The organism is Micromonospora sp. NPDC048839 (assembly GCF_040649915.1).
Classification (GTDB): Bacteria; Actinomycetota; Actinomycetes; order Mycobacteriales; family Micromonosporaceae; genus Micromonospora.
In genome coordinates, this window is record NZ_JBEZGL010000004.1 from 230,687 (window position 1) to 287,533 (window position 56,847).

Consider the following 56,847-nt stretch of genomic DNA (forward strand, 5'->3'; position numbering starts at 1 on the left):
GGCCGTCAGGAAGTGTCGCCGATCCGGCGTGATGCCCCGGCCGGGGATCGCCGGCACGGTCGCCGCCACCCGGCTGTTGACCTCGGACTCCACCGGATCGCCGAGCTTCAGCTCGAAGCGGGTGCCGAGCACGTCCCGCAGCCAGGGCCGGATCTCCGACCAACGACCGGCGGAGACGAGCAGGTGGACGCCGAAGCTCAGGCCCCGCGCGGCGATCTCCCCGAAGCGGTCGTCCAGCTCCTGGAAGTCCTGCCGTGCCGTATACCACCCGTCGACCACCAGGAACACGTCCCCGTACGGGTCCTCGTCCTGGAATCCGCCGGCCTGCCGGGCCCGCCGGTAGCTGGTCATCGAGTCGATGCCGTGCTGGGCGAAGATCTGTTCCCGGCGGGCCATCAGATTCGTCAGCTCCAGCACGGTACGGGTCACCCGGTCGCGGTCGAGCCGGCCCGCGACGCTGCCCACGTGCGGCAGCCGTGACAGTGCCCCCAGCGCGCCGCCGCCGAAGTCCAGGCAGTAGAACTGCACCTCGGCCGCGGTGTGGGTCAGCGCCAACGCGCTGATCAGCGTGCGCAGCAGGGTGCTCTTGCCGCTCTGCGGGCCGCCGACGACACCGACGTTGCCCTTGCTGCCGGCCAGGGAGGCCAACAGCAGCTCGCGCCGTTGCTGCGCGGGCAGGTCGACGAGGCCGACCGGTGCGACGAGCTGGCCGGTGCCGTACCCGCCCACCGGCGCCAGGCCGAGGGTGGGGTGATCGATGAGCGGAGGGAGCAGCTTCTCCAGCGTCGTGGTCTCGGTCAGCGGCGGCAGCCACACCTGGTGCGCGGCCGGGCCGTGCCCGTGCAGCACGGACAGGAGCATGTCGGCCAGGACCGGTGGCTTCTCCTCGTTGTCCTGCTCCGGGTCCGGCTCCGGCGTCACCGGCGTCTCGGGGCGCAGGTGCTCGGTGCCGAACGGGACGAGACCGCCCTGGACCGACTGGAGGCGGCGTTGGTGCGGCGGACGCCACGGCCCGGAGCAGTAGGCGCCCTTGAACCGGATCAGGTTCTGGGTGTCCGGCCGCAGATAGCCGTTGCCCGGCACGTTCGGCAACTCGTACGCGTCCGGCACACCGAGCACGCTGCGGCTCTCCATCGAGGAGAAGGTCCGCAGACCGATCCGGTACGACAGGTGGGTCTCGATCTGGTGGATGCGCCCCTCGTCGAGGCGTTGACTGGCCAGGAGCAGATGCACGCCGAGGCTGCGGCCCAGCCGGCCGATCATCGCGAAGACGTCGATGAACTCGGGTTTGCTGCTGAGCATCTCGCTGAACTCGTCGACGACGATGAACAGCGCCGGCATCGGCTCCAGCACGACACCCCCGGTCCGCGCCTTCTCGTAGTCGCGCCGGGACGGGTATCCGCTCGCCCGCAGGTGCTCCTGGCGACGGTTCAACTCACCGGTCAGCGCGTCCTGCATGCGGTCGACCAGTTCCAACTCCTCGGACAGGTTGGTGATCACGGCCGAGGTGTGCGGCAACCGCTCGAAGCCGAGGAACGCCGCCCCGCCCTTGAAGTCGACGAGCACGAGGTTCAACTCCTCGGAGGTGTGCCGGGCGGCCAGCGCCAGCACCAGCGTGCGGAGCAACTCACTCTTGCCCGAACCGGTGGCGCCGATCAGCATTCCGTGTGGGCCCATCCCGCCCTCGGCCGCCTCCTTGATGTCCAGCTCGATCGGGGTGCCGGTGGCCGACATGCCGATCGGGACCCGCAGCCGTTGCGCCGCCGTCCGCCCGGCGCGGTAGGCCGCCACGTCCAGGGCGGACAGGTCACCGAGCTGGAGCAGGCCGGCCAGGTCGTAGTCGGTGGCCAGCGGCTCCTCGGTGTCGGTGCCCGCGCCGACCCGGTAGCGGGCCATCGACCGAGCCAGCGCCGCTGCCGCCACCACGCCCATCCGGTCCGGGCGGCACAGGCGGCTGCTGCTCGACTTGCCGAGGTGGTCGAAGGAGACGATGTCCAACTGCTGCTCCGTGGTCTGCACCAGCAGGGTGTGCGGGTGCGCCTCCCAGCCCAGCGTCGCCCCCACGTCCAGCGTGAGCACGTTGCGGTAGCCCTCCACGCCGACGCGGTGGCCGGCCGGTAGGCGTGGCCCGTCGAGGATCAGCACCACGAACGGCTCGACGGCGGTGACCGGGGAGTCCGGCTCGAAGCCGGGGCGGTCCTGCACGTTAAGTGTGGCCAGGGCCTCCTCGATCTCGGTCACCTCGGTGGCGAATCTCCGCCGGGTTCCGGTGACGTCGGGGACGGTGTCGTCCTGCACGTGCGGCAGCCACTTGGCCCAGTCCCAAGCCGGTCCCCGGGCGGCGATTACCACCAGCAGATCCTGGGGGGAGTGGGCCACGGTGAGCTGGGCCAGAATCGCGCGCACCGTGGACCGGGCCACCGACACGTCACCGCCGAAGCCGATCCGGGCGAAGCCGCGCAGGTAGATGGCGATCGGCGCGTCCTGCAGGGTGGAGTAGGCCCGCAGGAAGCGACGCAGCGCGTGCGCGGCCAACGGCTCCAGATCCTCCAGCGGCTTACTGTTCGGCGCGGCCAACCGCACGGTGGAGCGTCGGGTGCCGAGCCCGACACGTACCTCGCCGAAGTCGTTGTGCGCCGTACGCCGCTCCCACAATCGCTGACTGAGCACCATCGACCACAGCGCGCCCGGGTCCGGGTGCAGCCAGCGGGCGGCACGCCGCTCCTCGGTCAGCGCGGCGCGTACCTTGCGCCGAACCTGGCCGAGGTAGCGCAGGTAGTCGCGGCGCTCACCGTTGAGCCGGTGCTTGTGCTGCCCGGCGTTGCGGATCAGCGGCACGATCAACATCGCGATCGCCGAGAGCACCATCAGGCAGACGCCCACGTAGGCCAGCGCGCCCGCGTTGGGTCGCAGGAACATGAGCACCATCGCCAGCGAGGCGATTGCCATCGGCGCCAGCATCAGCACGGCGCTGAGGCCCCGCTCGGCCGGCTCGGGGATGACCGGTGGCTCCTGGAGCGCGATCTCCTCGACCGGTGCGACCGGTCCGGCGCGGCGAGCCTTACGGACGTACGGCACCGTGCCCACGTTCGTCTCCTTCGGTGAGGGGTTTCCCTCCGATCGACCCGGTCGCCTCCCGAGCACCCGTCGGGCACGCGAGAGCGGGCTTATCGTCCTGGGGATTCGGCGCTCGACGCGGGAGCGGTGTCGGAGGCCGGGTTTCGCTTGTGGAGGCAGACCCGGCACCGGAGAAACGAACAGCAGTGACCATAGCAGGAGGGGGCGGTTGTGGCGGAGACACGCGTTACCCCGGATCAGTTGCGGGAGATCGGCAAGAAGATCGGCGCCCTTCTCGAGGACCATCAGTCGGTGTTCAACAACCTGGCGAAGGTGAAGCCGAATGCCGGCAAGTTCGACGCGGCGGTATGGCTGGAAGATCTCTTCGCCGACCGGCGCAACGCGATCATCGAACACGTGAAATACCTGCAACGGGCGTTCGACGAGATCAACACCGGTTTGTACGAGATCGCCGGCGATTATGAGCGGATCGACGGAAGTAACGCCGACGCGGTGGCCAAGTTCAACAAGGACGCCAAAAAGGTCGTCGGCGGTATGGGTGACGCCAAGTTCGAGCCGAAGAAGGTGCGGGAGAAGTCCAGCTACAAGACCGGCGACTACGGCCCCGGGGTGGACAAGTTGACGATCGACCCGGGGAAGGACGTGATCAAGCCCTTCAAGCCGGGGGAGATCTTGGGCATGGACGAATTCCTCGACGTCAAGGGCGTGGGGCCGAAGGACGACGTCAATCTCGATCTCCGCGAGAACCCGCTCCTCAAGGACATCGACGGCTACCCCGATTCGAGGCTCGAGAAGAGTGAGGGGCCGCCGGAGGAGAAGCCGCCGGACGAGAAGAAGCCGGACGAGAAGCCGCCGGAGACGCCGCCACTCTCCACTGGCGAGCACTTCGATCCGCATCACGAGCCGTCGGGGAAGGAGTACGTCCACGACCCGTCCAAGGACGACGATTTCCGGGGCAAGACCTACCGGTACTACGAGATCGACGGCAAGCATCAGACCGGTCCGGGCGGCGTCGAGATCTGGTGGACGGATCTGGAGCCCTACTACTACGACGGCCGCTACTACCGCCCGTACAAGCACTGACCCACCCTGATGGAACGGTTGAGCACGCAGCGCCTCTCGGCACCCGTACGTCTCCGGTTCGTGCTCGGCTCGCGTGCCGTGGACGTGGCCCTGCCCGGTGACGCGCCGCTCGTCGATCTGCTGCCGTCGGTGCTGCTCCACCTCAGCCCGGAGGCCGCCGACCACGGCGCCGAGCACGACGGGTGGGTGGTGCAGCGCGTCGGCGAGCCGCCGCTGGACGAGGAACAGTCGGCCGTCGAATTGAACCTGCTCGACGGCGAGGCGTTGCACCTGCGACCCCGGGCCGAGCAGTTGCCGCCGATCGACTTCGACGACCTGGTCGACGGCGTGGGGGAGCAGGCGCGTACCAGCCCGTGGCGATGGACGGCGGCCCGGACCCGCGCGATGCTGCTCACCGACGGAGCGGTGCTGCTGGCGGTGGGCCTGGTGGTGCTCTGGCTCGGCGGGCCGGCGGTGGTGCGTGCCACGGTCGCCGTGGCGCTCACCGTCGTGCTCCTCGCCGCCGCCGGCCTGGTCAGCCGCGCGGTCCCCGACCCGCGGACGGGGACGCTGCTGGCGATGGCGGCGGCCGGCTACTCGGCGACAGCCGGCTGGCTCGGGGCGGTCGCGATCGCCCCACACTCGTCCCTCGCGGTACGGATCTGCCTGGCGGCGCTGGCCGCGGTGGTGACGCTCTCCGCCGGGCTCTCCGCGGTGGCCGACGCCGGTCTGCTCTTCGCCGGTGCGCTCGCCCTCGCGGTGGGCGTCGCGGTTCCGGCGCTGCTCACGGCGGCGGGTCCGGTGACCCCACCGGAGGCCGCCGCGTGTGGGCTGGTCTTCTCGATGGTGGCGGCGTTGATGCTGCCGCCGGCCGCGTTCCGCCTCGGTGGGTTGACCCTGCCGCTGCTGCCGGGCAAGCCCGAGCAACTGTCCGAGGACATCGACCCCGAGCCGCACCGGGTGGTGGTCGAACGGGGGAGCGCCGGTCTCGCGTACCTGGCCGCGCTCTCGATCGGGGTGGGTGCCGCGCAGGTCCTGATGGCCGCGGCGCTGCTGGTGGCCGGCGGGCGCTGGGAGATGATCCTGGCGCTGCTGGCGGCCGCCCTGCTGAGCATGCGAGCCCGGCACCTGAGCGGCCTGGTGGCACGCTGGGCGACGATGACCCCCGCCATGGCGCTGGTCCTGTTCACCCTGCTCCGCTACGCCGCGGACCAGGAGGGCGTCGCTCGGGCCGCCGTCCTGGTCCCCGCCGTGGTGGCGGTCGCCGGCGCGCTGCTGACCGCGGCGTCCACGCTGCCCGGCCGTCGGCTGCGGCCGTACTGGGCCCGAACCGTGGACGTGCTGGAGATCCTCCTCGCGGTGGCCCTGATCCCGGCGCTCGGCGCGGTGCTCGGGATCTACCAGATGGTCCGGGCCTGGGCCAGCTGATGGAGTCCCGCAAGGATCAGGTCCACGCCTACTTCTACACGGTCAGCCGCCTCAACTCGGCGGTGATGCAGGGCCGTCCCGACCCGTACGAGCCGCCGAACCAACGTCCGATCCTCGGCCTGGTCATCGGGATCCTGCTGGCCATCGTCGTCGCCGGCGGCTTCGGCATCTACGGCATCTTCCGACCCGGCGGTGACTCCTCCTGGCGGCAGGCGGGTGTCGTCATCGCGGTGAAGGAGACCGGCGCGCGCTACCTGCTGATCGAGGGCCAGCTCCGACCGGTGCTGAACTACGCCACCGCCCGCCTGGTGCTGGGCAGCAACAGCCCGGCCCGCCTCGTCCAGGTGTCGCGCAACTCGCTCAGGGGGGTGCCGGTGGGCGCCCCGATCGGCATACCGGGCGCACCCGACACGGTGCCGGTGGCGAACCGCCTCTACTCGGGCGCGTGGACGGTGTGCGCCCAACCGCCCGAGCCCTCGGGTGCGGCCGCCACCACGTTGCTGTTGGGCGACCTCGTCCGGCCGGTCGCACTGAACGACCGCGAGGGGTTCCTGGTCCAGACGACGGACCGCCAGCGGTACCTGGTCTGGCAGGGACGCCGCCACCACCTGGCCGATCCGGCCGCGGTGGCGTTGGGCTACGCGGCCGTCGAACCGATGCCCGTGACCCCGGCGTGGCTCAACCCCATCCCGGCGGGGCGGGACCTCACCTTTCCCGCGGTAAGCGACCGCGGGAGGCCGGGATCGTCGATCGGCGGGCGGGTCAGCCTCATCGGCCAGGTATACGAGGTACGCAACCCGGTCGGCGGGGCGCCCGACCTGTTCCTGTCCCGTTCCGATGGTCTCGTGCGGCTGAGCCGCACCGCCGCAGCCCTGGTCCTGGCGGATCCGGCGATTCGGGAGGCGTACCCCGGAGGTGCTGTCGCGCCGATTCCGGTGCGGCCGGACGAACTGGCCGGCGCCACGGTCGCCGGCAGCACCGAGTTCGTGGACGGCTATCCGCCCGAGCCGCCGACGCCGGTACGCGGCCCGTCGGTGCTGCCCTGCGTGGGCTTCCGGCCGGCGCGGGACACGGTGACGGTCACGCTGACCAGGGTGTCGGCGTCGGCAGCGCGGAACGCTCTGCCGGTGCCACGGACCGCTGTCGCGGCGGGCGGCATCGTGGATCGGATCCTGATCGCCGCCGGCACGGGAGTGTTGGCCCGCAACCCGTACGCGCCGGGCGGTGGTGGGGCGCTCTACCTCGTCTCCGAGTACGGCGTGAAGTTCCCGCTGCCGCCCAAGGGCGCGGAGGCGCTCGGCTACGCCGGCGTGGCACCTGTCAACGTCCCTGCCGAGTTGCTGGAACTGCTGCCGACCGGCCCGGCGCTCGACCCGGCCGCGGCGCTGGTGAGCGAGACCTGGGGTGGTTGACGGGGGTTTTCCCCGCGAAGGGACCGGCGGGCCCGCCGGAGCGGCTCGGTCGCCAAGCCCGCTGGTTGCATGAGCCCCACCAGGCGAGAACTACCGGATCACCACAGTCCACAGCAGGGAGAGGAAGCCATGGCGAACGGTAATACCACCCTCGATCCGAGTACCGCCAACCGGGTCGCGGGGGACCACCGACAGACGGCCGGCGACGTCGACGCCGCGAAGAACAGGTTCAGTGCCGCCGTCGACCTGATGGACGACTACTGCGACGGCGCCATGATCAAGACGCTGCTGGAGGCGCGCGACGACTGGATGGGCGAGGTGACCCGCATCGTGGCGGACCTCAACGAGATGGCCGGCAACGTGGACGGCACGGTGCAGGACTTCGACGCGCAGGATCTGGCGAACGCCGGTCAGGTCGGTGCCATCGGTGTGGGCATTCTCAAGGACATCTGAGCCAGCACAAGCGATCGGAAAGGGGACCGGCCATGTCCGGCAACGGCCTCATCGGCTATCAGTACGACCAGATCTTCGAGGGCATCTCGCAGATGCAGCGGGTCAACCGCGATGTCGAGGGTTACATCGAGAAGTTGTCCCAGGAGACCGGCCACGCGCTCGACACCTGGACGGGGCCGGCGGCCGCGAACTACAACCAGCTTTCGAAGCAGATCGAGGACAACTTCGCCGACATGAACACCATCGTCGCGGACCTCGCCAAGGAACTGGGGATTCGTGCGGACGACATGAAGGAGCAGGACATCCGCTCCGGCAACCGGTTCGGCAACCGCTGAGTGTTTCGAGGTGACGCCGGGGGGCCTACGGGCTCCTCGGCGTATTCCGGCAGTTCGTGATGAGTCCGAGCGGTGGGGGAATCGTGCCAACGGGTGAAGTCGGGTCGTTCGACGAGAAGAGCCCGCCCACGGGAGAGACGTTCCGCAACTACGGGGGGTGGGGGCAGCTCGGCCCGTTCGTCGGGGACATCACCGAGCCCGGCCTCAACGCCGAGGGCGGCTGGGCCGAGGCGGAGCAGGCGTTCAACAAGGCGGAGATCGAACTCGACCTCGTCCTGGAGGAGTTCGAGAAGCTGGCCAAGAAACTGACGGGTGGCGCGAAACCAGCATTCGTCGGAGAAGCCGCCAACGCCTTCGACGCCCATGTCGTGGAGGTGGCCGACAAGAGCAGGGAGGGCGTCTACAACGTCCTCGATGGCAACGACTATGGCACCAAGATCGGTAATGTCGGCGATGCCATTGTGACCTTCCGCCGGGACTTCTGGGACATCATCGACACGGGTCATCGGCTGACCGACCGGCTCCGGGACTGGGTCTCCGCCGAGATCGAGAGAATCTACACCGGCGTCGACGACCCGGCTTCCAAGCTGGCGGACAAGGAGCGCGGGTGGGGGCAGGCCTACCAGGCCGGCGAGCGCTGGATCATGTCCAACCTCCGCGCCCTGCTGATGGGGTTGTCCGCGACGTACGAGGACATCGGTGGCCGGCTGCCCAAGCTCGACATCGCGCTGCTGAAGCCGATCGACACCAGCAGCGGCCACGACAAGAAGAACGAGAACAGCGGCAGCGGCAGCGGCAGCGGCAGTGGCAGCGGTAGCGGCAGTGGCAGCGGTAGCGGCAGTGGCAGCGGTAGCGGCAGTGGCAGCGGTAGCGGTAGCGGCAGTGGCAGCGGCAGCGGTAGCGGTAGCGGCAGCGGTGGGAACAGCGGGAACAACAAGGGTGGCGACGGCCGTGCGAAGGCCCTCGACGAGGCCGAGGGCGCGGTGTCCAAGGCCATCGACGGGCTGAAGAACGGTAACCCCACGCACGACGCCGCGCTGGATGAGGCGAAGAAGGCCGCGACCGACGCGATCGAGGGACTGTCCAACGGGTCCGGCAGTCAGACGCCGCCGACCAACGGCATCACGACCCCCATGGAATTAGCTCCACTGACCTCCAGCCCAGGAAAACCCTCGGGTTCCGGCGGGGGAGCGCCCGCGGGTTCGGGTGGGGGAGCGCCCGCGGGTTCGGGTGGGGGCGCGCCCATCGGCGGTGGCACCTCCGGTGGTGACGGCGCGCGGCAGAAGGCGCTGAATGACGCGAACGGCGCGGCGACCGACGCCATCGATGGCCTCAAGACCGGTGACCCGGGGCGCGACGGTGCGCTCGAGGATGCCAAGAAGGCAGCGTCCGACGCGATCCAGGGGCTCGGCTCGGCGGGTGCCGGCGCACCCCCCCTCAGCGGTGGCGCCGGCTCGGGCGTGAAGTCCAGCACGGGCGCGACGCCTGGCGGGGATGCGGCGCGTAAGGACGCGCTCAACGATGCGAAGAAGGCCGCCGACGGCGCGATCGATGGACTGTTGGGTGGGGCCGGCGGCGTTCCGGTGACATCCGGCGATCCCGGGAGCAAGAGTCCCAGCTCCGGATCCGAGAAGGCGGGGGGCGGATCGGGCACCCCGGGTGAGGCCGCTGAGCAGGCGCGCAAGGACGCCCTCGAGGATGCCCGAAAGGCGGCCGATGACGCCATCGACGACCTCAAGGGCGGCGGCGATTCCAAGCAGGGACTACCGCCGACGTCGTCGGCTGACCCGGTCACCGAGGAGGCCCGCAAGGACGCGCTGGAGGATGCGCGAAAGGCGGCGGACGAGGCGATCAAGGATCTGAAGGGCGGATCGACAGCTGACCCGGTCGCCGAGGAGGCCCGCGAGGACGCGCTGGAGGATGCCCGGGAGGCCGCGGACGAGGCGATCGAGGACCTGATCGGCGAGCCGACCGGTGACCCGGAGACCGATGCCGCCCGCAAGGACGCGCTGGAGGACGCCCGGGACGCCGCGGACGAGGCGATCGAGGAACTGCTGGACGAGGACGCGGGCGACGCCACCCCGGAGGAGGCGCGCGACCGGGCGTTTGACGAGGCGCAGAAGGCTGTCGACGGTGCCATCGACGATCTCGACGACAAGCGCACGACGGGCGGCGGCGGGGACCCCGAGGCCGAGCAGGCCCGCGAGGATGCCCTTGCGGACGCCCGGAACGCGGCCGACGACGCGATCGACGACCTGATGGGCCAGGACGACAACAAGGACGACAACAAGGACGACAACAAGGACGACAACAAGGACGACAACAAGGACGACAACAAGGACGACAACAAGGGCGACGGCAAGGGCGACGGCAAGGACGACAACAAGGGCGACGGCAGTCCAGGGAAGAGCGACGAGGCCGCCGAGAAGGCTCGCGACAGTGCCCTGGCCGAGGCCAGGGAGTCCGTCACCGACACTCTCGACGAGATGATCAAGGACGAGCGGGCCGGCAAGGGCGAGGGCGACACCGCGGCCGAACGCGAAGCACGGGTGGAGGCGCTCACGGATGCCAAGGAGGCCGCTGACGAGGCCATCGACGACCTGATCGACGAGGGCGCAGGCCACTCGTCCATCTCGGACTACCTCAACGGCAAGAGCACCGTCGGTACTGGCGGTGGTTCTGGCGGTGGTTCCGGCGGTGGTTCTGGTGGCGGCCCGGGTGGCGGATCCGGCGGTGGTTCGGGTGGCGGCCCCGGTGGTGACTCCGGTGGCGGCGGTGGCGGTGTGTCCGGCGGTGGCGGCGACCGGGGCGGTGCGAACCTGCCCGCCCCACTCGAGCTGGCCCCGGTGGCCTCGGGCGACCCCGGTAGCTCGTCGTCGTCGTCGGCGTTGTCAGCCGGCGCTCCGGGCGGTCAGGGCGCCGGATCCGGAATGCCAATGTCCCCGCCGATGGGCGGCGGCATGGGCAACCAGGGTGATCGGGACCGTGAACGCAACACGTGGCTCGTCGGCGAGGACGGCATGTGGGGCGACGACGGCGACGCGGTCTCCAGCCAGGCCGTGGGGAGGAGCTGACCCATGGACATCGCGGGAGGAAGCCCGATCGGGCAACCGCGGACACTCCAGGACATCGCTCTCGCCCTCGACGCGGCATCCCCGGTGGACATCGAGACGTCCGCCCGGCTGTTCGACGAGGCCCGGAGTGGCCTACGGGCGATCGCCGAGTCGCTCGACCGCGCGTTGAACGAGTTGGACGACGCCTGGCGGAGCACCCAGGCAACCGGTGTACGGCTGAGCGACCCGGCACGTCGTACCCGAGAGTTGGTGCACACCCTGGACGACGCCGAGTGCGGACGGCAGTTGCGGGTCACAGCGAATGCCCTCGGCGTCGGGCAGTCGCGGGTACGGGACCTACAGGCTCAGCGAGCCGCGGACAGCGGCTCGACCGACGACGAGTGGGACCGCCGGGCACAGGTCGTACTCCATGGCCTTGCCGAGGCGTACCGCGATGTCGGCCTCGGTCTCGGCGGCCAGAACCCACCGACGGTGGCGACCGTCGACGAGCCGGGGGACCGTCACGCCCGCGCCGAGTCGGCGGGAGACGACCCGCCGGGCCTGGTCCTCGCGGCGGACTCCGATGCCGCCGACCTCTTCCGCCCGGCGGCGCCGACGGTCAGGGCGAATCAGCCCGGCGAGACTGTCGCTCCGCCGTCCGGAGGTGGCGGCGGGGCGGGCAGCGGCCTCCCGATGATGCCGCTCATGCCGATGGGGGGCATGGGCGGAGGGATGGGTGGTGGCCTGGGTGGCATGCAGAACGAGGGCGGTGGGCAGCGCCGTGGCAGCACGCTCGCCCAGGGAGACCCGGCGGTGTGGAAGGACGCCGACGCCGGATGGCACGTGCTCGGGCGCACGGATCGGATCGACCAGCACATTCAGGAGGGGCTCCGCAAGGAGCTCGGGGACGTGAGGAAGGGTGACCGGGATGGTTGACCAGACCGACCGCGGACCAGGCGGCCGAGAGCTGAACGTGGTCTTCGCCATGCTCGCCGAGGAGCGGCGCAAACTGGACGAGTTCCAGGCCAAGATGCGGGCGGCGAGCACCACAGTCGATTCGCCGAACAAGATGCTCACCGCCACGTTCGACGGCCGTGGCGAGCTGGTGAAGCTGACGTTCAACAACACCAAGTACCGCGCGATGGCACCGAACGAGCTGAGCAGTCTGCTGGTCGAGACGCTGCGCCGTGGCCGGGCCGAGTCGTTCGGGAAGATCGACGAGATGGCGGGTCCGGACGTGCTGCCCGGCGTGTCCTTCGGCGACCTGGCCGGCGGGAAGGTGGACCTCAACGAGGTCGTTGGCTCCCTGCTGACCTCCGCGATCGACCTGCCGTCGATCGCCCGGGCCGCGCGGGACGAGGCGGGTCGGGCCGATGGCTGACGCGACGAGGATCGACCCGGAGGGAGCCCACCATCTCTTCAAGGTGGTCGGGAGCGTCGCCGACGAGGTCGACAGTGCTCTGTCGCGCGTCAGGAACGTCCGGACGAGTCTTCCCGATCCGTGGGGAAATGACGAACACGGTCAGAAATTCGCACAACAGCGGGAACCCAACGCCGAACAGACGCTGGGCTACCTCGCGACGGCGCGGGACTCGATCAGGGAGTTGGTCCGCGAGGGGCATGGCGCGGTCGACGCGCTCGTGGACCAGGACATCGACAATAGCGCCAACCTTTCGTAGGTCCGCGTAACCAGCCGCATCGGGAAGTCTCGGTGTCTGTGGAGGTAGGACGAGCGTGAACCAGCGGCGAATCACCGTCACCCAGTCGGCGGCCTCCGGGTACCGGACGCTCACCGAAGCGCTCGCGGCGGCGTCGGACGGGTCGGTGATCAGCGTGCAACCCGGCAGTTACACCGAGAACCTGGTGCTGACGAAGATCGTCACCATCACCGCCGAGGACGGGCCGGGCACCGTGAAGCTGACCGCGTCGTCCGGGATCCCGGTCGTTCTCGCGGCGGAGTCGGCCGCGCTGTCCGGACTGTCGATCATTGCCACCGACGCCGACAGCCCGGCCCTGGCGCTGGTGGTGGGCCAACTGAGCGTCACCGAGTGTGAACTGGTCGCGTCGTCGTGGGCTGCCGTCTTCGTCCGGGACAGCGGCTCACTCACCATGCGCGACAGCCTGGTGAGCAACGAGGTCGGTGCCGGGGTCGTGGTGACCTCCTCGGCCGGCAGTGTGCTCGACGACTGCCGGATCGAGCGTCTGGGCACGTCGGGCGTCGTCGTCGCCGAGCGCGGGGAGCTGCGGGTCCGTGCGTGCACCGTGCGCGACGCGGGCGGCAACGGCATCTGCCTCAACGGCCAGGGCCGGATATCCATCGAGGACACCGAGATCATCGGTACGAGCAAGCCCGCGCTCGCCGCCGAGCAGCAGGCCGAGATCACGGCTCGTCGGTTGAGCGTCCGCAACACCAACGGCGTCGGCATCTACCTGGCCACCGCCGGGTCATGCCTGCTGGAGGACTGCACCGTGGACGGCTGTGCCGCCGACGGAGTCTTCACCGACGAGCGGTGCACACCGGTCCTGCGCCGTTGTCGGGTGAGTGGGGCCCGGCGTACGGGGTTCCGCTTCACCGGCCGCGCGGGTGGGCGGCTGGAGGCGTGCACCGCCACGAAGATCGCCGGCGTCGGCGTGAGCATCGGCGACCGTGGCACACCCGAACTCACCGACACGGTGGTCAGCGACTGTACCGGGGTCGGGGTCCACCTCGAAGACGGCGCGGACCCGTTCGTCAAACGGTTGCAGGTCCACGGGTGCGACGGGGCGGCTGTCGAGATCCTCGGCGGTGCCCGTGGCCGCTTCGAGAACCTCACCATCGAGCGCTGCGGCGGCGTCGGCATCTCGGTCAGCGGCCGAGCTCAGCCGTCGCTGAGTGGTCTGAGTATGCGCGGCAGCGCCGCCGCGGGTGTGGTCGTCGCCGACGCGACGGCCTCGTTCAGCGACTGCGACATCGCCGACGCGGGCGCCGAGGGTGTGTCGGTGGGCGCCGGTGGGGACATCTCGCTGACCGGGTGCAGAGTCCACGCGGCGAAGGGCGACGGATGCGTCTTCGGCGACGAGTCGCGGGGGACGGTGACCGACTCCGAGTTCACCGCGAGCGGCGGCGATGGCATCGCGGTGCGCACCGGCGGTTCGGTGCGACTGGTCGGCTGCGTGGTGCGGGACAACCAGGGTTCCGGGGTGCGACAGACCGTCCCGGACGGCCACCTGACGGTCGAGGATCTCGCCAGCTCCCGCAACACACTCCCCGACGCGTACGGCACGGCCGCCGTCGCCACCGCGACGACCACCTCGGCGGCCGAGGCGCCGGCCGGGGAGGGTCGACGCCTCGTCGCCCGCGGCTCGGACCCACTGCGTGAGTTGCAGTCCCTCGTCGGATTGCACGGGGTGAAACAGGAGGTGACGTCACTGATCAATCTCAACAAGATGTCGAAGCGCCGTCTGGAGGCAGGGCTGTCCGCCCCGCCCATGGCCCGGCACCTGGTCTTCGCCGGGGCGCCCGGCACCGGCAAGACCACCATCGCACGGCTGTACGGGCGGATCCTCGCCGAGCTGGGGGTGCTGCGGGAGGGTCACCTGGTCGAGGTCGCCCGCGCCGATCTCGTCGCGCAGATCATCGGTGGGACCGCCATCAAGACGACCGAGGCGTTCAACTCCGCCCTCGGTGGCGTCTTCTTCATCGACGAGGCGTACACCCTGAGCAACAGCCGCGGCGGCAGTGGGCCGGACTTCGGTCGGGAGGCCATCGACACCCTGGTGAAGCTCATGGAGGACCACCGTGACGAGGTGGTGGTCGTCGCCGCCGGCTACTCCGCGGACATGGAACGCTTCCTCCAGGCCAACCCCGGTCTGGAGTCACGGTTCAGCCGGACCATCGAGTTCGCCAACTACACGCCGGCGGAGCTGGTGACCATCGTGGAGAACCAGTGTGTCCGGCACGACTACCAACTGGACCCCGCCGCCGCATCGGCGCTGCTGACCCACTTCGACCGGATCCCCAGGGACGGCACCTTCGGCAACGGTCGGGAGGCGCGTAAGGTCTTCGAGCGGATGGCGGACCGGCAGGCCTCCCGGTTGGCGGCTGCGGCCGATGTGACGACCGCCGAGTTGGCGCTGCTCACCATCGAGGATCTGCCGACCGCCGTGGTCGGGGTGGGCGCCGTCGGGGTGTGAGGCACGGCTCGGCCGACGCAGCACGCCGGAAACATCGCGGCCCTATCATTCCCCGAAACGCGTCCCCTCCCACTTCTGGGAGGCGTGCCGCGGGCGGCATCTCCACCGATTGACAAACCGTTGTCCCGAGTCAACTATGTGGTGGTTCTCGGGGTGGGGTGTGGGTGGAACGAGATGAGACAGGATTGGTGAGTCTCGCGTGGGAGCGGTCTCATCGGTTGCACTGGATGCGTACCGGGTGTCGCCCGTGATGTCCGCAGCCTCAGCGCCGATGAGCAGCGGCCCACGGCGTGGCTCCGCGAACGCGTTGCGGTGGGTCGCGGACAACCTCGCGGTTGTCGGGCCGGACCCGGACGGCACCATCGTCGCGATGGCACGCCTGTTGCCCTCGGAGCGCGGGGTCGTGACAGTTGTCGGCCAGATCGTCGATCCCGACGACTGGGCGCTGATCACCGAGGTCCTGCCGATCGCTGTCCCGCCCGGGGCGGCTGCCCGTCTCGCGGTCAGCGGCACCGGGACGACCCCCACAACCGGTCCGCCCCCGGCCGCGACCCTGGCCCGACAGCTCCAGGCCGACGTGTATGCGCCAAGTGGTCAACTCCTGCTCGTGCCCGGGGGCGGCCTGTTCGCCGTCGACGGGTGGCGCTGGTTCCGGGCCGACGGCAGCATCTCCGACGGTGGCCACCGGTATCCGCCGCCGCACTGGGAGGCCGAAGTCGACACCCTGGTGCGACACGTGGGCTCGGGCATCAGAGCCCACTGCGTGCCGGCCGGCCTGTGGCTCTACGCCGACTCTCCGGACCTGCCGGACCCGAGCCTGGACGACCTGGCGTTCGCGGTGCCGATGGACGCCGAGCGGGTGACGGTGGTGCTCGGCCGCCCCGGCGCGGCCACGCCCGGCGTCGAGGCGGCACTGTCGATCCTCGACGCGCTGGACCCCTCGATGGTCATCGCCCCGTACGGCGAGGCCGCGGACGAGGCACTGCGGTTGGCCGCCACGATCGCCGACCGCTGGGACCGCCCGGTCGAGGTCGCGACCGGCCTGCCGATCCTCGATGACGAGCACCGACCGGTGTCGGTCGCGATCGACCCCGACGGCGACTGGTGGACGCCCCCGGTGGCACGGCTGCGGTGCGCTCCGGGCGTTGCGCCGAGACCGATCGGGAGTGTCGACTTCCTCGCGGACCTGCGACCGGCCGGCCCCGACACGTTCCGGCTCGACGAGCGCTGGGTGGCCGAGCCCACCCAGTTCGGGCTCTGGGTCCGACCCCCCTTCGCCGGCCAGCACACCGGTGACGTCCGCCGTCGTCCGTGGCATCCGCAGTGGTTCACGATCGCCGTCGGCCTGCCCGGTCTGCCCCTGCCCGACGACGTGTTGCCGATCCTGCACCTGTTGCTGAACCGCCTGCCGGAGAGCGTGCGGTCCCGAACGCGGTTCGTTCCGGAGGAGCTGAGCCACCTCCTGGCACCCGACCCGGCCGACCGGCCCGACGTGGTGCTCGCGGCCCAACGCTCGACACCACCACGGTGGTGGCACCGCGACAGCCGGCTCTTCGCGGTCCTGCTCACCGCCGACGCCCGCACCGGCACCGTGCACACCGATGCGGGCGAGGTCGAACCCGGGCAACTGGGCGAGATCATCGCCGCGTACCGGGAGTCCGATGCCCGCCCGGTCCTGCTGGTCTCCTCCGTGCCCGTCGACCCGGAGATCGAGCAGCAGGTGGCTGACCAGATGCAGGTCGTGACGATCGGTCGACGGGCGGACGGCTGGTGGGCAAGCCTGCCGCGCCGGGTGAACCGTGCCCCCCGCCCGGCGGTGCGCCTCGACTCCTCTTTCCCCTTCCGGGAGGAGGACCTGGTGCAACTGAGGGCACCGGCCCGCGCCAGGCCGCCGCGGGTCGAGGCCGGCCCGGATGACGACGAGCCGCTGCTGGCGCTGTCCCGGATTCCCGAGGCCGCGGACATCCGGCAACGGGCCGACGGGTCCGGCTACCGTACCGTGGTGGCGGCGCGCGGGCCGGACTGGCGGCGGCCGTTCCTCCTGGCGGGCCAGCCGGTCACCGCCTGGGACTTCGCCACGGTCGTCGCCGACCGGCGGCCGGGATGGGTCGGCGGCGGCGAGGTGGTCTGGGTGGAGGGTGGTCAGCTGACCGAGCCCCTGCTGCGGCTGCTCGCCAACTACCTCGGTTGCCCGGTCGGCGCGCGGGCACTGCTGGTGGAGGACGCGCCGCCGGCCGCGCTCGCGTCCGGGTGGTGCGCGGTGCCGCCGCGAACGGACGGTGGAGAGAGTCATTCCGGCCAGGACGGGCGCGGATGCTGCGCAGAGCGGGAGAGTCACGAGCATGGACAGTCCTGAGCGAGGGTCGACTGTGGATTCCGTCCCCGCCGGTGATGACCCAGCGGCAGCGCGCCAACCGACGCCCGAGGCCGGTGACCGGGGCTCGGGCGGGGCAGCGCCAGCGGCCCCGGTCGCACGCCGCCCCCCGGTGCAGCGGGCAGTGGCGCTGAGCGGACTGCCACCCTACGCGGCGACGTCCGCGGATTCCGCGACTGCTCCTCCGGTGCGGCCCGCACCCTCGGTCCCGATCGCCGATCGGACCCGGATGCCGGCACCACGCCGGCCCGTCGAGGACCGATCGGACAGTCCACCAAAGATGCTCCGGCCACCTCGGCCGGTCACACCGGCGGCGACCGCCCCCCAGGCCCCGCCGCCGGTGGCTCCCGCCGCCCCGACCGGCCTGCCGTCGGCGCGGCCGGAGACCGCCGCCGCCCAGCCGGACGCCCGGACCCCCCTGCCGCCGGTACCGCTTCCGGTCCCGGCCGACCGGTCGTCGGACGACGGGGAACCCGGTGCTGCTGATCCGCCGCGCACCCGGTCGACTCCGCCCGCGTCCGCCGAGGCGGAGACCGCGCCCGCCGTGCCGGAGACCGCGCCCGGCCCGGAAACGGCCGCGACCGGGAGTCGTCCCCTCGGTGTTCTGCTCCGGCCCTGGTCGGTGTCGCTCCTGCTGGTCGGGCTGGTGGCGGTCACCGCGGTCACGCTCGGCAGCCGGCTGCCCGACGATCGCGCCCTGGACCCGAGCGCCCCGCCCGGGGACGGCGGGATCGTGATCACCGCGGGTCCGGGTTACGGGCCGCCGCTGCCGCCCGGGAGCGGCCCGCCCACCGCGGGGCCCACCTCGTCGGTGTCGGCCCGGCCGGCCCCGTCGGCGTCGGCGTCGCCACCGCCCGTACCGGGGCCGCCCGCACCGGCGTCGCCCGCGACGAGCAGCGCCGCCGCCAGCAGCGCCGCGAAACCCCCCGCCGGCTCGGCGCCGAAGCCCAACGGCGCCGTCTCCGGTCTGGAGAACCCCTCGGGCAGGAACCTCGCGTTGCGGCGACCGGCGACCGCCTCCAGCTCCGAGAAGGCCTGGTGGAACGCTTCGTACGCGGTCGATGGCGACGCGGCGACCCGTTGGGGCAGCCAGTTCTCGGATCCGCAGTGGATCTCCGTCGACCTCGGCGAGGTGTATTCGATCACTACGGTGACCGTGAACTGGGAGCACGCCCACGCCACCGCCTACCACGTCGACGTCTCCGTCGACGGCGGCTCCTGGAAGACGATCTTCACCACGACGGCGGGAGCGCCTGGCCCCGTGCTCATCCCGGCCAATAGGACGGCCGCGCGGTTCGTCCGCGTCACGGGCACTGAGCGCGTCAACCAGTACGGCTACTCAATCTGGGAGCTCGGGGTTTCCTGACCACACCTGTGCCTGCCTCGCGAAGCCTGGGTCGCGCACGACGCCGAAGCTGACGCTCGTCGATGTTGCCAGAGCGCAGCCGGACGTGTTGAATGGGCTCATATCGCCGCAGCGCGGGGGCAACCGTGCTGGGAACGGCCAGCGCGGGAGCAGCGCAGTGTCGGCAGCGCGCTGCCATGACAGCCGCTCGCCTGCCGCATCGCCGGGCCATCTCCCTGACGGCGGGCGTCCTGCCGGGCAGGCATCCGTGCCCGCCGTCCGTACCCCCTCCGGTCCGTGTCGTCGATGGCCGACGCGGTCGACGTTCGACACTCCGGGGCGTCCGATTCGGTCTGCCCGCGCACCAACCGGCGACGAGGTGAGAAGAGATCATGATTTCCCGACAGAGTTTCGCGGGATGGTATCGACACCGCCTGGTGTGGGTGGCGGTGATCCTGTTGACGGTGTCGGCCGGCGCGGTCGTCCTGGTCAACCGGTCCGACCCGGAGACGAAGCCGGCTGACCTGCAGACGCAGATCATGTCCCGGATGCGTACCGTGCTGGAACAGGCCGACCCGGGCCAGCACAACCACGCCGGGCACAATGCCCAGCAGGCCGCCGGCGGGGAGAAGCCGGCGGTGATCTGCGGGGTCCGCGTCTACGGCTACGAGCCGACCGAGGTCACCGCGCTCGCGGACGTACGCACGGTCTACGGCTTCCACCTGTGCGGGGTCGCGGAGCGGGGGCGCCCCTGGGACGTGGCAGTCAAGCTGGCCGGCCCCGTGATCATGGACATGTCCACCGAGCCGCCCGGCATCCAGGTCGTCGAGGCGACCGCCGAGGTTATGTTCACCGACCGGGTGAAGCAGATGTTCCCGGCCAAGTACGCGGAGTTGGCGCTCAAGGAGGCGCTTGCCGAGTCGGAGATGGCCGACCAACGCCGCAGGTACGACGCCGCGGCCGGGATGTGATTCCTCGTCCGGGCCGGGATCTCACTCGCGAGCGCCGATCGCGACGATGGGCCGCGACCGCATGGCGAGCCGAGCCGAGATCATGATGGCGGCCGAGCCGAGCAGCGCGGCGACCGCGACGATTCCCGGGTAGACCAGCGGTGGAACGGACGGCATCGGCATCCTGGTCAGCGCGATGCTCGTGCCGACCACCGACGGGGCGACGGCCAGGGTTCCGATGAGGACGGCCGCCACCACGATGATCCTCGTCTCGCCGCGCATCATCGCGAACACCTGGCCACGGGTGGCACCGACCAGTTGGAGCAGCGCGAATTCGCGAAGGCGCGCGGCGGTTGCCATCGCCAGGGTGTTCACCACGGTGGCGGCGTCGGCTACCTCCTCAAGGACCGCGTCAGCCGGGTGGACGAGTTCGTCGACGCGCTGCGCCGAGTAGCCGCTGGCGGCACCGCCATGGACACCGAAGTCATCGCCCAACTCCTCGTCAACCGCAGTGACCCGATCGCCGTCCTCACCCCCGCGAACGCGAGGTCCTCGCGCTGATGGCGCAAGGGCACGACAACAACACCATCGCCGGCCGGCTCGTCATCACCGACAACGCCGTGCACAAGCCGTCATCCGCCCATGGTCACCGTGAGTATCCACATGGGCTGGCTGGCGGCTGGTGCCGACTATGAGGTGAGCCTGGAACGCGGGAAGGTGGTCGCCCGTAACCGCCAGGGCAGGCTGCTCAAGAGCCTGCCCAAGGCGTTGCGGGGACACCGACGCGGTGGTCGGCTTGCGGCAGCTCTCGGAGTGGTTGAAGCGGCATGAGGTCTCCTGCCGGCGGGAGGTCGAGCAGTGGATGGTGACGCTGCAGTTGTTCCGGGAGGTGTGGGCACTGCCGGAGGCACACGACGGAACGGCGTCGCGACCTGTCCCGTTACGCCCGGGGGCGTTACAAGGAGTTGCGGCACGTGCAGGCGCCGACCTACCCGGCGCCACCACCACGACGGAGCCGTCCGGCGCCGACCGCCCGCAACCACCTCTGCATCTGCTCACCCACCACCTGCAACGAGTGGTCGCCGTCGGTCGCAGCGCCCTGGTGCCGGACGTCGAACGGGACGCGCGGGCGCTCCTGGACGCCCAACTCCCGACGGCCGCGTCCGTGCTGCGCGAACTGCGGCGCGCGGGTCACCGGCGGAGCCGAGACGCGTTCGGCCGGCTGAGCCAGCAGGACTCCATCGCTCTGGCGCTGGCCTGGCTGGTCGCTGGGGCCTACCAGGACGCCGTCGCGACAGCCGCAACCGCAGGATCATGGCAAGCCGACTGAGGTCAGCGCCGTGCGAACGCCTACCGATCGAGGTGGAGCGTGCTGGCGATACGGTCCACCGCCTGCTTCGCCTCGATGAGGCTCGCGCCAGTCTGGTTCCGGTAGGCGCGAACAGCGTGGATCGTCCGGCCGCCCTCCAGGTGCCGGACGACGTCCGGGTTCACGGGCTCGGCGATGCCGAGGTGATCCATTATCAGGTCGAGCTTCCGCTGGACGGCCGTGAGTTGGGTCGCCGAACGGCGCTTATCCTGGGACATGGCCCCGAGCGCAACTCCCACCGACCCGATCACGGCGATGACGACAAACACTGCTTCCCACGGATCCACCCGCCCATCCAATCACCGGTACGCAACCGAGGGCACCGCCGAGGTCGGCACCAACCGCACCCGGGAAGCCCCCGTGGGTGGCGTCACCACGTGCGCCCGAGCAACCTCCCGGTGATCAGCTGGTGCTGAGGACCATGGCCAGCAACGGGATTGTCGTGCTCTCCGGCCCTCCGTGCTCGGGCAAGACCACGGCTCGAAAGGTGCTGGCTCAGCAACGGGCCTCCGCAGGTCGGATCCACCTGGAGGTGGACAGCCTGTTCGAGCTGCTGTTCCCCGAATCCGATCGCAATCGTGACGATCGCATGCACGCGTACGCCGGTGCGCACCTCCTGGCCCGAATGCTCGTCGATCGTGCGGAGACCGTGGTCCTCGAGTGCACCTACGCTCGCCGTGACCAGCGAGTCAGTCTGCTGGAAGCGTTGGCCGGCTCCGCCGCGCCGCTGTGGGTCGTCGAGTTCTTCGTGACTCCCGACGAGGCCGTGAGCCGGTTCCGGCAGCGCCACCAGGCCACGGACCTCGACGAAGCGCTCGTTCGCGAGCGCGCCGAGGCGTTCCCCTACTTCGCGGGAGCCCTCCGCGTGGAGTCGTCCTCGGGGACCCCCGAGCATCACGCACAGCACATCAGCACGTGGCTGCGGCAGGGTCCCCGACCGGTGGACCGGGACGCGTGGGTCCGGGCCGGGAGAGCCTGGAACTGAGGACGCCGTCGCGGTCAGCTCAAGGTGAGCGTGACGTCGTCGACGTCGAAGGCCGTGGCGCCGTTGCCGGCGGTCTCGCTGGCGAGGAAACTGACCGTCGCCGTGCGCTCGGTCGTCACCGTCCCGGTCGACATGGCGTACTGCCGCCACGGCGCCCCGCCGTCGAAGGCCAGCGAGAATCTCGTCTTCGGCGGTATCCCGGTGACGGCCAGCCCGACGTTCAGGTAGTCGCCGCGGCTGGTCTCCGTGGTGGTGGTGCGGACCCAGAAGCGGACCGTCAGGGTGCAGCCGGCCGGCACCGTGGCGGTGGTGCGCAGCAGGTCGCCACGCGTCACGTCCAGGCCGGCGAAGGTGGCGTACGCCTGACCGGTGAGTGCGGGCCGGGTCGCGTCGCCGAGCACGACGATGCGGGGGCCGGCGGTCCAGCCCGTGGTGCCGCTCTCGAACCCGGGGTTCGGGTGGATCTGCCCGGCGCAGGGCGCGTCGGCCGTTGGTCGGACGGGGGATGCGCCGGCCGTGACCAGGAGTAGCAGGGCCGCGGCCGAGGCGGTGGTGACGAGGGTCTTCATCAGCTCTCCCAGAGCAAGAGATTTGAGATGGTCGATATCATCTGACCATGCGTCCTGCCCGTCGGCGCGTCAAGGCCCTGGCGGCGTGGGCTTGCTGCTGGCGGCGCGACGTCGTCCAGGCCGGCGCGACACCTGGCGGTCGGGCATGCTGTACGGATGCGGCAGGTCACCGTGCTCGGCAGTTGCGGTGCCTTTCCCGAACCGGGCCGTGCCTGTAGCGGTTTCGCGGTGGACTGGGGCGGCTACCGCCTGGTTCTCGACCTGGGCTACGCCACCCTGCCGCGGCTGCTCGGGCACTGGCCGGATGGCGTGGTTGACGCTGTCGTCATCACCCACGAGCATCCCGACCACTGCGTTGACCTGCACGGGCTGTTCCGGATGCGGCTCTACGGTGACGTCGGTGGACCACGGCTGCCGTTGTACTGCCCACCCGGTGTGCTCGACCGGATCGGCGGCCTGGAGCCGGATGTCGACCTGGAGGCGGTTTTCGACGTGCGTCCGCTGCCCGGCACCTACCGGGTGGGACCGTTCGACCTGACCGGGCTGTCGCTTCCGCACCACGTGCCGAACGTGGGCATCCGACTGGAGGCGGACGGGATAGCCGTGGCCTACTCCGGCGACACCGGCCCGACCCCGGTGTTGGCCGATCTCGGTCGCGACGCCGACCTGTTCATCGTCGAGGCCACCGACCGCGACGGCGAGACCGACCGGCCCACCCGCAGTCTGATGACCTCCACCGAGGCCGGTCACTGGGCACGCCGGGCGGGTGCCCGCCGGCTGATGCTCACCCACTTCTGGCCGGGCAATGACCGGGCCGCCGCCGTGGCAGCCGCACGACTCGAGTTCGACGGTGCGGTGCTGGCCGCCGAGGAGGACCTCACCGTCATGCTCGGGACCGCAGATCGCTGACCACCCTGACGGTCGTACTGCATGCCGTCAACCGCTGCGGGCCCGATCGGCTGCTGGCCCACTGAGGTACTGTCAGGCCAGCTCAGCGGCCCGTGGCAGGTCAGGGGAGAGGGCGGAACGCCGCTGCCCGCGTCGCCTCGGACCACGTGACCGGAGGAGTCGATGCCCAGATGACGGCAGGGCGATCAATGCCCACCCAGGACGACGTGCTCGGCTACTTCGACACACTGTCGAACTGGGGACGGTGGGGCGACGACGACGAGCGCGGGACGCTCAACCACATCACCGACGACGTCCGGCTGGCGGCGGCGCGGGCCGTGCGCCACGGCCGGAGCGTGTCGTGCGCCTGGGAGATCGCCGTACCGGAGGACATGGAGCGGGCGACGACGACGTGCCCGTGCGCCGCCGACATGCCGGGTGCCGAGAACATCCCGGTGCCCGCCTTCCACGCCGACCGGCGCTGGGGCTTCTCGTCTGAGCGGCTCGGCATCACGTTCCACGGCAACACCCTCACCCACATCGACTCGCCGTGCCACATCTTCTGGGACGGCACCATGTACAACGGGCGGTCACACTCGTTGGTTGACGCCGCGACGGGATCGGGGTGGGCGGCCGTCACGGCGGCGGCGAACGGGATCATCACCCGAGGTGTCCTGCTGGACATCGCGGGGGTCCGTGGTGTGCCGTGGTTGGAGCCGGGCGAGGGGGTGTTTCCCCAGGACCTGGAGGAGGCCGAGCGTCGCCAGGGTGTGCGGGTACGACCCGGCGACGCGGTGCTCCTGCGGACCGGCTTCGGCCGCTTCCGGCACGAGACCGGTGCGGCCATCGGTCTCACCCAGGCCGGCTGGCATGCGTCCTGCCTGCCGTGGCTGCGGGAACGGCAGGTCGCGCTGATCGGCGCGGACACCCCCCAGGACGTGCAACCGTCGGGGTACGACGACGTGCTGATGCCGGTTCACGCCGTGAGCCTTGTTGCGATGGGTCTGTGGCTGCTCGACAACTGCGACCTGGAGGCGTGCGCGGCAACGGCTACCGAGCTCGACCAGTGGGACTTCCAGCTCGCGGTCGCGCCGGTCCGCTTCGCCGGTACGTCCGGCAGCCCGGTCAACCCGATCGCCACCTTCTGACCGCGCGTCCGAGGGAGTGGGCGGTCGTGGTCGGTGTGGTCCCGGCGGAGGCAGGGCGCGCGTCGAGCTGGCCGGTGCGCAACGATGGCACCGTGTCGATGGAACGCGTGGAAGCTCCAACCACCCTGTTGGCCTGGCTCGCCGACCGTCCTGGGAAGGAGGCGTTCACCGGCTATGCCCCTACTGGATGGGAATCGTCGACGTGGATTCTCCACGCCATGTACGAGAACGCCCGCCTCGCCGGTCTGGGCACCCACGACGAGGTGCGTCACCGCGGGATCGACTCGGGTGACCTCGCGCCGCTGATCGTCGCAGGCGTGAACCTCGACGAAGAAACCACCGAAACCGGTACGCCCTTGGGCTTCGTCACCCCACCGGGAAGCCCTTGGCGACGCGTGCTCTGGTCGCGGCAACCGGGGCAGACGCCAGACCGGCGTTACCCGCCCTGCCACCGCTGGTTCACGCACAACAGTTGGCCCGTCGCCGTCCAGCCACCACCCGAGGGGTCCCTCGACGAGGAGAGCCTCGAGGCCCTGCTGGACACACTGTGCCGGCACTCGGTCGACGGCCCCAGGACCGAGTGCGTCGCCTTCTACGCACACCTGCCAGCCAACGACTACGACCACGTCCACGTGTGGCGCGGGCCGTTATCGGCAGTTCCCGAACTGCTCGAAGAACGCGGCGGCCGCTACCTGTTCTCACCGACGAACCTGTGGCCCACCGACCGGTCCTGGTTCCTCTGGACGGACTACGACCTGCAGGGCACCAGGGTCAGCGGATCCAGGCCCCTGGTCGAGGCGATCCGGAGTCATCCCACCCTCGAGACGGTGAACTGGCCAGGTGACACCTGAGCGCGAAGCGGCGCGGACGATCCCGGCCGTCGATTACGTAGCGATGCTAGTCGATATTGCTGGAACGACTGCGGGTGTGCTGGAATGGCTCACATCGCCGCAGCACGGGGGCAACCGTGCTGGAAACCGGCAGCACGGGAGCAGCGCGGTGTCGGCGTCGTGCCACAAGGGCTGACGCGGCGCATCGCCGGGCCATTGCACGACGACGGGCAGGTGTCCGTCGTCTGTGTCCCGGACCCCGAATTCCCCACGACACCGAGACGCCCGCCCTTTCGCCATGTCGATGCACCGAGATCGACGACGAGGTGAGCAGGGTCGCGATGTCCGGTGGAGGCATTCCGGCCCTGCCCAACACGGTAGAGGCCCAACGTCATGGAGGATGACCATGCGCCGTTTCCTCGCGGTGTGCACCGCCGCCCTGATCCTCGGCACCACGGCCGGCAGCATTCCGGCCGCCGCGTCCGGTGCCTCGTCGCGCTCGTGCACCCGTGGCCTGCTCTTCTGTGAAGACTTCGAGCGGTTGCCGAGCGGCGGTGCCAGCACCCTGGACTGGGGCGTCGACACGCGCAACGGCACGCTCACCGTCGAGCGTGCCCGCCACGGCAACCAGGTGCTGCACATCCACACGGTGGACAACGGGCGCGCCTTCCTGCGCGTCGACGATTTCGCCGCGCCGGGCAACCGTTTCTACGGCCGGATGCGGCTGCGCGTCGACGCCTTCCCCACCGCCCCCGACTGGGCGCACTTCACCCTGGTCGAGGCGACCGGCACCGGCAGTTCGGAGGTCGTCCGTCCGATCGGTGGTCAGTACGCTCCCACGGTCCCCGGAGTCTTCTGGGGTGTGGGTGCCGACGGCGGCCCGACCGGCGACTGGACCAACTGGCGGGAGTCCGCCCCGGTCACGGAGGACACCTGGCAGTGCTTCGAGTGGAAACTCGACCCGACGGACAACCGCGTCCAGGTGTGGATCGACGGCGTGGCGAACCCGGACCTGACCGCTTCCACGACCGAGCACGGCGGCAACGACGTGCCCTTCGTCCTGCCGACGGTGAACACGGTGAAGGTTGGCTGGCAGCTGTACCAGGGTGGCACCACACCCGGCGAGTTCGACCTCTGGATCGACGACATCGCTCTCTCCACCAGGAGGCTCGGCTGCTGAGGTCGTTCGCAGGTGTCCCGGCGGTCCGCTACCCGGGGCCGCCGGGACCGGCCCCGTCCGGCGGGCGACACCGGCCGGCGGGACGGACGCGAAGCCTCAGCCGGGCTTGATGCTGGCGAGTTGGACGAGCAGGTGCACCAGTCGATACGCCTCGGCGACGTCAGCGGCGCGGAAGGCAACCGTCCGGCCGCCGCCCAGGCGGGTCACACCTGGCACCAGGACCGCGAGGTCGACCATGTACGGCCCGTACAGGTCGACCTCGACGTCCAACGGCCCAGTCATCTTCGGCGCGGGGATCGACGCGCGCCGGGTGACCGCGGCGGCGGCAGCGCGGCGCAGCCGCTCCCGCGCCTCCTGCGGGTGCAGCGCCACCGCGGCGGCCTGACCCAGGGTCTGCTTGACGGCGACGGTGACCGCCGAGGGCACCAGCTCGCTGAATTCCGCGCAGGCGGTGTCGTCCCCGCTGAGCAGGACGACAGGCACGTCCAGGTGGCCGGCCATGGCGGCGTTGAGGCCGATCTCGCCCAGTGACCGTCCGGCCACCCGCACGTCGAGGACGGCGTCACTGATCGTGTGCGCCAGGACGGCGGGCCCGGCGCCGGCCCGAGCGTGATAGCCGATGAACAGGACGGCGTCGGTCTGCTCGTCCAGCCCGGCGAGCATGCCCAGCGGGCGGGGTTTGCCCCGGACGAGGTGAGCACGCCTGTCGAGATCCTCCGGCAGGAGGTTCCGGAACGTGCCGTGTGCGTCGGCGACCCACACCACGGCATCGGGTTCGGCGTCGAACACACCAGCGATCACCGCGTTCGCCTCGGCCGTCATCAGGGCCCGGCCGCGCTCGTAGTCGTACCGATCCGGGTTCGTCTCGCTGGGATGCACGATCCCCGAGATGCCCTCCAGGTCCACCGAGATCAGCGCCTTCATGGTGCTGGGACCCTACGCCCCTCCGGCGCCATGGTCGACCGCACCACCCCGCACCGTGTACGAGTAGGGCACCGCGGCCACCTCCGTGCCGAACCCGGTACGGGCGTCCAGGGTGGTCACCGTCAACGACCCGGTGACCAGGTCTCCCACCGGTTCGTCCGCATGGAAGGACACGGTGACCCGGCCGATCTGCCCCGGCGCCAGCGTCAGCGGCGTGGTGGGCTCGGTCGACCCTTCGACCACTCGCCGCCAGTGACTGCCGGTGGACGAGGTGATCCGCCGGTCGAAGAGTCGAGTCAGGGCGGTCGCCGCGCAGTCCACTCGGGCCGGCGGCTGGGGTGCAGCGCCGAACGGCCCCGCCCGGTTGGCGTTGCAGATCCAGGTCGTGGCCGACACCTCCGCCGACGAGACGAGCACCTCCGAGCGCCGGCCGGCGGTGCCGGCCAGGTCCGGGTCACCGACGTAGTAGCCGCCCTCGCCGTACGGCTGCGTGTCGAGCACGTGCGGCACCGCCGAATCGGCCGACATCCGCAGCCGCGTCGTGCCGGTCGGCACCGCGAAGCGCGGGTAGACGTCGACGGCGGACACCGGTGTCTGGTACGTGGCGGACGCCACCGGCCGCAACGGCACCTCGCCCAGGGCATCCAACCGGGCGTCCACGAGGTACGACGCCGGTGCCGCACCGGTGTTGGTGATGGTGAGGGTGGCCTCGGCCGGCCGACCCGCCGGCAGCGCGGCTCCCGCCGGCACGCCGCTGGCCACCACCGACGCCGGGGCGAATCCCACCCGGCCGCGGAACGGCTGGCTGGTCCGGACCGTGGCGGTCGGTGCGGTGAGCACCAGCACCACGGTCCATCGACCTGGCTGCGGGGCACGCCGGACCAGGTCCAACCGGGGCGGCGCCGTGGCCCCCGCGGAGCGCGAGCTGCTGGCCGCGAGCGGCATCCCGCTCGGGTCGACGAGCAGGCCCCACACCTCCAGCCCCGGGCCGTCGCCGGCGTCCACCGACACGGCCAGCGCCGGCTTCCCGGCCGGCACGTCGAACTGGAAGCTGCGCCGCTGCCCGAGCAGCGCCCACCCGGCGAGGGCGCCGTTGCCGCCGGAGAAGGCGCCGTCGAAGCTGCCGCCGGAGGGACCGGTCGGCACCAGCGCCCGCAGTCCCAACGGAAGCGTCGCGTAACCCGTCGCGCCGGCGACGACGGTCACGGCCGCCGACGAGTCACCGGCCGTGGTCGGCAGGCGGACCGGCAGCGAGACGGTCCGCGTACCGCCGGGCGGCACGACGACCGAGGGACCGCCGCGCGTGGTCAGCCGCAGCGCGGTGACGTCGTACCGGACCGCGCCCACCGGTGGTGTCCCGTCGTCACGGGTCCAGATGGCCACGGTCCAGCGGCCCGGCTGCGGCCGGGCCACCGTCACCCGCCCGTACCCCCCGTTGCCCAGTGGCAGTGAGTATCCGGCGAGCCGGCCGGCGGGATCGAAGACGCTCACCGCGACCGGCGCGGCATGCGACCGGGGATCCCAGGCCACCGCGGCCTGGATCTGGTCGGTCCCGCTGGGCACGGTGACCGGCACTCGGCGGGCGTTCGCCGGTACGCCGTCGGAGTCGACGAAGTCCGCTCCCGCCCCCGCGACCGGCGTCACCTGGCCGGCGGCGAGGCTGCGGGCCGGCACGGTGGAGCGCAGGCCGACGGTGACGCGACGGGCGTGCCCGCCCGGATTGGTGAGGTGCACCGCGACCGGCGTGGCCTGCCCTGGCGCGCCGGTGACGCTCGCCGTCGAGGTGGCGACGAACAGGCCCGCCACGGCCCCTGCGGCCGGCCGACCAGCGGCTCCGGCAGAGGCGTCGGCGGGTCGGGCGGCGGAGTCCCGATGGTCGGTCAGGGCGGCGGCCAGCCGCACCGCGGCGAGGGTGTCCACCCGCCCGGCACCCTGCTGGGCGGCCGGCTGCCGCAGGTCGGTCGCGGAGCTCATGAGGATGCGTTTGACCTGCTCGGGGGTCGGGGTGGCGCCGGTGTGCCGGCGGACCGTCTGGATCACCAGCGCCGCCGCCCCGGCCACGAACGGCGCCGCCGCGCTGGTGCCGCCAAACAGGAAGAACGGGCTGGGGGTGCCGCCGTCGAAGAAGGAGACACAGCTCTGGTAGCGCGCGGTGTCGGTCGAGCAGGCAGCCCACCCGGTGTCGCCGGGCGCGACGAGGTCGACGGTGCGGGGTTCGGTCTGCGCGGTGCCGCCGGAGCTCAACGCGGACACCGAGTCGGACCGGTGGCCGCCGTTGCCGAGCGGCGACCCGCCGTACCCGAGCTGGCCGTAGGCTCGCAGCTGGGTGCTCGCGCCGACGGCGATGACGTCCGGGTCGCTGGCCGGCGAACCCAGGGTGTCGTCCGGCCCGGCGTCCCCGGTGGCCACCACCACTGTCACTCCCGCCGCGACGGCGGCGTCGTTGGCCAGCCGCAGGGCGTTGGCGGCCGTGTCCGGGTAGCCGTAGCCCACCAACGACTCGTTCAGCACGTCGACACGTTCGTGCAGCACCGCCCACTCGATGCCCTGCAGGACGACCGATGTGGGCGCCGCGACGTTGCTGAACACCTTGGCGACGTGCACGGTGGCGGCCGGCGCGACGCCGAGGATCCGCATCGGGCACGGTCCGTCGGGGCGGTGCGCCGGATGCGCGTAGCGCCCGGCGTCGTAGATGCCGACGCCCTGGGCGGCCACGACGCTCGCGTCGCCGAAGGATTCCAGGATGTACGAGGGGGTGTCCAGGCCGTCGCCGGTGAAGTCGGCGTAGCCAGCCACGACCGACCGCCCGTCGAGGACGAACTCGGCCGCCGCCGGGTCGATCGCCCCGCCGAGCACGCCGACTCGCACCCCGGACCCGTCGGCCAGGTCGTGGGCGCCGGGCGATCCGACGGTACGCGTCAACGCCAGCCCTTCCGGTTCGGTCAGCGGCGGCTCGTCCGGCCCAGCGCAGCCGCGGGCACCTGTCGCGGCCCCGCCGGCCGGTGGCGCGGGCCGGCTCGGGGCGACCGGTTGGCGCAGTCGCATCGGGGTGTCGGGCAGGACGGTGCGCACCCCGGGTCGGGTCGCCAGCTCTGCGACGGCCCGCTCCGGCAGGGTCGTGGCGATGGCGTTCACCAGGCGGAAGGGCACCACCCGGGTGGCGCCGACGCGGCGCAGGTCGGTGAGCATCGGCTGCTGGTCGGCGGTGATCCGGGTGGCCCGGTCGGCGAGCAGTCGCCCGGGAGCGGTGTCGTGCTGGTCGGCGAGGACGACGATGACGGCTCGGACCGGTCCGGCGTCGACCGCCGCCGGTGGGGCGAGGGCGGCTACCGGTCCGGTGGCCAGGGCCGGCGTCAGGAGGGCGGCCAGCAGTCGGTGCGGGGCGGTCAGTGGCACGGTAGGAGTCCTCACCTGCTGGTAGTGGTGCGTTGCGGTGGACGAGCCGGTCAGGCGGCGGTCCGACGTTCGGTGACGAGGACCCAGCCGAAGGTGGCGAGTTGCAGGGCGACGAGCGCGAGGAAGCCGACACCGTTCCAGAAGGCGAGCCCGTCGGCCGGAGCGTCGATCCCGTCGACGGCCAGCCGGATCATCGTGACCATGGCGGGCACCGTGAGGGCCAGCAGCGCCGCGGTCACGGCGAGCGAGCCCAGCAGGTAGAACGGCGCGTACCAGCGGATGATCCGCAGTTCCCGGGCCGGCACCCCGCCGAGGTCGTGCCCGGGGTCGCGGCCGACCAGCCGCCGCAGTTGGTTGGCCAGCCACCGCCGGGTGTCACCCATCAGGTCGCCCAGCCGCAGCCAGTTGCCCAGCACGTAGTAGACGTCGGTGCGCATGAACACCAGGAACTGGTAGACCACCGACAGCGTGAGCGTGTAGACGACGCCGCGCACCAGCCGCTCGTGCACACCTGCGAGTTGCAGCACCAGGCAGACCGCCATGAGCAACAGGTCCCAGGTCAGCCCGGCCAGGTACGGGGCGTAACGGCGGCGCCGGGGCACGGACCGGACGGCTGACATCTCCGTCTGTGCCACCAGGAACCACAGCCTTCGGCTGATGGAGAGTCGTCCGGTGACGCCCAACGCCCGCACGGTGGCCGCGTGCGCCAACTCGTGCAACAGCACCAGCATCCAGGCCACCATCGCGACGACCAGGGCGTTGGCCAGCACCCCGTCCAGCAGGAACGCGTCGGTCGGGGTGGGCCGCAGGGAGGGTACGAGCACCAGCAGCAACGGCACGGTCAGCCAACTGCCGACGTAGAGAAGCCGCATCGGCGGCGCGAGCAGCCAGGACACCCGGTGCGGCGGCAGGTTCGCCAGCACCGCTATTCCCCGGCGGTCGGTGTCGACGGCCGGCGGGGTGCCGGCACCGTTCGCCGCTTCGCCTCCCTCGCCCGTCGTGGCGTCCACGCGCAGGAAGCCGCAGGACGCGATGCCGTCGAGGAAGTCGGCGAGGTCCGGCTCGGTGCCGTACCGGTCGGCGAACCGCCGACGGACCTCGCCGAGCGGCAGTCCCGCGCCGAGCCACCGGACGAGGTCGACGCCCTCGGCCGGCAGCTCGACGAAGTCACCGGTGTCCACCCGGCCGACCTCGCACACACCGTCTTCGCTTTCGCCGATGTGCAGCGGATGCAGCCGGACGACCGCGGTGTCGGTGAGCGCGCTGGTCACGCCGCGGACCCGGACGCGACAGTGGCCCGCAGGTCGCCGGGGCGGGGGACCCGACCGTCCGGGCCGCAGGCGGCGCAGTCGTCGAGCAGCGTGCCCTCGGCGAACTGCGTCTCCATCCGATGCACGTCGACGACGAGCTTCCGGCCGACGATGACCGGCTCCGCCATGCCGGTGAGGTACTTGACGGCCTCCAGGGCGGCCAGGTTGCCGATCATCCCGGCCATCGGCGCGTTGCACGGGTTGATGGTCCGGTCGCCGATCACCCCGACCACGTACTCGGCCATTGGCGTGTACTCCGGGTGGTTGGCCGCGGCGTCCTGCTCGACGCACTGGAAGCAGGCGGTCTGGTGGGGCACGTGCAGGAAGAGGCTGACCGTGAGCCCGTCGTTGGAACCGCGCATCCATGCGGTGCCCTCGTGCAGGGCAGCCTCGTTCAGCCACTGGTAGAGCGTGAGTCGGGGCCGGTCCGCGGCGCAGATCACCAGGTCACGGCCGGTCATACAGGCGCGGGCGGCCGCCACCCCGTCGACCCGCGCGTTGCGCGCGCTGATCCGCACGTGCGGGTTGATCTCGGTCAACCGGCGGACGGCGGCGGTCACCTTGGGTTGTCCGACGTCGGCGTCGGTGTAGAGCACCTGGCGGTTGAGATTCATCAGTTCCACGTCGTCGTCGTCGACGAGCAGGATGTCGCCGACCCCGATGGCGGCCAGGCTCATGGCCACGTACGACCCGAGGCCGCCGATCCCGAGCACCGTGACCCGGGCGTCGCGCAGCCGGAGCTGGAAGTCGGCGGCGGTCAGCGGCGGCTTGTGGAAGTAGGAGAAGAACTCCAGGTTGCGCCGGTACCGCTCGCGCTCCACAGCGGGCAGCCGGGCCGGCGGGGGCACGGCGGCGTCCTCCACGAAGCCCATGCCGATCAGCGCGTCGACGGAGTCGTCGACGTCGACGGCGGTGATGCCCGGGTCGTGTTCCGCCATCGCCTCCGCCAGCTCGGGCCGGGTCCGGGTGCCGTCCAGCAGGCTCAACAGGTGCCAGGTGTTGCCGTGCTCGTCGTCGACCATCTCCGAGGCGATGCCGTAGTCGCCGCCGCCGATGCGGATGCGGCCGTCGCCCAGCGGGATGGGTGGAAACACGCTCTTGATTCGGGGTCGCCTCATCCGTACTCGCTCCTTCGGGTGCTCAGGTCGTCGTGGCGGTCCTGGCCACCGCCCGGATGGGCGGTGGCCAGGACGCTCGGTCAGCAGTCCGTGCAGGGGCTGCAAGCGCAGATGACAGTGGTCTCGATCTTCTCGAGACGACGGATCTGGATCTTCATGGCGACACCTCCCTCCCGGGTTGTCCGACTGGCCCGACCGTGACCGGCGGAGGCCGCCGGTGCCCGGACCAGCACCTCGGTGAAGTCTGTGGCGGGTCGCCGGGCCGTGGGGAAATCCCGGACGATCCCGGACGGCCAGCACGGGTGCCTCCGGTCCCCTCGGCGGATCAAGGACAGATCAGGTGACGCTGCCGGACCGCAGGGGTCTAGTAGGAGCACAAGCCCGAGATCAGGACCGTCCAGGAGCCGCCGTGACCGAGTCGCTGTCGAGTGGAAGCGGTGTGGCTCCGCCGGATCCCGGACCCGCCGACTCACTGGACGAGGTGGCCCAACGACTACGGATGTTGAAAGTCTGGGCTGGTGACCCGTCCTACGACACGATCAAGAGTCGGATCAACGCGGCCGGGAAGGCCGCCGGCCCGACCGGTGGCGTGCTGGCCAGGAGGACGACCGTCGCCGACTGCTTCAAGGGCGGGCGACGGCGGCTCAACACCGATCTGGTGATCGCCGTCGTCGAAGCGCTGCACCCGGACGTCGGGTACGTGGCGCAGTGGCGGCAGGCGCTTCGAGTCGCCGGCGGGGAGGCCCGGGCGGCAGCGCAGGTACGGGTCCAGGACAACCTGCCGCAGGACCTCGCCGGCTTCGTCGGTCGTACCGCCGTGCTGAACCGGCTCCGGCGGGAGTTTCGCAGGGGCGACCTGGATGGCGGCCCGGTCGTGCTGGCGATCCAGGGCATGGCGGGCGTCGGCAAGACCCAACTCGCCATCCACGCCGCGCACGCCCTGCACCGGCGGAGACCGTTCGACCGGATCCTCTTCGTCAACCTGCGCGGATTCCACCCCGACCCCGCTCAACCGCCGGCCGATCCAGCCTCGGTCCTGGAGGGCTTCCTGCGCCTGCTCGGCGTCGCCGGCCAGCAGATCCCGTACGACCTGCCCGCCCGGGTTGCCGCCTACCGCCGCCTCCTGGCCGGCACCCGCACCCTGGTGGTGCTGGACAACGCCAGCGACGCCGAACAGGCCCGCCCGCTGCTGCCCGGCATCCCGGGCTGCCCGGTGCTGATCACCAGCCGACGCGACCTCAGCGAACTACCACACGCCACGCTGCTCACCGTGGGCCTGTTCACTCCGGACGAGTCAGCCGCGCTGCTCGCCGGGGGTGGCCCGCCCCTCCCCGGCGGCCCCGACCCGGATGCGGTGGCCCGGATCGCGCAGCGGTGCGGCCATCTCCCGCTTGCGCTCGGGCTGGTCAACGCGCACCTCAGAGGCACCTCCGGCTGGACGCTCACCGATCACGCCGACCGGCTCGACGAGCGTCACCAGCAGCGGCGCCTCGACGTCAGCGTGGAGCTCGCGTTCGACCTGTCCTACCGGGAGTTGCCCACCGAGCGGCGACGGCTGCTGCGTGTCGTGGCGGCACATCCTGGCGATGATTTCGACGCCCGGGCCGTCGCTGCCCTCGCCGGCGTCCGCCCGTCCGACGCGGAGGTTCACCTGGGTCGCCTCCACCGGGACCACCTCCTGCAACAGGCCGCCCCCGGCCGGTACGCCCTGCACGACCTCATTCGCGCGTACGCCGCCAGCCGGTGCGGCGACGAGGACCCACCACCCGAACGGCGGGCCGCCCTGACCCGTCTGTTCGACTACTACGTGGCCACCGCCGCCGCGGCCATGGACGTCCTGTACCCGGCCGGGTCGCACCGCGAGGCGCCATCCGGTGGCGCGCCGTTCGCGGCTCCGCTCGACTCGGACACCGCCCGCGGCTGGCTGGACACCGAACGTCCGACTCTGGTCGCCGTCGCCGCGCACACCGCCGCCCACGGCTGGCCCTCCCACACCACCCGGCTGTCGGCCAGTCTGTTCCAGTACCTGCACGGTGGGTATCCCACTGACGCCCTGGCCATCCACGAGCACGCGCGTACCGCCGCCCGCCGTGCCGGCGACTCAGCCGGACAGGCCCACGCCTCGACCAGCCTCGGCGCCACCTACGCGCAGCTCGGCCGGTACGGGCCGGCCACCGAGTACCTCCAGCAGGGCCGGAGCCTGTTTCGACGGGTCGGCAACCAGGTCGGCGAAGCCCGTGCGCTTGTCAACCTCGGTGTCATCGAGTCGCAGCTCGGCCGCAACCGGTCCGCCGCCGCCAGCTACGGCCAGGCCCTGGCCCTGTTCCGGCAGGCCGGCCACCACGCCGGGGAGGCTCACGCGCTGAACAACCTCGGTGAGGTCGAAGCGCAACTGGGTCAGTACGGTCTGGCCGCCGAGCACGTGCAGCGGTCCCTGATTCTGTTCCAGCAACTCGGCGGCCGTACCGGCGAAGCCTGGACGCTGAACACTCTCGGCGACATCGAGATACGGCTGGGTCGGCACCGGGCCGCCGGGATCCACCTGGAGCGGGCTCTGGCCATGTACCGCCAACTCGGCAATCACACAGGTGTGGCGTGGACGCTGAACAGCCTCGGCACGCTGCACACCCGTCTCGGTCAGACCAGCAGCCACCACCAGCAGTCGCTGGACATCTTCCGCGAGACCGGCGAACGGTACGGGGAAGCCAGCGCGCTCAACGGGATCGCCGAGGCGGCCCGCGTCACGGGCGACGCCGCCGACGCCCTTGCCCACCACAATGCGGCACACGTGATCGTCGTCGAGATCGGCGCGTATCACGAGCACGCCCGCAGCCACGCCGGCCTCGGTCACGCCCACCGCGCTCTGGGGGCGCCCACCTCCGCCCGTGACCACTTCCAACGGGCGCTCACCCTCTACACCGACCTCGACATGCCCGAGGCCGAACAGATTCGTGCTCACCTCGCCGCGCTCGACAGCCTCGCCGTCGAGCACGCGAGCCCGGACCTGCCGGCGCACCTGCTGGTGCGCACCGTGAGCTGCGGTTGATCACCGCGGCGGGCGTTACTCCTGTACGCGGCCGGGCCGCGGACCGAGCTGGTTGATCTCGTACCCGTCGGGGTAGCTCTTGGTGTTGATCCCGTCGGCGAACAACGCCGTCGTCCGGGGCGCTCCGAACCACCGCTGCGCCCTCGCGCGCGCCTTCAGCGCGACGTGCAGGCCAGCCCGGACCGGCCACGGCGGCGCGTCAACCCGCATCGCGCGGCGGAGCGGCGCGTCGTACATCGCACTGACCAGCGCGTTTCCCAGCGGTGCGAGCGTCCGGGGGATCCGGGTGAGCATCAGCATCCGGGTGGCCCGCTCGATGGCGGCCGCGTCGTCGTTGGGCTGCAGGTGAGCCGCGTCGTGGGCGTCGAACCAGGTCTCGAACTCGTCGTACGACCCAGGGATGTCCGTGATGCCCATCCGCCGGCCCAGCTCCCGGTAGAACAGGTACGTGGCCTGCCGCTCGTGGCAGCAGGGCGGGCGCCAGCCATACGCCTGCAACCACCGGGTCGGGACCACCACGAGGCAACCCAGGACGTAGCGGAAGTCGTCGTTGCTGATGTCGTACGGGCGGTGGATCTGGTTGACGCGCCGCAACGCGTCCCGGCCCCGAGGCTGCTCGAACCCGTTGAGCACCATCTCGTACATCAGCAGGCCGGTGTCGTCGATGCGCTTCTGGGTGCGTTCGGTCAGCTCGCCGGTGGTCGTGTGCACGGCGGCGATGGCGGGGATGGAGAAGGACCTGTTGAAGGCCAGGTTGAGCCCGAGCTTCAGGTCCCACGGAAACTCGTGACGCAGCATGGTCTGGTAGATGTCCAGGTAGTCGCGCTCCGGGTCCAGGGCGCGGGTACGGGTCAGGTTCGCGTAGCGGCCTCTCATCGGTGAGCCTCTCCAGCGGTGAGCCTGCCGGTCGCGGCGAGCGTCTGCGCCACCACCGGCGAGCGGGCGTAGGCGTCGGTGACGAGCGTCAGCCAGGCCACCTCGCCGGCGTAACCATCGTCGGGGCGGTGCAACTCGTCGGCAGGGTGCGGGATGGCGGCCACGAGACCTGAGCCGTGCCGACGCAGCGCGCAGGCCAGGTGTGCCGCCTCGACGGCCGCCCGACGCTCCCGCGTGGCCAGTCCGGCCTGCTCGGCGAACTGCTCCGCCAGCGCCGTCACACTGACGTCGCTGTACGGGCGCAGCGCCAGGCGGCCGTCGCGGATCTCGGCGACCCGGCGGGTCAGTGCGTAGTCGATGTCGCGCACCGCCGTGAGGGGCCGGCGTAGGGCGGGGTCGAGTTCCAGCTCGGGCAGGGCCGCGATGAGGTCCCGCCAGAGCGGTTCCAGCCGCCGGTAGGAGCGGAAGTCCTCCCACCGTCGCGTGATCCGCAGGGTGGGTCCCCATGCCGGCATGGTGAGGCCGATCGTGATGAGCAGCGCGCCGATGGTCACCAGGACCGCGGCGATCTGCCGCTCGCCGGTGGGTTGGTAGCCGGCCCAGTAGGCGATGAGGTACACGATCTTGTTGGTGCTGTAGAGCAGCGCGAAGGCCGCCCCCACCGCGGTGATGCGCAGGCCGCGCCGCAGCCAGGGTCGACCGCAGATCTTCGCGAAGCTCCAGCACAGCCGGGTGATGTCGAAGCAGTAGGCGAAGAAGCCGAGCATCAGGAAGATCAGCAGGTACGCGGTCACGACGGGGTCGGTCGCGTATTCGACGGTCAGGAGCACCGGGTCGTCGTAGCCGAGGGTGTAGGCGAAGAGGCCGGCCATGACGAGGAACGCGAGCCCGGTGACCCACACCCACACGCGGGCACGGGCGGCGGCCTTCGCCGGGGGGAGCGCGAGGTGCAGGAGCATGATCTCGGCATTGGCGGAAATGGTCAGCGCGCAGCCATGGGAGATGACCTTGGCCAGATTGGACAGGCCGGACGCCTGATCGATCGCGGTCGCGATCGGCGGGATGGCGGCGGTGATCCCGGCGGCGAACGCCCCGAGGCCCACACAGATCGCACGGCGGGCAGGGCTCGGGTGCCGGCGCTGGAGTCGCACCATGTAGCCGACGGCGATCCAGCCGGCCACGGCGCACACGGTGTAGAGGGCGGTATCCATCGTCGCGCCTACCAGTGCGGGTGCTCGAGTGAGTGCCGCAGCCGGCCGTACAGCTCGGCGTCCTGGCCATCCAGCGGTTCGTCGTCCACGTCGCCGCGCCCGCCACGGAGCCGCCGAAGGAGCAGCGAGCCGATCATCTCCGCCTCGCGTTCCTCTGCCGCTGCGTAGTTGCTGCGGCCGAGGCTGCGCTGCACCAGTTGCGGGTCGAGATCCGGCAGCAACAGTCGGGACGCGTCCGCGTCCAGTACCTCGGTCGCCCGGTGCCCGGCGAGCAGGTGACCCAGCTCGTGGCCGATGATCAGCTGTTGGTGCAGCGGCGAGGTGTCCTGCTCGAAGAAGATGGCGTCGAAGTCGCCGGTCGGCACACACATTCCGCACACCGTCTGCGCCGGCAGCTTGATCGGCACCAGGTGGATGGGCCGGCCGCGACGTTCGCCGAGCGCGTCGCACAGTGTCTGGATGTCGGATGGCTCCGGCACCTCGAGTTCGGCGACGATCCGCTCGCAGCGCTTGCGCAATCGGTTCAACCTCACGTCAGCGTTCCCCTGCTCGTCGACGTACTCCCACCGAAGGATGTGCACGGCTATCTGCGCTCCCCGGGCGCGGATCCGCTTGCGGCAGCATTCTCGGCCACGACCCGCAGGCGGACCACCATCTGCTCGATGAGCTGGGTGTCGGTCGCGGAGAGCCCGTTGTCGGCGAGCACCTGGCGCAGCGCCACCTGCTTGACGTCCATCCGACGTAGCTCGCGCAGAAGCGTGATCTGGTCCTGTATCCGCCGAGCCGCCGCGTCGTCGACGAAGTAGCCCGAGTTCACGCCGAAGGCGGCAGCCAGGGCGCGCACGTGTGAGGTGCGGGGATCGCGTGCCACACCGCGCCGCAACTCTCCGATGTAGGCGGCGCTGATGGTGACACCCGTCTCGGCCGCGGCTTCGTTGATCCTGTCGGCGATCTCTCTGTTCGTGTACTTGCGACCGGGCTCGTCGGAATCGCCGAGCTCATCCCGGCTGGGGCGGATCTCGTCGAACAGGTATTCGAGCCTCGCGGCCAGTGTGTCGAGGGGCGGCAAATCCTGCTCTGCGTGCCGATCATCGGCCATGATTCTTCACCCTCCAGGCACCGAAACGACAGTGTCGCAGATGCATGCCTCGACGAAACAGATGTTGACACGTGCACGGAACGTGAGCGTATGCTCGCTCCTGTTTGGAGCAACGTGTGTTGAGCGGTCGGCCAATCTGCTCAACACCCGTTGCGTGGCGGGCGAACCCGAGGTCCGCCAGAACGGGGAGGGGCCGTGGGAGGGGTCAGCTTCGTGAGGAGCAGGACGGGGGGACTCCTCCTGCAGCACTGCTGACGCGGCTCGCCGGTGGCGGAGGGGCGGACGTCACCGGCACCCGCACCCCGGACGGCACGTCACGCTGCCACCTCATCCTGCTGCCGTGGCGTCAGATCCACCGCCAGGGGCGGATCGCGGTACGGGCCCGTCGGCGCCACCGGGTCCGCCGCGGGTGGAGGAACGTCCGGATGTCCTCCAGGGCGTCCTCGGCGGTGCCGCCGACCTGGGGCAGTGCGAGCGCTCGGCGCAGGGCGGCGACCACCCGGCGTTCGTCCAGTTGACCGTAGACCCTCGCGAGATGCCCGAGACAGGTCGCGGCGAGGGCGCTGACCTGGTGATCCTCGTGTTCGAGCAGCCGAAGATGCAGCTCCTGCGCCTCCCGCCAGTCTCCGTCGCCGTACAGCGCGGTGCCGACCATGGCGTCCAGCGCGGCAGGCAGATCACCACGGTCGAATGCGGCGTGCACCTCGGCCGGCGTCGACGGCGGTGGATTGAAGAAGACGCGATGCTCATGGGCCACCGCGACATCCTCCTACGTCCGCGCCGGTCCGGGTGAGCCCAGTCGCCGTACGTCATCGGCACGCTGATCAGCGACCCGGGACGCCGGCCGGCCCTCGCCGTGGCGTCCCCTGGCCGCGGTGAACGGGTCGAGATCGTGCAGCGCGTCCTCCAGGTGCGCGACCGCGGCGATCGCGACGGTGTCGACACCGGCCCCGGTCGTAGCGACGATGCGTCGGGCGAGCCGGATCGCGTCATCCGGGCTGGCGGCCTGGAACAGCAGCGGCACCAGGACGCGGACGGCCGCGCACCGGCCGTCGACGTCCTCCAGCAGACGGGGATGGCGCTCGACGAGTCGGGTGAGGCGGTGGTCGAGCACCGCGTCCAGCATGGGCCGGGCCCGCCGCCGCAGGGCGGCCCGCAGCTGGGCCCTGCCGTTCGGCCGGCGGAGCAGGTCGGCCGGGTCGGCGCCGGCGGCGAACTCGGCCACCAGCAGCGGGCCGGGCGGAAATTGCTTCCGCAGCAGGTGCCAGGCCCGGTCCACGGCGCGGGAGCCCGCCGGGTCCGCGTCGAATGCCGCCACGACGCCCCGGGCGGCGCCGGGCAGGTTGCGCAGTGTCGCGGCCTGCTCGTCGGTCAGTGTGGTGCCGCAGGGCGCGAGAGCCACCGCCCCCGAGGCCCCCGACCGGGAGTAGGACAGCCAGACCGCGAGGACGTCGGCCGGCCCTTCGACCAGGACCGGTGTCCATTGCGCGCTGAGACGCTCCTGCTGCTCGGCGATGCCGAACAGTAGGTGCCTCTTGTCGTAGATCGCGGTCCGTGGGCTGTTGATGTACTTCGGTACGCGCACCGCCGACGCAGGGCGGCATCGGCCGAGGAACGCCACGGCCTGCCCGGCGGGATTCCGCACCGGGAACATGATCCGGTCGCGGAAGACGTCGATGAGCCGGTTCGGGTCGGACCGGGTGCGCCGTGCCAGGCCAGCTCCGACCAACTCCTCCGCCGTGAAGCCGGCGGCGAGCAGGTGGTCGGTCAGCGCGCTCCAGTCCGGTGGGGCGTATCCGACCCGCCACGGCCACTCCCGTCGCACGAGGACACCGAGGCCGCGTTGGGCGAGATAGGCGCGCGGGCCGTCGGTCTGGCTCAGCTGGGCGCGGTAGTACGTCACCGCGGCTTCGACGGCCGCCAGCAGCCGCGCGAACTCGGGACCGCTGCCGCGTACCGGGGGATGACGGGATTGAGGAGCGCCCATGGCCCACCTCCGGTCTCCACGCTAGCGTCAACCGGTCCCATCTCGCCACGAACGCTGCGCCCGGGCTCCCGCGCGATGAGCGCGTACTACTGCGGCCCGCCGGCCCAGAGGGCCGCGATGAAGTCGTCGGCGCTGATGCTCGTGGGTCGGTCGCTGACCTGGCCGTCACCAAGTTCGATCACCCGCCAGACGCCGTCGTCGCGACGGGCGAGGTCGACGGTGACGAACGGCAGGTCGAGGGCGGCGACCAGGGGAGTGAGCGTGGTGAGGTCCAGGCCGGTGGGTGGGAGGTCGTCGGGGGTGTCGGGGTGCGCGCCGACGAGTACGCAGGCGCCCCCGATCCACCAGGTGCGTACCTCGGTGGTGGTGAAGCGCTCGAAGGCGCGCAGGACGAAGCCGCCGGTGAAGTCGTCCGCGCGGAGTTCCCGGAATCGGGTGGCGACCTGCCAGGCCGGGTCGGCGTCGGCGAGGTCGGGGATGAAGGCTGCCTCGTGCCAGTGGTGTTTCATCGACTTCGTGTAGTCGCGCAGCACCGCGGCGCCGCTACCGAGCCTGGTCCGGGCCTCGTCGAACGCGGTCCGCTCCGCGCCTGTCGTCCAGGTGGAGATGGGGGTGACCGGGGCGAGGTCGTCGTACCAGCCGGGGAGTTCGTGGGCGCGGTGGTACTGCTCGGCGCTGGTGCGCAGGGTCACGCCCCGGGCGGCGAGGGCGTCGGCGAAGCCCGCGTACCTGTCGCTGCGGAGCATCCACCCGCGATAGACGGCGACGGCGCCGGCGGGCACGGCTGTGACCGCTGCCTGCGCTTCGTCGCGGGCCAACGCGTCGTGGTCGACCACCGCGACGTCGATCCCGGCGGCGCGAGCCGCGTGCGCCTCGGGCGCGAAGTGGTCGTCGGGCCGGCGCGGCCGGAGGGGGTTCGCGGGGACCAGCAACATCATCCGGGCATCCTGCCGCAGCCAGCACAACGGATTCCACCCGGTATTCGTTAGGCCGCACTGTGTGGCACCCCCGACCTCCCCACAAACCACACGCGCTCTGGGTCACAATTGCCGGATGATGCCCCCGAACTGCCTGGTCTGTGGATCGAGAGGCAGCGCGACCGAATTCACTCTGGTGTACTTCGCCGTGAACGCTGAGGAGGAAGCGGCATTCGCGAGACGCGCGGCCGCAAGCTGGGTCGGCCACCCGGAAAACGCCTACTGGTTCTGCGCCGAGCACCTCCATCTCGGCGCGGACCGCGAGGCGATGCACTGGCGCGAGGCCGTTGCCGAAATCATGGCCATCTCCACCAGGCATGCACGTCTCCCACCCCAACCGTAGATCGCCAGTCGTCCGCGCGTCGCCGGATGATGGTGACCTCGTACGTGTGGTTGTCGCGGTCGACGACGGCGGACGGTCCGCTTTCACGCCCCTGGTCCGCGACATCATCGTCGGCCCCTGACAGCGCGTCCTTGCCACGACACCTGCGCCGATCCCCTCCGTGTGGCGCGTCGGAGAGCGGGATGGCACGATCGGTTTCGACGGTGTCCCCTCGGCTTCGGTTTTCTGGAAGGCGTTCTGGGGGCAATCCATCCACAAAGGAGCATCATGGTTCGCAGACGTGCAGCAATGGCTCTGGCCTCACTTGCCCTGGCGACCGGCACCCTCCTGACCGTCGGTGCCACACCGGCCTCGGCGGCCGGTAGCTGCGATGAGTGGTGGGACTCCAACACCTACGGGGTCAGCTGCACCGGATACTCCAGCGGCACGCAGGTGCGCGCCACCGCCCGGTGTGCCAACGAGACTGTCGCCACCGGCAATTGGAAGAACGCCGTGACTGGAGGTTGGTCGTACGCCTACTGTGCGGGTCGAGGCGGCCGGCACTCCAGCGACAGCATGGCGCCCAGCTTCCGCTAGCGGACACCAACGGGGCCACGCAGTCACGCCTCACCCGGACCGCGCGGTGCCGAGAGCCGATCGGCTGCGCAGGTCAGGAGCGGCGGCTGGCCCGCACGACCACGTCGTGGATCGAGACTGCGTGGCCGCCGTGCCCCGGCACGGCCCGGTGTGACTCCCGAGCGGTCACGACCTCCCAGACGAGCGGGTCGAGGCGCGCGGTGATGTCGGCGGCTGTCACCGAGGCCGACGCGGGTGGCTCGGATTCATCGTGCCCATGCCCAGCGCCGGAGGCGTGGTCCTGGTGGTGGAGGTGGCCGACGATGAGCAGGGTGCCGGCGGGGGCCACCCAGGATGCGATGCGGTCGTAGAAGTCCAACTGCGGCATCGCGGGATGCGCATAGTGGGTGGTCACCAGGTCGTACCGTGCGTCCGGCTGCCACCGGGACAGGTCCGCCTCGACCCAGCGCACCCGGGTGGCGACGCCGCTGGCGGCGGCGCGCTCGGCGGCGCGGGCGAGTGCCGCGGTGGCGATGTCGGCCGCGGTGACCTGCCAGCCCTCGGTGGCGAGCCAGATGGCCTCGGACCCGGCGCCGCAGCCCACGTCGAGCGCCGTTCCGGGCGGAAGGTCGCGGACCTCCCGCACCAGGTGTGGATTGGGTGGGCTGGTGGCCATGGCGGTGGCACGATCGCCGTCCCAGATCTGGTCCCAGTACCCCTTGTCGAACGAGTGGGTCATCGCGCGTCTCCCTTGGTGGTACGGCCGGCGTGGCCGCAGCCGCTCAACAGTGACCAGGAGCGGACGGATCCGCAAAACTTTTTGCCAAATGGCAAACTGGGCTCATGGACGAGTCAACGGACCGCACCCTCGACGCCGTCGGGCCGCGGCTCAAGCAGCTGCGGCAGCGCCGCGACATCACCCTGACCGACCTCGCCGCGGAGACCGGCATCTCGACAAGCACCCTCTCCCGGCTCGAGGCCGGCCTCCGGCGTCCCACCCTCGAACAGTTGCTGCCGCTGGCCCGCGCGTACGGCGTCACCCTGGACGAACTCGTGGACGCGCCGCCGACCGGCGACCCACGCATCAACATGCGTCCGCTACCCACCAGCGACGGCTCCATGGTCGTGCCACTGACCCGCCGGCCCGGAGGCATCCAGGCCTACAAGTTCGTCCTCCCGACCGGGCGCGACGACGCCGAACCCGACCTGCGCACCCACGAGGGCTACGACTGGGCGTTCGTCCTCAACGGCCGACTCCGACTCGTGCTCGGCGAGCACGACCTCATCCTCGAACCGGGCGAGGCCGCCGAGTTCGACACCCGTACCCCGCACTGGTTCGGCGCCACCAGCTCAGGACCCGTGGAGTTCCTCAGCCTCGTCGGCAAACAGGGTGAGCGGGCACACGTTCGCGCCGCCCCCCAACGGCACGAATCCAGTTGGTGACGCGTCCGTGGGCGGGGCGACGGCAACGAGCGCGGCGAGGCTGGCGGGGCTGCGGGCGATGGCGGACGTCGCGGTGCCGGGTCCGGTTAAGGCCAGGTGACGCGGCGGACGACCGGGGTGTCACGCGTCGCGGCGACGGAACGTCAGCGCGGCCAGCGTGAGGGCGGAGAACGTCCACGCGATCGTGGCGGCGGCGCCGTGCGACGGGTCGAGGGCAGCGGTGTCCGGCAGGTAGGGGGCGCTCGCGGGGGATCCGGCCCGCAGCAGCGGGCCGGCGATGAAGTACAGACCGAGCAGCGCAATCGTGGCGGGCACGGCACGGCGCACGACGGTGGCGACTGCCGCCGCCAGCAGTGTGGTGAGCGTCAGGTACGCGGCCGCGGCGGGTATCCGGGCCGCCTCACCGGCCGGCAGGGTGCTGGTGGCCGCCGTCGCGGTGGCCACCGGGAGCGTCAGAGCAGCCAGCGCGAGGGCTTTCGCCGCCTGTAGTGGCAGACGGCGGGGCATCGCGAGCAGCGTGGCCCGGATCTGGTCGCCCTCCTGGTACTCGGACGTGGCGGCCAGCAGGCCGAGCACCAGGAAACCGGCCTGGGTGTAGCCGAGCGGGGCCAGGGCGGCGTCGCCGAGCTTCTCGCCGGAGGCCTCGGCGGACGCGTACGCGTACGTCAGCAGGACGGTGGCGGCCCAGGTCAGCAGCGCGGTCCGGCGCAACGACGGCAGGGTCAGCAGTTTGCGCAGTTCGGCGCGGACGGTGTTCACGCGTCGCGCCGCTGGAACAGGACGGCGCCGACCGCGAGCAACGCGGCGATCCAGGCCGTCATCACCAGGCCGGCGGTCACCGGAGGAACCTCGACGGGGAAGTCCGACTCGCGGATGAACATCTGTGCTCCGACGATGTCCGGCAGGTAGGAGGCGAGGTCGGTGACCTTTGTCAGCAGGTACGACACGGATACCACGGAGCTGTTGATGATCAGCAGGGTCAGCGGCACGATGCCGTTGCGGGTGATCAGCGTGATCGCGTACGCGAGGAGCGCGGTGAGCGTCCAGTAGAGGATCGCGGCGGCGACTCGCGCCGGAGCGGGTACCGGCACATGTTCGCCGTGCAGCGCCTGGGTGAGGGTGAGGGTGGCGGCGGTCGTGACCGCTGCCTGTGCCGCGACGACAAGCACCAGCGCGATGGTCTTCGCCGCGAGCAGCCGCAGCCGGTGGGGCACCGCGGCGAGCGTGGCGGTGAGTTGGCGGGCGCCCGGGGCGTCCCGACCGGTGGACGTGTATTCGCTGCTCACCACGATGACGCCGAGGACCATCGGACCGATGAGGCCGATACCCAGGTCGCGCAGGCCCAGGTCGGACGTGTCGGTGAGCGTGCCGGCGGCGATCGCCCGGCGGGTGTACGGCGCGTTCAGCAGGACGACCACCGGTGCGACGAGTGTGCCCAGCACCAGACCGACCCAGGCGGTGGGCAGGCCGAGCAGTTTGCGGAGTTCGGCGCGGACCAGGTTCACCACGGGCCACCCGCCTCGGTGGCGGTCAGCGCGAAGAAGGCGTCCTCCAGGGTGCGGTGACCGCCGGTGATGTCCGCGAGCCTGCCGTGCGTCACCACCCGACCCTTGTCGATCACGACGACGTCGTCGACGGTCTCCGCCAACTCGCCCATCAGGTGGCTGGACAGCAGGACGGTCCGGCCCTGCACGGCGCTGTCGCGCAGGAATCCGCGCATCCAGCGGATCCCGGCCGGGTCGAGCCCGTTGACCGGCTCGTCCAGGACCAGCACCTCCGGGTCGCCGAGCAGCGCGGTGGCGAGCCCGAGCCGGCGGCTCATCCCCAGGGAGAAACGGCCGGCCCGCTTGCGCGCGTCGCCGGTCAGGCCCACGGTCTCGAGGACCTCGTCGGCGCGGGAGTCCGGGAGGCCGTTGCTGGCGGCCACCCAGCGCAGGTGGGCGCGGGCCGTGCGAGCCCGGTGCGCGCCACTGCCGTCGAGGAGGGCGCCGACAGTCGTCAGCGGGCGGTCCAGTGTCCGGTACGGGCGTCCGCAGATCAGCGCGGTCCCGCCCTGCGGTCTGTCCAGCCCGAGCAGGATCCGCAGCGTCGACGTCTTGCCGGCTCCGTTGGGCCCGAGGAAGCCGGTGACCCGGCCGGGTCGGGCCTCGAAGGTGACGTCGTGCAGGATCCGCGTCCCGCTCTTGGTCTTACTGACGCGATCGATCGTGATCATGGCTCGAGTCAACAGGCGATCAGGCCCGCACACATCGGACCGTCCTCGGATCCCGCCGGCCCGGTCGGTCCACGGACCGTCAGACCCTGGTCTGAGAACTACAGTCGGGGAGGTGAACGTCCACCCGCGCCCCTCCGGGCGGTCCAGGACCGTGCCGGTGGTCGCCGCGGTGGTCAGCGTGCTGGTGATGGCCATGTGTACGGTCGGCACGCAGGGCCCGCTCGCTGTCGTACTGCCGTCGCTGATCGTCGGCGGCGCTGTCGCGGCCGCGATGTGGGCGGTGCGGCGGTCCCGCGCCGACCGCACCGCCTACGAGTCGCGGTTGACCGCCTGGGCCGCCTCCGAGGCGGTGCTCGCCGAGCGGTTGCGGATCGCCCGCGACCTGCACGACATCGTCTCGCACGGCCTGGGTCTGATCACGGTCCGCGCGGCGGCCACCCGGCACCTACCCAAGCCGACCGAGGTGCAGGTGGCGCTCACCGACATCGAGGACGCGAGCCGGCACGCCACCGCCGAGCTACGCCGCATGCTCACCGTCCTGCGGGAGCCGTCCGCCGCCAGCCGCCGTGCGCCGGTGGACAACCTCGACGACCTGCCCGGCATCGTGCACGGGGCGTCGCTGGCCGGGGTTCGGGCGCGGCTGACGGTCGAGCCGCTCGGCCCGGTGTCGCAGGGTGTCCAGGTCGCCGTCTGCAAGACCGTGCGGGAGGCGCTCAGCAACGCCGCGCGGCACGCGGGACCGACGGACGCGCGGGTACGGGTGTACCGGGACGGGACCCACGTGGTGGTCACGGTGGCGGACACCGGCCCGTCACTCGACGGTTGGCGGGCGGCGCCGGGCGCCGGACACGGGCTGGCCGGGTTACGGGAGCGGGTCGGCAGTCTCGGCGGCACCCTGTCGGCGGAGCGCGTCGACGGGGGTTTCCGCCTCACCGCGCGGATCCGGGACGAGGCGGCGTGAGCGACATCCGGGTGCTGCTGGTGGACGACCAGGCGCTGCTGCGCCACAGCCTCGCCATGATCATCAACAACGAGCCGGACCTGGCCGTCGTCGGCGAGGCCGGTGACGGCGCGCGGGCCGTGGCGTGCGCCCGTACCACCCGCCCCGACGTCGTCCTGATGGACGTTCGGATGCCGCACCTGGACGGCCTCACGGCCACCCGGCGCATCTGTGCCGACCCCGCCCTGTCCACCGCCCGCGTCCTGGTCCTGAGCATGTTCGAGCTCGACGAGTACGTCTACGAGGCGTTGCACGCGGGAGCATCCGGTTTCCTGCTCAAGGACGCCCGCCCCGACGAACTGATCGAGGCGATCCGTCGTACCCACCGTGGCGAGTCGCTGTTCGCGCCGTCGATCCTCACGCGGCTCGTCGCGCACTACGTCACGGCGCCCCGACCGGATCGACCGACGTCGGCGCTGCGGCGGCTGACCGGCCGTGAGGTGGAGGTGCTGACGCTGATCGGTGGCGGCCTGTCGAACGACGAGATCGCCACCGCGCTGGTCATCTCGGTGAAGACGGTGAAGACGCACATCACGCACCTGATGGCGAAGCTGGCCGTACGGGATCGGGCGCAGCTGGTGATCGCGGCGTTCGACGCGGGCCTGGTGCGGCCACGCCGCTGAACCGAGCTACGTCGCCGGCGCGAGGATCACCTGTCCGAGTTCCTGGGTGCACCGGGTGAGCGCGACGTAGAGGCCGTTCCAGCCGCGCGGTTCGGCGGCGATGCCCTGGGGGTCGACGAGAAGCGTCGCGTCCCACTCCAAACCCTTGGCCTGGGTCGCGGTGAGCACCGGCACGTCGCTCAGCACGGCCAGGAGTTCGCTGATGCGGTCGGCGGGGGCGATGACGCCGACCGTGCCGCCATGCCACCGCTGCCGAAGCTGTCGCACCGCCCGGACGGCGGTGTCGGCAAGCTCGGCGGGTGTGGTGGTGAGCTCCCAGGGGGCGATGCCGGAGGAGCGTACCGCCCGCGGCGGCGTGTTGTGGCTGCCAGCTTTCGTCAGGACCGGCCCGGTCAGATCCATGACCTCGCGTGGGGTCCGGTAGCAGATGGTCAGCTCCGCGGCGGTCCACCGATCGCCGAAGACAGCCTGCACCGCTTCCGCCCAGCTGCGGTGCCGGTGCGCCGCCTCCGCCTGGTCGATGTCACCGACCGCCGTGATGGAGCGACTGGGACAGCGCCGGACGACCATCTGCCACTGCATCTCGGACAGCTCCTGCGCCTCGTCGATGACCACATGGCCGTACACCCAGCCGCGCTGCCGGCGGGCGCGGTCGGCGACGAACTCGCCAGGTGGTTGCGGGGCTGCGACCTCGCCCAGCAGGTCGGCGAGGGCGTCGAGCAGGGCGATGTCGCTCGGTGCCCACGGGGTCGGCTCGGCCGAGACAGCGTTGACCTCCGCCGGGGACAGCCGCGGGGCGAACCGGGCCAGCAGGGTGCGGTCGGTCAGGAGGGCGCCCAGCAGGGTTTCGGGGTCGAGGGTGGGCCACCAGGCCTCGACGAACCGGGCGATGCTGGCGCTGCCGGCGATCCGAGAACGGAGATCCTCGACCTCCTCCTCGGAGAGCACGCCGTCGACGTCACTGCCGGTGGAGGTCCGGCCGGAGTGGTGCTCGCGTGTCATGCCCCGGTCGACGCGGGCGAGGATGTCCTCGAAGCCCTCCTCCATCTCGTTCATCAGCGTCTCGCGCTGCTCGACGACGGCGTCGGCGAGGAGGTGGTGCAGCTGCTCGGCGAAGACCGCGCGGGCCCGATGGTACGGCCGGCCCTGCACCGCCGAGGCGAGCGCCTGCGCCACCGTCTCGGCGGGAATGGCGTGGAACTCGCCCTGCCAGCGCAGCTTCAGCTCACGAGGACGGGGGAGCAGCGACGTGACGTAGCTTTCCAACGTGGACTGCCAGAGGGCGCGGCCCTTGATCTCGGCGAGCTGCCGGCTCTCGTCGCGGCCCACCCGGATCCCCGGCAGCAGCGTGTCGCTGGTCGCCGAGACGACCGCGGTCTCACCGAGCGCGGGCAGCACCTGGGCGATGTACTCGAGGAACCGTGGCGAGGGGCCGAGGACCAGGACCGCCTGGTCGGCAATTGTCCGGCGGGCGAACAGCAGGTAGGCGACGCGGTGCAGGGCGACCACGGTCTTGCCGGTGCCAGGCCCGCCCTGAACGATCAGCGGACCGGTCGCCTCGGCCCGGATGATGTCGTCCTGTTCGCGTTGCAACGTGGCGATCGCCGTCGACATGCGGCCGGTGCGTCGCTGGTCGAGGGCCGCCAGGAGAGCGCCCTCACCGACGAGTTCCGCCGACAGGGTCCCGTCCAGTGGCTCGTCGTCGACGCCGACGACCGTCGATCCGCTCGTCCGGATGTGTCGGCGCCGGGCCTGGCCCTGCGGGTCGACAGGCGTCGCGGTGTAGAAGGGCCGCGCCGCGGCCGCACGCCAGTCCACCAGCAGGGGCTCATCGTCCTCGCCGTCGTCGCGAAGACCGATGCGGCCGACGTGTCGCACGGTGCCGTCGAGGCCGTCGAGGCGGCCGAAGACCAGCCCCTCCCGTGCTTGCCGCAGCTCTTCGTACCGCTGACCGAGCATGCGCTGCCGGGCCTGTTCCACCGGGTCCAGAGCCTCGGCCGCAAGCTCCACCCGGAGGTGGTCGGCCAACCCGTCGCGCCGGGCCGTGGCGAGGTCGAGAAATGCCTGTTCCTCAGCGACCGCTGATCGCCGGGCGACGTCGTCCGTGGCAGTTGGTGATTCGCCCTCGGGTGTGCCTTCGCCTTCGGGTGTGCCTTCGCCTTCGCCAGCAGTGCTGTGGTGCAGAGCAGAATCCTGGCGCATTCGCAATCCCTGTGCTTGTGGTCCCCCGGGCCGCGGATGAGCCGCAGCCTATTCCCGAGCGAGCATAGAACTCATTCTCCTCATCGGCCAGGAATTCTGTCGCCAGAGACGCGAATCTCAATGCCTTGCGAATGTGGTCCCGGTGGCATCCTCCAATCCGTATTCGCTTATTGACAGTTCGGTCCTTATCTGATCTGAGCGCGGACGCTCCTATGGCTCGATTGGTCACGCGGTAACCGGAGCACCTGCCGGCTGATCGATGTGACTACCATCCCCTCGTGATCGAGGAGCTGATCGAGAAAGCGGCCGTCGAGGACGACGAGGCCATCGAGGAACTGTCCGCGATCGCGGACACGGACCCGGGGAGGCTGACTCCGCACCTCGGAGACCTGCTCGATCGTGACGTGCTGTGGCCGGCGACGTTGTACCGGGCGGCGGAGGTCGACGTGGTCCGCCGGGTCATCGAGCGGATCGACGGCGGCACGACGCCGGACGACCTCAACGAGCTTCTCGTCATCCTGGCGCACACCGCTCACCCGCTGGCCGTGAGCGCCCTGCGTCGCTGGACGACGCAACCACCGGCCGGCGCGGAGGAGCTGCACGTCAGTGCACTGAGGTACGCCGAGGAGGGCGGCTGGACGGTCGGGTCGGAAGGCAGCCGCCGGGACCTGTGCGGCGGCATCGCGTACCAGTGGGTCATGCGGGAGACGCCGCGGCGCGTGGACGGCCCCACCTGTCCGTGGTGCGCGTCGCCGTTGTGGACGGCCGCGGACCTCGACACCGCGGAACCTGCCGTCGGCGCCGCGCTGACCCACACGGGTTGGTCCGGCCGGCTGGTCATCGAGACCTGCTATTGGTGCGCCTGCTACACGACGCTGTACAGCCAGGTCACACCGGCCGGCACCACCACGTGGTGGCCCGGCAACACCCGCCCGAGCTACCTCGGTTCCGCCGAACCGGAGGACCCACCGACGCTGGCGCCGATCCTGGGGCCGGCCCGGATGAATCCCTACCAGGCCAGCGCGTGGGGCCGGGGAGGTTCGACGCTGGGCGGCCTGCCCGACTGGATCCAGGACGCCGAGCACGCCGACTGCCCCGGTTGCGGCCAACCGATGGACTACGTGGGTCTGCTTGGCGGCGCGGACCTGGACGACTTCGGTGAAGGTGCCTACTACCTGCATCTGCACCAACCGTGCGGCTTCGCCGCCGTGAACTACCAGCAGAGCTGAACGCCGTCAGCGGCGGCGGACGGTGGGACGCATCGCGTCAGGTGGTCGGAATGACCGCCTGCGGACTCCTTGTCGGGTCGGTGGCCGTCGGACGTGCGGGGACCATGCTGGACAGGCCTACGGCCAGTCGGGTCAGGGCGAGTGCGATCGCCAGGGCGACCACGGCGATGATGGCGTGGCCGATGTCGGGTGCCCACAGCCGGAGTTTGGCAAGGTCGGCGCCCTGCCAGAAGGACGGCAGCGTCCAGGCGGCGCCGGCTGCCACAGCGGCGGAACCGCCGGTCCATGCGGTGGTGGCGATGAGGGAACGGACGCGTGAGCGGGCCGGCGGGAGGATGCCGTGCCGGAGTCGGCGGACGAGGCGGATCCAGGACCAGACCAGGATGGTGATCAGCACGACGGCGACGCCGAGCAGGCCCGTCAGCACCCAGACGTGAACCGGGTCGGCGGCGGCGGTGGTGGGCGTGGCGCCGTGCAGGATCCGGGCGAGATTGAACGCTCCGGCGCTGAGCGGAGCGTCCATCGGCAGACCGTAGATGTTGGTCATGATGATGACGGCCAGGTTCGACTCGGGTGCGAGCAGGAGATGGGTGAAGTAGTCCGGGGTCGCTCCGGCGTGCCAGACGATGCGGGTGCCGACGCCGTCGAGGGTGCTGTTCCTCCAGCCGAACCCGTAACTGCCGTGACCTGTGGACACGGCGCCGGTGTGCATCTGTGTCGTGCTGTCGGCGCCGAGGATCCGGGTGTTGCCGTAGCGGCCGCCGTTGAGCTGCGCGATCGCGTAGTGGGTCAGGTCGTCGAGGCTGGCGGCGAGGAAGCCGTACGGCACTCCGGCGGTGTCGAACGGCGCGGCGAAGCGCTGCGGCCGGCCGAGGTGGTAGCGGTGTCCGGCCGGGACTCCGACCGCGCGGGCCTCGTCGACGGTGGCCGCGGAGTGCGTCATCTGGAGCGGGTCGAGCACGTGGTGGCGCAGGTAGGCGCCGAAGGTGTCGCCGGTGACGTTCTCGACGAGTGCGCCGAGAATCATGTAGTTGGCGTCGCTGTACTCGTGGCGTTGCCCGACGGCGGCGGTGGGTCGCAGGGTGGCCAGGTCACGTACGGATCGGGTCAGGCCGCCAGGTGAGTTGTCGTACCGGTCGGTCAGGCCGGTGCTCCAGACTTCCGGTAGACCGCTGGTGTGGGTCAGCAGTTGGCGGACGGTGACCGTTCGCGCGGTGTGCGCGTCACCCAGTGTCAGCCATGGCAGGTACGTGGACGCCGGGGTGTCGAGGTCGACGCGGCCGGCCTCGGCCAGTTGCGCCACCGCGAGTGCGGTGAACGACTTGCTCGTCGAACCGAGCAGGAACGGTGTCTGTGCGGTCATCGGGCGGCCGTCGCCGTCGACGCCCCAGGCGCCGCTTCGGAGGACCGTGTCGCCGCGTACCACCGCGTACGCCAGCCCGGGTGCCCTGGTTTGTTCCTGGTAGGCGTGCAGGTAGTCCTCGCCGGCGGCCAACTCGTCGCCGGGTGCGACGTGGTTGAGCACCGGGTCGGCGGCGACCGGCGCGGCCGTTGTGGCCAGCAGTGTCAGGCAGCCGGCCACCGCGGCCAGACGCGCGGCCTGCCGTCGTGATCGGATCCATTCGCTCATGTCGCACGCCCTTCCGCGTCAGCCGATCTGGCTCAGGAGCTTTTCCAGCGCGGCCAGCCGATGCCTGACCTCGCCGAGTTCTGCCCGCACGCGCGTCAGTTCGTCTGCCATGGCCTGGCCCCCGTCGGCGCTCCGTTCGGCCAGCAGCCGGTAACCTTCCTCCCGCGTCGCGGCGTATCGGGCGCGATAGAGGCCGAGCCCGACGAGACCGGCGACGACGATCACCGTCGTCACGATCACCGCCGAGGCGATGGTGGAGGTCTGCGCCATGTCCAATGCCATCTGCTGGGTCATTGCTCACTTCTCCTGTTCTCTGGCCGGCTCCGCGCCGGTCAGGGTCTGCGCGGCCAGCGCGACCGCCGCCAGGTCCAGGGACACCGTGAACGGCGTGGCCTGGAAGTACTTCACCGAGCTGCCGTCCGGTGCGGTGACCAGTTCACCGGTCACCAGATTGGCTGCCTCCAATTTCTGCAGGTGCATGTAGAGCAGCGGTCGGTTCATCTGCAGCCGCCGTGCGAGTTCGCTGACGTAGGTGCGGCCCTGGCTGAGCGCGGCAAGGATCCGCAGTCGGTGCGGGCTGGCCAGCGCGGCCATCAGCGACACCAACTCGTCACCGGTCCGCAGGGTGCCGCTCATCCAGGGATCCCTCCTCGGCACAGTGTCATATTTCTCTGACACGGGGGTGTAAAGAGATTCTGACACCGGGCCTGGGTGGTGTCAACGCCGTCCCGGGCGCCGCGGGCACTCGCCGGCCTGGATCCGGACTGGTCGGAGCGTGACGGAGCTGTGTGGGCCGGGGCCGGGCGGTAGGTTGCCCACATGTCACCGATCCCGACGCCGCTGCTGCCCGAAACCCGACGCGCGCTGGTTCACCGGCTGGCCACCGGTCAGGCGGCGGGTCGGGCGCCTTCAGTCGTCGCTGCCGTGGTGCGTGATGGCCGTCCAGTGTGGGTGGAGGGTTGGGGAACTGTGGACGGCCAGGTGCCGGATGGCGACCTCCAGTACCGGATCGGCTCGATCACCAAGACCTTCCTGGCGGTGCTGGTGCTGCGCCTGCGCGACGAGGGGCGACTCGCGCTCACCGACCCGCTGGCCGAGCACCTGCCCGGCACGGCGGCGGGCCAGGCCACGATCGGTGCGCTGCTGGCGCACACCGCCGGGCTTGTCGCCGAGGCGACCGGCCCGTGGTGGGAACGAACCCCGGGCGCGCTGCGACCCAACCTGGCCGACGTGCTGGGCAGCGATCCGCAGGTGCATCCGGCTGGACAGCGCCTCCACTACTCCAACCCCGGTTACGCCCTGCTCGGCGCGCTGGTGGAGCGGCTTAGGGGTCAGGCGTGGGGCGAGGTGTTGCGGCGCGAGGTGCTGGAGCCACTCGCGATGACCCGCACCACCCTGCTGCCGGTCGCGCCGCACGCCACCGGCTGGGCGGTGCATCCCTGGGCCGACGTGCTCCTTGCGGAACCGGCAGTGGACACCGGTCTGATGGCGCCTGCCGGGCAGCTGTGGTCGACCGTGACGGACCTGGCCAGGTTCTCCGCATTCCTCATCGACGGCGACGACCGGGTGCTACACCCGGACACCGTCGCGCAGATGCGCACCCCGGCGAGCCCACCGGAGGCGACGGGCTGGGACGGCGGCTACGGGCTCGGCATGCAGTTGCTGCGCCGTGACGGCCGGCTGTTGGCCGGGCACACCGGCTCGATGCCGGGCTTTGTCGCGACGGTCTGGGTGAGCCCCGAGGACGCTCTGGGCGCGGTTGTCATGGCCAACGTGACCGCCGGCCTGTCCGCCGGCACTCTCGCCGCCGATCTGCTGCACGCGGTTGCCGAGCGGGAGCCGCGGATCCCTGCGCCGTGGCGACCGCTGCCCTCAGTTGATCCACAGCTACTGGACCTCGCCGGCCCGTGGTACTGGGGGCCGGCCCCCTATGTGCTGCGCCCGCAGGCTGACGACTTCATGGAGTTGGTCCCGCTGTCCGGCGGGCGCGGCACCCGGTTGCGCCCCACCGGCGACGGCGGTTGGGAGGGGCTCAACGGCTACTTCGCCGGCGAACGGCTGCGAGTGCACCGCGACGCGGCTGGCGTCGTCACCCACCTCGATCTCGGCACCTTCGTCTTCACCCGGCAGCCCTACGACCCTGCGGCGCCGGTGCCCGGCGGTGTCGACCCGGCCGGTTGGCGGGCCGGCTGACCTCGCGAGCGCACCGACCTCGCCGGCTCCGCGGCTCCGACGAGACTGGCGAGAACGACCGGCTCAGGATGTGCCGCGAGGGCCAAGCCAGAGCCGCAGCGGTCGTCCGTCATCGGTGTGCACCAAACCGGTCTCCTGCGCGTAGGCCAGCGCCTCGCCCAGTTCCACCTCGCTCACCAGCAGCCGTCGCGCCAGTTCTGCCGGGGTGGTCTCCAACGGAGTCCGGGGTGTCCACCGCAGTACCGCTTCGAGGTCCTGGGCGACAGCGTCGTAGCGACAACGCATGTCCCGCTGCCGAACCGCCGCAACCTCATCGGGAGGCAACGACAGAACCTTGTCGATCCGGGCGGGTTGGCCAGCCCGGTAGGCGTCGTTTCCCTCGTGCACCAGAATGCCGGCAGCGACCAGCAGCGGGAACACGTCGCGTTTGCGACGCAGGGGAGGCACGCCCAGTTCGGCAGCGATCTCGTCGAGCCGGCGTTGCTCCGCAGCCTCCCGGGCGCGGTACCCGGGCGCCACGTGGCCGTTGGCTGACGGACGCGGCCACAGCGGTTCGTCCAGCCAACCCACCGGATAGAGCGGAGGCGAGTGGAAGCCGTCCTCGACCTGCTGCGGGGTTACCGGTCGACCGAGCCGCCGCGCCGTGTTGGCGGCGATGGACGCCACCTCCGTCACCCAGCGCGGCAGCGCCGAGTGCCAGCCGTTGTCCGGGCCTCCGATCGCCGGCTGGCCGCGGGCCAGCCAGACAGGCGGCTGAACGACTGGATCGGGCCAGAACCGCAGCACCCAGATGTAGCCGGACGTGTTCTCCGTGCCCGCCTGCCGGCGCGCCACCCGC

52 protein-coding genes and 1 pseudogene (2 of these 53 only partly in view) are annotated in these 56,847 nt (G+C 71.2%); 29 read left to right on the forward strand and 24 right to left on the reverse strand.

What is annotated here, in order from left to right; genetic code table 11:
• A protein-coding gene (gene eccCa / locus AB0C25_RS09780) for a type VII secretion protein EccCa (RefSeq protein WP_357371411.1) crosses the window boundary here: on the reverse strand, window positions 1-3,087 show its 5' portion. Its footprint begins 882 nt before the window's first position; only the first 3,087 of its 3,969 coding nucleotides appear in the window; its start codon is at window positions 3,085-3,087; the stop codon falls past the left edge of the window.
• 201 nt (window positions 3,088-3,288) lie between these two features.
• On the opposite strand from eccCa, the gene AB0C25_RS09785 reads away from it, so the two are divergent.
• From AB0C25_RS09785 to AB0C25_RS09845, 13 genes are all read left to right on the forward strand, one after another.
• Window positions 3,289-4,161, forward strand: a complete 873-nt coding sequence (locus AB0C25_RS09785) for a hypothetical protein (protein ID WP_357371413.1) — start codon at window positions 3,289-3,291, stop codon at window positions 4,159-4,161.
• An 18-nt stretch (window positions 4,162-4,179) separates the two neighbouring features.
• Entirely contained in the window at window positions 4,180-5,568 is a 1,389-nt protein-coding gene (gene eccD, locus AB0C25_RS09790) for a type VII secretion integral membrane protein EccD (RefSeq protein ID WP_357371415.1), read from the forward strand.
• Window positions 5,568-6,980, forward strand: coding sequence for a type VII secretion protein EccB (gene eccB / locus AB0C25_RS09795; RefSeq protein WP_357371417.1), 1,413 nt, complete (start codon window positions 5,568-5,570; stop codon window positions 6,978-6,980). The genes eccD and eccB overlap by 1 nt, the downstream gene beginning before the upstream one ends.
• Before the next feature lie 129 nt (window positions 6,981-7,109).
• On the forward strand, window positions 7,110-7,433 hold the full coding sequence (locus AB0C25_RS09800) for a hypothetical protein (protein WP_357371419.1): 324 nt from the start codon (window positions 7,110-7,112) through the stop codon (window positions 7,431-7,433).
• 32 nt (window positions 7,434-7,465) lie between these two features.
• On the forward strand, window positions 7,466-7,768 hold the full coding sequence (locus AB0C25_RS09805; protein WP_357371421.1) for a WXG100 family type VII secretion target: 303 nt from the start codon (window positions 7,466-7,468) through the stop codon (window positions 7,766-7,768).
• 83 nt (window positions 7,769-7,851) lie between these two features.
• Window positions 7,852-10,842, forward strand: a complete 2,991-nt coding sequence (locus AB0C25_RS09810) for a hypothetical protein (protein WP_357371423.1) — start codon at window positions 7,852-7,854, stop codon at window positions 10,840-10,842.
• Between the two features lie 3 nt (window positions 10,843-10,845).
• A complete protein-coding gene (locus AB0C25_RS09815) occupies window positions 10,846-11,757 on the forward strand; it encodes a hypothetical protein (RefSeq protein ID WP_357371425.1) in 912 nt (303 codons plus the stop codon).
• A complete protein-coding gene (locus AB0C25_RS09820; RefSeq protein WP_357371427.1) occupies window positions 11,750-12,202 on the forward strand; it encodes a YbaB/EbfC family nucleoid-associated protein in 453 nt (150 codons plus the stop codon). The genes AB0C25_RS09815 and AB0C25_RS09820 overlap by 8 nt, the downstream gene beginning before the upstream one ends.
• Window positions 12,195-12,500 (forward strand): hypothetical protein, encoded by a 306-nt coding sequence (locus tag AB0C25_RS09825; RefSeq protein WP_357371429.1) that lies wholly within the window; start codon window positions 12,195-12,197, stop codon window positions 12,498-12,500. The genes AB0C25_RS09820 and AB0C25_RS09825 overlap by 8 nt, the downstream gene beginning before the upstream one ends.
• Before the next feature lie 55 nt (window positions 12,501-12,555).
• Complete coding sequence (locus AB0C25_RS09830) at window positions 12,556-14,994, forward strand: right-handed parallel beta-helix repeat-containing protein (protein WP_357371431.1); 2,439 nt, start codon at window positions 12,556-12,558, stop codon at window positions 14,992-14,994.
• Window positions 14,995-15,265: 271 nt separating this feature from the next.
• Window positions 15,266-17,350 carry a hypothetical protein gene (locus tag AB0C25_RS09835; protein ID WP_357371433.1) on the forward strand — a complete coding sequence of 695 codons (2,085 nt, stop codon included), beginning with the start codon at window positions 15,266-15,268 and terminating at the stop codon, window positions 17,348-17,350.
• Window positions 17,351-17,648: 298 nt separating this feature from the next.
• Entirely contained in the window at window positions 17,649-18,734 is a 1,086-nt protein-coding gene (locus tag AB0C25_RS09840; RefSeq protein WP_357371436.1) for a discoidin domain-containing protein, read from the forward strand.
• 371 nt (window positions 18,735-19,105) lie between these two features.
• Window positions 19,106-19,684 carry a hypothetical protein gene (locus tag AB0C25_RS09845; protein ID WP_357371438.1) on the forward strand — a complete coding sequence of 193 codons (579 nt, stop codon included), beginning with the start codon at window positions 19,106-19,108 and terminating at the stop codon, window positions 19,682-19,684.
• Window positions 19,685-19,705: 21 nt separating this feature from the next.
• Here AB0C25_RS09845 and AB0C25_RS09850 read toward each other — a convergent pair whose 3' ends face one another.
• Window positions 19,706-20,023, reverse strand: a complete 318-nt coding sequence (locus AB0C25_RS09850; protein ID WP_357371440.1) for an FtsX-like permease family protein — start codon at window positions 20,021-20,023, stop codon at window positions 19,706-19,708.
• Between the two features lie 18 nt (window positions 20,024-20,041).
• Between AB0C25_RS09850 and AB0C25_RS09855 the strand changes: the two are divergent.
• The 3 genes and pseudogenes from AB0C25_RS09855 to AB0C25_RS09865 form a co-directional block, all read left to right on the forward strand.
• Window positions 20,042-20,292: pseudogene (locus AB0C25_RS09855) on the forward strand (LuxR C-terminal-related transcriptional regulator); the annotation flags it as partial.
• 13 nt (window positions 20,293-20,305) lie between these two features.
• Entirely contained in the window at window positions 20,306-20,494 is a 189-nt protein-coding gene (locus AB0C25_RS09860; RefSeq protein ID WP_357372010.1) for a hypothetical protein, read from the forward strand.
• A complete protein-coding gene (locus AB0C25_RS09865; RefSeq protein ID WP_357371442.1) occupies window positions 20,460-20,993 on the forward strand; it encodes a hypothetical protein in 534 nt (177 codons plus the stop codon). Before AB0C25_RS09860 ends, AB0C25_RS09865 begins: the two co-directional genes overlap by 35 nt.
• Before the next feature lie 20 nt (window positions 20,994-21,013).
• On the opposite strand, the gene AB0C25_RS09870 is transcribed toward AB0C25_RS09865, so the two are convergent.
• On the reverse strand, window positions 21,014-21,319 hold the full coding sequence (locus tag AB0C25_RS09870; RefSeq protein WP_357371444.1) for a hypothetical protein: 306 nt from the start codon (window positions 21,317-21,319) through the stop codon (window positions 21,014-21,016).
• A gap of 134 nt (window positions 21,320-21,453) precedes the next feature.
• Here AB0C25_RS09870 and AB0C25_RS09875 point away from each other — a divergent pair, with 134 nt between their 5' ends.
• Window positions 21,454-22,017: an AAA family ATPase gene (locus AB0C25_RS09875; RefSeq protein WP_357371446.1), complete on the forward strand. Its 564-nt coding sequence runs from the start codon at window positions 21,454-21,456 to the stop codon at window positions 22,015-22,017.
• 14 nt (window positions 22,018-22,031) lie between these two features.
• Here the strand turns inward: AB0C25_RS09875 and AB0C25_RS09880 are convergent, their stop codons facing one another.
• Entirely contained in the window at window positions 22,032-22,586 is a 555-nt protein-coding gene (locus AB0C25_RS09880) for a hypothetical protein (RefSeq protein WP_357371448.1), read from the reverse strand.
• A gap of 156 nt (window positions 22,587-22,742) precedes the next feature.
• On the opposite strand from AB0C25_RS09880, the gene AB0C25_RS09885 reads away from it, so the two are divergent.
• The 4 genes from AB0C25_RS09885 to AB0C25_RS09900 all read left to right on the forward strand — a co-directional run bounded on the left by AB0C25_RS09885 (window position 22,743) and on the right by AB0C25_RS09900 (window position 26,632).
• A complete protein-coding gene (locus AB0C25_RS09885; protein ID WP_357371450.1) occupies window positions 22,743-23,495 on the forward strand; it encodes an MBL fold metallo-hydrolase in 753 nt (250 codons plus the stop codon).
• 188 nt (window positions 23,496-23,683) lie between these two features.
• On the forward strand, window positions 23,684-24,622 hold the full coding sequence (locus AB0C25_RS09890) for a cyclase family protein (protein ID WP_357371452.1): 939 nt from the start codon (window positions 23,684-23,686) through the stop codon (window positions 24,620-24,622).
• 107 nt (window positions 24,623-24,729) lie between these two features.
• Window positions 24,730-25,473 carry a hypothetical protein gene (locus AB0C25_RS09895; RefSeq protein ID WP_357371454.1) on the forward strand — a complete coding sequence of 248 codons (744 nt, stop codon included), beginning with the start codon at window positions 24,730-24,732 and terminating at the stop codon, window positions 25,471-25,473.
• Between the two features lie 379 nt (window positions 25,474-25,852).
• Window positions 25,853-26,632 carry a hypothetical protein gene (locus tag AB0C25_RS09900; protein WP_357371456.1) on the forward strand — a complete coding sequence of 260 codons (780 nt, stop codon included), beginning with the start codon at window positions 25,853-25,855 and terminating at the stop codon, window positions 26,630-26,632.
• A 96-nt stretch (window positions 26,633-26,728) separates the two neighbouring features.
• Here the strand turns inward: AB0C25_RS09900 and AB0C25_RS09905 are convergent, their stop codons facing one another.
• The 4 genes from AB0C25_RS09905 to AB0C25_RS09920 are packed head-to-tail and all read right to left on the reverse strand — an operon-like array spanning window position 26,729 to window position 33,380.
• Window positions 26,729-27,556 (reverse strand): M55 family metallopeptidase, encoded by an 828-nt coding sequence (locus tag AB0C25_RS09905; protein WP_357371458.1) that lies wholly within the window; start codon window positions 27,554-27,556, stop codon window positions 26,729-26,731.
• 12 nt (window positions 27,557-27,568) lie between these two features.
• Window positions 27,569-30,952 (reverse strand): S8 family serine peptidase, encoded by a 3,384-nt coding sequence (locus AB0C25_RS09910; RefSeq protein WP_357371460.1) that lies wholly within the window; start codon window positions 30,950-30,952, stop codon window positions 27,569-27,571.
• 50 nt (window positions 30,953-31,002) lie between these two features.
• Entirely contained in the window at window positions 31,003-32,223 is a 1,221-nt protein-coding gene (locus tag AB0C25_RS09915; protein WP_357371462.1) for a hypothetical protein, read from the reverse strand.
• Window positions 32,220-33,380, reverse strand: a complete 1,161-nt coding sequence (locus AB0C25_RS09920) for a ThiF family adenylyltransferase (protein WP_357371464.1) — start codon at window positions 33,378-33,380, stop codon at window positions 32,220-32,222. The genes AB0C25_RS09915 and AB0C25_RS09920 overlap by 4 nt, the downstream gene beginning before the upstream one ends.
• Window positions 33,381-33,789: 409 nt before the next feature.
• On the opposite strand from AB0C25_RS09920, the gene AB0C25_RS09925 reads away from it, so the two are divergent.
• A complete protein-coding gene (locus tag AB0C25_RS09925; protein ID WP_357371466.1) occupies window positions 33,790-36,426 on the forward strand; it encodes a tetratricopeptide repeat protein in 2,637 nt (878 codons plus the stop codon).
• A gap of 15 nt (window positions 36,427-36,441) precedes the next feature.
• On the opposite strand, the gene AB0C25_RS09930 is transcribed toward AB0C25_RS09925, so the two are convergent.
• The 7 genes from AB0C25_RS09930 to AB0C25_RS09960 form a co-directional block, all read right to left on the reverse strand.
• On the reverse strand, window positions 36,442-37,302 hold the full coding sequence (locus AB0C25_RS09930; protein WP_357371468.1) for an oxygenase MpaB family protein: 861 nt from the start codon (window positions 37,300-37,302) through the stop codon (window positions 36,442-36,444).
• The gene (locus AB0C25_RS09935) at window positions 37,299-38,513 is read right to left on the reverse strand and encodes an MAB_1171c family putative transporter (protein WP_357371469.1); all 1,215 of its coding nucleotides are present in this window, start codon (window positions 38,511-38,513) and stop codon (window positions 37,299-37,301) included. Before AB0C25_RS09935 ends, AB0C25_RS09930 begins: the two co-directional genes overlap by 4 nt.
• An 8-nt stretch (window positions 38,514-38,521) precedes the next feature.
• Window positions 38,522-39,046 carry a hypothetical protein gene (locus AB0C25_RS09940; RefSeq protein WP_357371471.1) on the reverse strand — a complete coding sequence of 175 codons (525 nt, stop codon included), beginning with the start codon at window positions 39,044-39,046 and terminating at the stop codon, window positions 38,522-38,524.
• A 50-nt stretch (window positions 39,047-39,096) separates the two neighbouring features.
• Window positions 39,097-39,612 (reverse strand): hypothetical protein, encoded by a 516-nt coding sequence (locus tag AB0C25_RS09945; protein WP_357371473.1) that lies wholly within the window; start codon window positions 39,610-39,612, stop codon window positions 39,097-39,099.
• A gap of 346 nt (window positions 39,613-39,958) precedes the next feature.
• Window positions 39,959-40,369: a hypothetical protein gene (locus AB0C25_RS09950; protein ID WP_357371475.1), complete on the reverse strand. Its 411-nt coding sequence runs from the start codon at window positions 40,367-40,369 to the stop codon at window positions 39,959-39,961.
• A gap of 12 nt (window positions 40,370-40,381) precedes the next feature.
• The gene (locus AB0C25_RS09955; protein ID WP_357371477.1) at window positions 40,382-41,599 is read right to left on the reverse strand and encodes a toprim domain-containing protein; all 1,218 of its coding nucleotides are present in this window, start codon (window positions 41,597-41,599) and stop codon (window positions 40,382-40,384) included.
• 86 nt (window positions 41,600-41,685) lie between these two features.
• Window positions 41,686-42,537 carry an ATP-grasp domain-containing protein gene (locus AB0C25_RS09960; protein ID WP_357371479.1) on the reverse strand — a complete coding sequence of 284 codons (852 nt, stop codon included), beginning with the start codon at window positions 42,535-42,537 and terminating at the stop codon, window positions 41,686-41,688.
• Between the two features lie 115 nt (window positions 42,538-42,652).
• On the opposite strand from AB0C25_RS09960, the gene AB0C25_RS09965 reads away from it, so the two are divergent.
• On the forward strand, window positions 42,653-42,919 hold the full coding sequence (locus tag AB0C25_RS09965) for a hypothetical protein (RefSeq protein WP_357371481.1): 267 nt from the start codon (window positions 42,653-42,655) through the stop codon (window positions 42,917-42,919).
• 267 nt (window positions 42,920-43,186) lie between these two features.
• Complete coding sequence (locus AB0C25_RS09970) at window positions 43,187-43,495, forward strand: hypothetical protein (protein ID WP_357371483.1); 309 nt, start codon at window positions 43,187-43,189, stop codon at window positions 43,493-43,495.
• 73 nt (window positions 43,496-43,568) lie between these two features.
• Here the strand turns inward: AB0C25_RS09970 and AB0C25_RS09975 are convergent, their stop codons facing one another.
• Window positions 43,569-44,213 (reverse strand): methyltransferase domain-containing protein, encoded by a 645-nt coding sequence (locus AB0C25_RS09975; RefSeq protein ID WP_357371485.1) that lies wholly within the window; start codon window positions 44,211-44,213, stop codon window positions 43,569-43,571.
• A 104-nt stretch (window positions 44,214-44,317) separates the two neighbouring features.
• Here AB0C25_RS09975 and AB0C25_RS09980 point away from each other — a divergent pair, with 104 nt between their 5' ends.
• The gene (locus AB0C25_RS09980; protein WP_357371487.1) at window positions 44,318-44,917 is read left to right on the forward strand and encodes an XRE family transcriptional regulator; all 600 of its coding nucleotides are present in this window, start codon (window positions 44,318-44,320) and stop codon (window positions 44,915-44,917) included.
• A gap of 120 nt (window positions 44,918-45,037) precedes the next feature.
• Here the strand turns inward: AB0C25_RS09980 and AB0C25_RS09985 are convergent, their stop codons facing one another.
• The 3 genes from AB0C25_RS09985 to AB0C25_RS09995 are packed head-to-tail and all read right to left on the reverse strand — an operon-like array spanning window position 45,038 to window position 47,132.
• Complete coding sequence (locus AB0C25_RS09985; RefSeq protein WP_357371489.1) at window positions 45,038-45,676, reverse strand: hypothetical protein; 639 nt, start codon at window positions 45,674-45,676, stop codon at window positions 45,038-45,040.
• A complete protein-coding gene (locus AB0C25_RS09990; RefSeq protein WP_357371491.1) occupies window positions 45,673-46,422 on the reverse strand; it encodes a hypothetical protein in 750 nt (249 codons plus the stop codon). Before AB0C25_RS09990 ends, AB0C25_RS09985 begins: the two co-directional genes overlap by 4 nt.
• Window positions 46,419-47,132, reverse strand: coding sequence for an ATP-binding cassette domain-containing protein (locus AB0C25_RS09995; RefSeq protein WP_357371493.1), 714 nt, complete (start codon window positions 47,130-47,132; stop codon window positions 46,419-46,421). Before AB0C25_RS09995 ends, AB0C25_RS09990 begins: the two co-directional genes overlap by 4 nt.
• Before the next feature lie 112 nt (window positions 47,133-47,244).
• On the opposite strand from AB0C25_RS09995, the gene AB0C25_RS10000 reads away from it, so the two are divergent.
• Both AB0C25_RS10000 and AB0C25_RS10005 read left to right on the forward strand, forming a co-directional pair.
• Window positions 47,245-48,093, forward strand: a complete 849-nt coding sequence (locus tag AB0C25_RS10000) for a histidine kinase (RefSeq protein WP_357371495.1) — start codon at window positions 47,245-47,247, stop codon at window positions 48,091-48,093.
• Complete coding sequence (locus tag AB0C25_RS10005; RefSeq protein WP_357371497.1) at window positions 48,090-48,755, forward strand: response regulator transcription factor; 666 nt, start codon at window positions 48,090-48,092, stop codon at window positions 48,753-48,755. Before AB0C25_RS10000 ends, AB0C25_RS10005 begins: the two co-directional genes overlap by 4 nt.
• Before the next feature lie 6 nt (window positions 48,756-48,761).
• On the opposite strand, the gene AB0C25_RS10010 is transcribed toward AB0C25_RS10005, so the two are convergent.
• A complete protein-coding gene (locus AB0C25_RS10010) occupies window positions 48,762-50,957 on the reverse strand; it encodes a UvrD-helicase domain-containing protein (protein ID WP_357371499.1) in 2,196 nt (731 codons plus the stop codon).
• A 278-nt stretch (window positions 50,958-51,235) separates the two neighbouring features.
• Between AB0C25_RS10010 and AB0C25_RS10015 the strand changes: the two genes are divergently transcribed.
• Complete coding sequence (locus AB0C25_RS10015; RefSeq protein WP_357371501.1) at window positions 51,236-52,186, forward strand: hypothetical protein; 951 nt, start codon at window positions 51,236-51,238, stop codon at window positions 52,184-52,186.
• 37 nt (window positions 52,187-52,223) lie between these two features.
• Here the strand turns inward: AB0C25_RS10015 and AB0C25_RS10020 are convergent, their stop codons facing one another.
• The 3 genes from AB0C25_RS10020 to AB0C25_RS10030 are packed head-to-tail and all read right to left on the reverse strand — an operon-like array spanning window position 52,224 to window position 54,452.
• Window positions 52,224-53,816: a serine hydrolase domain-containing protein gene (locus tag AB0C25_RS10020; RefSeq protein ID WP_357371503.1), complete on the reverse strand. Its 1,593-nt coding sequence runs from the start codon at window positions 53,814-53,816 to the stop codon at window positions 52,224-52,226.
• Window positions 53,817-53,834: 18 nt separating this feature from the next.
• Window positions 53,835-54,110 carry a hypothetical protein gene (locus tag AB0C25_RS10025; RefSeq protein ID WP_357371505.1) on the reverse strand — a complete coding sequence of 92 codons (276 nt, stop codon included), beginning with the start codon at window positions 54,108-54,110 and terminating at the stop codon, window positions 53,835-53,837.
• Between the two features lie 3 nt (window positions 54,111-54,113).
• On the reverse strand, window positions 54,114-54,452 hold the full coding sequence (locus AB0C25_RS10030) for a winged helix-turn-helix domain-containing protein (protein WP_357371507.1): 339 nt from the start codon (window positions 54,450-54,452) through the stop codon (window positions 54,114-54,116).
• A gap of 183 nt (window positions 54,453-54,635) precedes the next feature.
• Here AB0C25_RS10030 and AB0C25_RS10035 point away from each other — a divergent pair, with 183 nt between their 5' ends.
• The gene (locus AB0C25_RS10035; RefSeq protein ID WP_357371509.1) at window positions 54,636-56,009 is read left to right on the forward strand and encodes a serine hydrolase domain-containing protein; all 1,374 of its coding nucleotides are present in this window, start codon (window positions 54,636-54,638) and stop codon (window positions 56,007-56,009) included.
• 63 nt (window positions 56,010-56,072) lie between these two features.
• Here the strand turns inward: AB0C25_RS10035 and AB0C25_RS10040 are convergent, their stop codons facing one another.
• Window positions 56,073-56,847 carry the 3' portion of a hypothetical protein gene (locus AB0C25_RS10040; RefSeq protein ID WP_357371511.1) on the reverse strand. It continues 371 nt past the right edge of the window, so the window shows 775 of its 1,146 coding nt (coding positions 372-1,146); the start codon falls outside the window, past its right edge; it ends in the stop codon at window positions 56,073-56,075.

What these genes read in the sequence shown, in the direction of transcription:
- eccB (WP_357371417.1), top strand. Translation starts at nt 5,568, where the DNA reads ATGGAGTCCCGCAAGGATCAGGTCCACGCCTACTTCTACACGGTCAGC.
- AB0C25_RS09800 (WP_357371419.1), top strand. Translation starts at nt 7,110, where the DNA reads ATGGCGAACGGTAATACCACCCTCGATCCGAGTACCGCCAACCGGGTC.
- AB0C25_RS09805 (WP_357371421.1), top strand. Translation starts at nt 7,466, where the DNA reads ATGTCCGGCAACGGCCTCATCGGCTATCAGTACGACCAGATCTTCGAG.
- AB0C25_RS09815 (WP_357371425.1), top strand. Translation starts at nt 10,846, where the DNA reads ATGGACATCGCGGGAGGAAGCCCGATCGGGCAACCGCGGACACTCCAG.
- AB0C25_RS09820 (WP_357371427.1), top strand. Translation starts at nt 11,750, where the DNA reads ATGGTTGACCAGACCGACCGCGGACCAGGCGGCCGAGAGCTGAACGTG.
- AB0C25_RS09825 (WP_357371429.1), top strand. Translation starts at nt 12,195, where the DNA reads ATGGCTGACGCGACGAGGATCGACCCGGAGGGAGCCCACCATCTCTTC.
- AB0C25_RS09835 (WP_357371433.1), top strand. Translation starts at nt 15,266, where the DNA reads ATGAGCAGCGGCCCACGGCGTGGCTCCGCGAACGCGTTGCGGTGGGTC.
- AB0C25_RS09840 (WP_357371436.1), top strand. Translation starts at nt 17,649, where the DNA reads ATGCTCCGGCCACCTCGGCCGGTCACACCGGCGGCGACCGCCCCCCAG.
- AB0C25_RS09845 (WP_357371438.1), top strand. Translation starts at nt 19,106, where the DNA reads ATGATTTCCCGACAGAGTTTCGCGGGATGGTATCGACACCGCCTGGTG.
- AB0C25_RS09850 (WP_357371440.1), bottom strand. Translation starts at nt 20,023, where the DNA reads ATGGCAACCGCCGCGCGCCTTCGCGAATTCGCGCTGCTCCAACTGGTC.
- AB0C25_RS09860 (WP_357372010.1), top strand. Translation starts at nt 20,306, where the DNA reads ATGGTCACCGTGAGTATCCACATGGGCTGGCTGGCGGCTGGTGCCGAC.
- AB0C25_RS09875 (WP_357371446.1), top strand. Translation starts at nt 21,454, where the DNA reads ATGGCCAGCAACGGGATTGTCGTGCTCTCCGGCCCTCCGTGCTCGGGC.
- AB0C25_RS09880 (WP_357371448.1), bottom strand. Translation starts at nt 22,586, where the DNA reads ATGAAGACCCTCGTCACCACCGCCTCGGCCGCGGCCCTGCTACTCCTG.
- AB0C25_RS09885 (WP_357371450.1), top strand. Translation starts at nt 22,743, where the DNA reads ATGCGGCAGGTCACCGTGCTCGGCAGTTGCGGTGCCTTTCCCGAACCG.
- AB0C25_RS09890 (WP_357371452.1), top strand. Translation starts at nt 23,684, where the DNA reads ATGCCCACCCAGGACGACGTGCTCGGCTACTTCGACACACTGTCGAAC.
- AB0C25_RS09900 (WP_357371456.1), top strand. Translation starts at nt 25,853, where the DNA reads ATGACCATGCGCCGTTTCCTCGCGGTGTGCACCGCCGCCCTGATCCTC.
- AB0C25_RS09905 (WP_357371458.1), bottom strand. Translation starts at nt 27,556, where the DNA reads ATGAAGGCGCTGATCTCGGTGGACCTGGAGGGCATCTCGGGGATCGTG.
- AB0C25_RS09920 (WP_357371464.1), bottom strand. Translation starts at nt 33,380, where the DNA reads ATGAGGCGACCCCGAATCAAGAGCGTGTTTCCACCCATCCCGCTGGGC.
- AB0C25_RS09930 (WP_357371468.1), bottom strand. Translation starts at nt 37,302, where the DNA reads ATGAGAGGCCGCTACGCGAACCTGACCCGTACCCGCGCCCTGGACCCG.
- AB0C25_RS09935 (WP_357371469.1), bottom strand. Translation starts at nt 38,513, where the DNA reads ATGGATACCGCCCTCTACACCGTGTGCGCCGTGGCCGGCTGGATCGCC.
- AB0C25_RS09945 (WP_357371473.1), bottom strand. Translation starts at nt 39,612, where the DNA reads ATGGCCGATGATCGGCACGCAGAGCAGGATTTGCCGCCCCTCGACACA.
- AB0C25_RS09955 (WP_357371477.1), bottom strand. Translation starts at nt 41,599, where the DNA reads ATGGGCGCTCCTCAATCCCGTCATCCCCCGGTACGCGGCAGCGGTCCC.
- AB0C25_RS09960 (WP_357371479.1), bottom strand. Translation starts at nt 42,537, where the DNA reads ATGATGTTGCTGGTCCCCGCGAACCCCCTCCGGCCGCGCCGGCCCGAC.
- AB0C25_RS09965 (WP_357371481.1), top strand. Translation starts at nt 42,653, where the DNA reads ATGATGCCCCCGAACTGCCTGGTCTGTGGATCGAGAGGCAGCGCGACC.
- AB0C25_RS09970 (WP_357371483.1), top strand. Translation starts at nt 43,187, where the DNA reads ATGGTTCGCAGACGTGCAGCAATGGCTCTGGCCTCACTTGCCCTGGCG.
- AB0C25_RS09975 (WP_357371485.1), bottom strand. Translation starts at nt 44,213, where the DNA reads ATGACCCACTCGTTCGACAAGGGGTACTGGGACCAGATCTGGGACGGC.
- AB0C25_RS09980 (WP_357371487.1), top strand. Translation starts at nt 44,318, where the DNA reads ATGGACGAGTCAACGGACCGCACCCTCGACGCCGTCGGGCCGCGGCTC.
- AB0C25_RS09995 (WP_357371493.1), bottom strand. Translation starts at nt 47,132, where the DNA reads ATGATCACGATCGATCGCGTCAGTAAGACCAAGAGCGGGACGCGGATC.
- AB0C25_RS10010 (WP_357371499.1), bottom strand. Translation starts at nt 50,957, where the DNA reads ATGCGCCAGGATTCTGCTCTGCACCACAGCACTGCTGGCGAAGGCGAA.
- AB0C25_RS10020 (WP_357371503.1), bottom strand. Translation starts at nt 53,816, where the DNA reads ATGAGCGAATGGATCCGATCACGACGGCAGGCCGCGCGTCTGGCCGCG.
- AB0C25_RS10025 (WP_357371505.1), bottom strand. Translation starts at nt 54,110, where the DNA reads ATGACCCAGCAGATGGCATTGGACATGGCGCAGACCTCCACCATCGCC.
- AB0C25_RS10030 (WP_357371507.1), bottom strand. Translation starts at nt 54,452, where the DNA reads ATGAGCGGCACCCTGCGGACCGGTGACGAGTTGGTGTCGCTGATGGCC.
- AB0C25_RS10035 (WP_357371509.1), top strand. Translation starts at nt 54,636, where the DNA reads ATGTCACCGATCCCGACGCCGCTGCTGCCCGAAACCCGACGCGCGCTG.